Genomic DNA, 57,671 nt, shown 5'->3' with positions numbered 1-57,671 from the left:
GCGACTCCTCGGCCGCGGGCAGCTCCAGCCGCGGCACCACCAGGAACGGGTCGCCCGACGACGGCACCACGAGGCAGGTGAGCCGCTCCAGCGGCAGCGCGTTGTAACCCGTCACGTACCGCAGATCGGGCCCGGGGGTCAGCAGCAGCGCCCCCAGCCCCGCCTCGGCGGTGGCCTCCTGCACGCGCCCGAGCCGCTCGCGTGGATACAACTCCGTCGTCACATCCGTCTCCGTCCCGCTCATGTCACATCCGTACAAGGATCCAGGATGGCAAGCGCCGCCGCGCTCCCGCGCGCCGGGCCCGACTGTCACCGCGCCATGGCACGATGAGGGCCATGAGCGGGCTCATGCTGCTGGACACGCCGTCGTTGTACTTCCGCGCCTTCTTCGGGGTGCCCGAATCGATCAAGGCGCCGGACGGGACGCCCGTCAACGCGGTGCGGGGGCTGATCGACATGATCGCCCGGCTCGTCCAGGACCGGTCCCCGGACCGCCTGGTGTGCTGCATGGACGCCGACTGGCGGCCGGCGTTCCGCGTCGAGGCGCTGCCGTCCTACAAGGCGCACCGGGTCGCCGAGGACGGCGGCGACCAGACGCCCGACCCGCTCGAGGTCCAGCTGCCCATCATCGACGCGGTGCTCGACGCGGTCGGCCTGGCCCGCATCGGCGTCGCGGGCTACGAAGCCGACGACGTCATCGGCACGCTCGCCGTGCGCGGCGCCGAGCGGGGCCCGGTCGACATCGTCACCGGCGACCGCGATCTGTTCCAGCTCGTCGACGAGCGCGGGCCGGTCCTGGTGCTCTACACCGCCCGCGGCATCCGCAACCTGCAGATCATGGGCGAGAAGGAGGTCGCCGAGAAGTACGGCATCCCGGGCCGCGGCTACGGCGACTACGCGACCCTGCGCGGCGACCCCAGCGACGGGCTGCCGGGCGTGCCGGGCATCGGCGACAAGACCGCCGCGGCGCTCATCACCCGCTTCGGCTCGATCGACGGCGTCGTCGCCGCGCTGGAGGCCGGCACCGTCGAGGGCTTCCCCGCCGGCGCCCGCAAGCGCCTCGAAGGCGCCCGCGACTACCTCACCGCCGCCGAGACCGTCGTCCGGGTCGTCTGCGACATCGACTCCCCCGAGCTGCGCGACCTCGACGACACGCTGCCGCGCACACCGCGCGCCCCCGAGGCGCTCATCGAGCTCGCCGACAGGTGGGGCCTGGAGAGCCCGGTGAACCGCCTGCTCAACGCCCTCGACGGCTGACCGGCAGGAAACACCGGCCGATCCTGGCGGCAAGCGGACCTGTCCACTGTGTCAAGTGACGCAGACTGGACGTCCCCCTGGGCGCAGCATCGTGATCAGCGGCGGGCTTGGCTGGACGGGTGAGCATCACGACCGCACCGCCGCTGGAGGGCCATGGACATGTCGCCGACCGGCGCCCGCGCGGCCGTCTCATGAACGGCCGGTACCCGCGGCACTGGGCCTCACCGCCCCACTCCCCCCAACTGTCGCGGGTGCCGGTTCCCGCAAACACCGGTATCGCGGTATCCGCGCACCGCCCCACTCCGCTGCGCCACCTGTCGCGGGTGCCGGTTCCCGAGAACCGCCCCGGATGTGGCCTAACTGACGCCGCCGAAAGCGGCGCGCGGCCTTGCCAGATCCCATGGCCTGATTGTCCACTGGAGTGGACTCCATTCCGACCCGCGAGCATCCACCCCCGGAGCGCTCAGAAAACGGACCCCTGGTGACCGAAAGGAACTCCCCGCCGCGCGGTACCCCGCCCGCCGCCGCCCCACTCGCCGCCCTGCCCGACAACGCCCATGCCGCGCCCGCCTGGGACGGCTTCTGGAACGCTCTGGACGACCCCCAGCGCACCGCGCTGCGCCAGGTGTCGCGCCCGCGCGGCTACGCCGTCCGGACGCCGCTGTGCTACCAGGGCGAGGAATCCGACCACATCATCATCATCACCGACGGCTGGGCCAAGGTCACCTCGGCCACCGAGGACGGGCACGACGTCGTCCTGGCCGTCCGCGGCCCCGGCGACCTGATCTGCGAGAGCGCGGTCCTCGGCAGCCGCCGCCGGTCGGCGACCGTCACCGCGCTGAGCCCGCTGTCGGCGCTGGTGATCCCCGCCGCCCGGTTCACCGCGTTCCTGGACGCTCACCCCCGCGTGTGGATGCTGGTCAGCGGCACCCTCGTCCGGCGCCAGGACGAGGCCGGCCGCCGGCTGCAGGCGCACGTCTCGGCCAAGGGCACCCAGCGGCTCGCCCTCCTGCTCGCCGAGCTCGCCGAGCTGTCGGCAAAACGATGCGCGCCCAGCCGCGACGGCAGCATCGACATCGCGCCGCCGCTGTCGCAGGAGGAGCTGGGCAGCTGGATGGACGCCTCGCGCGAGACCGTCGCCCGCGCGCTGAGCGATCTGCGCGCGCAGGGGCTGGTCCGCACGGGCTGGCGCCGGATCACCGTGGTCGACCTGCGGGGGCTCCGGGAGTTCGCGCACACCCCGGCCGCCTCGGGCACGCATTGACCGCTGCCGGGCAGGACGCGGACCGGCTTTGCCCGGAAGGCCGGCGTCCTTTGCCCGGAGTTGCCGGGCCGGTCCCCTACGCTCGTGGAGTGCTCCAACGGCCCATCCGCCTCCGTTCCGAGGAGGCCGACAGCGAGGTCCGCGCCGGACTCGACCGCATCCGCCAGGAGCTGGCGGTGCCCGGCGCCTTCCCGCCCGCCGTCACGGCCGAGGCGGACCAGGCGGTGCGGCTCCTGCTCCGGCCCGTGCCGGCGGAGTCGGACCTGCCGTTCTTCACCCTCGACCCGCCCGGGTCGATGGACCTCGACCAGGCCATGCACCTGGAACGCCGCGGATCGGGTTACCGCGTCCATTACGCGATCGCCGACGTCGCCTCGTTCGTCCGGCCGGGCGGAGCCATCGACATCGAGTCGCACGCCCGCGGCGTGACGGTCTACCTGCCCGATGCCAAGGCGCCGCTGCATCCGCCGGAGCTGTCCGAAGGCGCGGCCAGCCTCCTGCCGGGGCGGCGGCGCCCCGCCGTGGTCTGGACGATCGAGCTGGACGGCGACGGCGCGATCACCGGCGTGGACGTCCGGCGGCGGCTGGTGACCAGCCGCGAGCGCCTCGACTACGACGGCGCGCAGCGCGACGCCACCGCCGATCCGCGCATCGCGCTGCTCGCCGAGATCGGCACCCTCCTGCTCGCGGCGGAGGCGGGCCGTGGCGGCGTCAGCCTCCCGCTGCCCGAGCAGGAGGTCGTGCGCGGCCCCGACGGCTGGGAGCTGGCGTTCCGGGGCGGGCTGCCGAGCGAGACGTGGAACGCGCAGATCTCGCTGCTCACCGGCCGCGCCGCCGCCGGGCTCATGCTGGCCGGGGGGATCGGGTTGCTGCGCACGATGCCGCCGCCGCCGGACGAGGCGGTCACCCGGCTGCGCAGGGCCGCGACGGCGCTCGGCATCGGCTGGCCGGACGGCCGCCCGTACGGGGAGATCGTCCGCGGTCTCGACCCGGGCCGCCCACGGCACGCGGCGTTCCTGCACGAGGCCGTGACGCTGATGCGCGGCGCCGGCTACACCGCCTTCGACGGCGCGCCGCCCGAGGACGCCGCCGCGCTCGGGCACGCGGCCGTCGCCGCGCCCTACGCGCACGTGACCGCGCCGCTGCGCCGTCTCGCCGACCGCTACGCGACCGAGATCTGCCTGGCGCTGACGGCGGGCCGCGAGATCCCCGGATGGGTGCGGTCGGCGCTCCACGAGCTTCCCGACATCATGCGGCGCAGCCTCCAGCAGGCCGCCTCGGTCGACCGCGCCTGCGTCGACCTCGTCGAGGCGCTGTTGCTGCGCGACCACGTCGGTGAGGATTTCGACGCCGTGGTGGTGGACGTCTCGGGCAACGGCTCGGGCGGCGTCGTCCAGTTGCTGAGCCCGGCCGTGCTGGCGCGCTGCGACGGGGACGGACTGCCACTCGGCGACCCGGTGCGGGTGCGCCTGGAGGAGTCCGACCCCGTCCGCCGTCAGGTCCGGTTCACCCGGACCGCCTGACGGGCGCGCCTCACCGCCTGCGGGTGCGCGACCAGGACCGGCCGCGCCAGTTGGTGGACGTGCCGAAGCCCGCCATGTGGAGGGCGAGCAGCAGCAGGCCCACCACGATCAGCGTCTGGTAGTTGAGGGCGTCCGACGCGTAGTCGGCAAGGTCGAGCAGCAGGGCGAGACCGAAAACGATCGCCGCGACGATCGCGAGCATGGTGACCTCCGGTGCGTGTTGTGCGTCTCCCCCGAGATCGCATATCCGGAATCTCCGTAAAACGCCTCTTCAAACCCGGGCGGGGTTCCGGTCGGCCGTCCGCGTCCGTAAAGGTGATCGCCGCCGGGTCTCCCCGCCGCGCCTCTCAGGCGGCGGGCTCGATGCGCAGCTCGCGGCTCAGCTCGGCGGTGACCTCGGCGTTCAGCCGGTACGCGAGCTTCACCTCGGCGATGATCCGCGCCTGCTCGCGCTCGTCCCAGGGCGCCGCGTCGAGCAGGGACCGGTAGCGATCCTTGTAGCCCTTGGGCTTGCCGGGGAAGCGGTAGAACCGGACCCCGTCGTCCCCGGCGTCGATGCCGAGGGAGCGCTCGACCTGCCGGGCGATGTACTGCCCGCCCGAGAGGTCGCCGAGATACCGGGTGTAGTGGTGGGCGACGAAGCCGCCCGCCCAGTCGAAGCACACCTCGGCCAGGCGTTCGCAGTAGCGCTCGGTGGCATTGTTGGGAGTGATCCGCTCGGCCCAGCCAGGCCCGTAGAAGAAGGCGAGGTCGGCCTGGAGGGCCTCCCGGCGGCGCAGGTCCCCGAAGTCGAACGCGGCGGCCACGGGGTCGCCCGCCATCCGGTCGGCGGCCTGCTCCAGCAGGTCGTAGACGTGGTAGAGCTGGGCGACCAGGACCGCGTACTCCGCACGGCCAAGCCGCCCGTCGATCAGGGCGCTCATGTACGACGAGCCCTCGTTGTCGCCGTGGTCGCTCCAGGTCGCGGTCCGCAGCGCCACCGAGAATCCCTGGCCGGGCTCGACCGTTCCCATGCACATCACCCTTCGCTCGTCCACCTGACCGGATCATGAATTAGGTTAGCCTCACCTAACTCACAGTGGAAGGGGTCGCCACTCCCTTTCCGACGTGACGTCGGCTACGTTACCGACGCACTGTCGGGAACACAATGCCGATCAGCGGCCGTCACGCGGCGCGAGCCCGAGGACGTCGCGCGCCTCGTCCGACATCCGGACCACCTCTCGGCGCACCTGGATCCGCTCGGTCAGCCGCTCGCTCCACGGGATCCGCACCGGCACGTCCTCGCCGCCGACCACGGCGACGAAGTCGATCCCGTCCGCGTCCATCCCGCTCATCAGCGCCGACTCGGCGTCCGGCCGGCCGCCGAGCGCCTGGACGATCATCCGCGAGTCGCCGGCGTGGTCCTCGTTCATGTGCCGCATGATCTGCGCCACCACGTCCCCGGTGAACGGGTCGGACTCGGTCATGGATCCCGCCTCTCGCGCTCGGTGCCGCGCTCGCCGCAGGCACGGTAAGGCAACCCTAACCTGCCCGCACGCCGCCTCTCCGCGCCACCTCTCCACACGTCCCCTGGCGGTGTCAGCGGCGCGGCTCCCGGCGCCCCAGGTAGAACAGAGCGGCCAGCACCACGATGGCCAGCCCGGCGACCAGCAGGACCACGCCGATCATCGTCGATCCGTCGGCCATGGCAATCACCTCCGTGGAAGGCCTTTCCAGAACGGCGGGGCCCATGCACGGCGGGAGGGATCAGGTCACCGAGGAGATCAGGTCACCGACGTGTAGGCGACGACACCGCGCCGCATGGCGTCCATGGCCCTGCGCGCGGTCTTGCGGATGTGGCTGTTGGGCGGCGCCGCGTCGGTGACCTGCCCGAGCAGGTCCAGGAGCTGCTTGACCGCGCGGACGAAGTCGCCGGCGGTCATGTCGGTCTCCAGCAGCACCTCGTCGAGGTCGTGGCCCTTCGCCCACCGGTAGGCGGTCCAGGCGAAGCCGAGGTCGGGCTCGCGCAGGAACGACACCCGGTTGTCCTTCTCGATGGAGTCGAGCTCGCCCCACAGCCGCACCATGGCGGCCAGCGCGGCCTGCGCCGCGCCGTCGGGCGTCTTGGGCGGCGCGGCGTCGTCGGGCTGCCGCGACTCGTACACCAGGGCGGACACGCAGGCCGCCAGCTCGGCGGCGTCGAGCTTCTCCCAGACCCCGGCGCGCAGGCTCTCGGCGGTGAGCAGGTCGAGCTCGTTGTAGATGCGGCCGAGCCTGCGGCCCTCGTCGGTCACGGCGTCGCCGTCGAGGTAGCCGAGCTGCTGGAGCACCGCGCACACCCGGTCGAACGTGCGGGCGATGACCTGCGAGCGACCCTCGACGCGGCGGCGCAGCTGCTCGGTCTCGCGCAGCAGCCGGAAGTACCGCTCGGCCCACCGCGCGTGGTCCTCGCGCTCGTCGCAGCCGTGCACCGGATGCTGCCGCAGCTCGGCGCGCAGCCGCGTGATCTCGTCGTCGTCGGTGGTCTTGGCCTCGCCCCGGCCGCCGCGCCTGCGCTCGCGGACGTCCTCGGGGAGCTTGTTGCGCAGCGTCGACGCCAGGTCGCGGCGCGCCTGCGGGTTGCGCGGGCTGAACGACTTGGGGATGCGGACGCGCTCGATCGGCTCGACCGGACGCGGGAAGTCCAGGATCGACAGCCGCTGCACCGACCCGTTGATGGTCAGCACCAGCGGCGCGGGCCCGTCGGAACGCTTGCCGACGCCCGGGTCCAGCACCACCGCGACGCCGGACCGGCGGCCGCTGGGCACCAGGATCACATCGCCGGGCCGCAGGTGCTCCAGGGACCTGGCGGCCTCGGCACGGCGCTCGGAGGACCGCTCGCGGGCGAGCTCGGCCTCGCGGTCCGACAGGCGGCGGCGCAGCCCCGCGTACTCCATGAAGTCGCCCAGATGGCACTTGGCCGCCTTGGCGTAGCCCGCCAGGGCCTCCTCGTTCTTGTGGACCTGCCGGGCCAGGCCGACGACCGCGCGGTCGGCCTGGAACTGCGCGAACGACTCCTCCAGCAGCGTCCGGGCGCGCTCGATGCCGACCGCGCCGACCAGGTTGACGGCCATGTTGTACGAGGGCTGGAAGCTGGAGTTGAGCGGGTAGGTACGGGTGCTGGCCAGGCCCGCGACCGAGCCGGGGTCGACGCTGGGGTTCCAGAGCACGACGGCGTGGCCCTCGACGTCGATCCCGCGGCGCCCGGCGCGCCCGGTGAGCTGCGTGTACTCCCCCGGCGTCAGGTCGACGTGGGCCTCGCCGTTCCACTTGTCGAGCTTCTCGATCACCACCGTGCGGGCCGGCATGTTGATGCCGAGCGCCAGCGTCTCGGTGGCGAACACGGCCTTGATCAGCCCGCGCGTGAACAGCTCCTCGACGATCTCCTTGAACGTGGGGAGCATCCCGGCGTGGTGGGCGGCGACGCCGCGTTCGAGGCCGGACAGGAAGTCGTCGTAGCCGAGGATGGCCAGGTCCTCAGGGGCGATGTCGGCGGTCCGCAGCTCGGCGTGGGCGCGGATCTCCTCCGCCTCCTCCTTGGAGGTCAGCCGCGTGCCCGCGTACAGGCACTGCATGACCGCGGCGTCACAGCCGGCCCGGCTGAAGATGAACGTGATGGCGGGCAGCAGCCCGGCGCGGTCGAGCCGCTCGATCACGTCGTTGCGCGCCGGCGGGCGGTAGCGCTGCGGCCGCGCGGTGCGGCGCCGCCCGGTCCGCCGGCCCTGGTTGATCTTGTTGCGGCGGGCCTCGTCGAGCGCGATCCGGCGCAGCTCCGGGTTGACCTTGGCCTGCCGGTCCTTGCCCTTGCCGGTGTCGACGAACAGGTCGTAGAGCCGGGTGCCGACCAGCATGTGCTGGAACAGCGGCACCGGCCGGTGCTCGTCGACGATCACCGCGGTGTCGCCGCGCACCTCGTGCAGCCACTCGCCGAACTCCTCGGCGTTGCTGACGGTCGCCGACAGGGCCACGATCCGCACCGAGTCGGGAACGTGGATGATCACTTCTTCCCAGACCGCGCCGCGGAACCGGTCGGCGAGGTAGTGCACCTCGTCCATGACCACGAACGCCAGCCCCATCAGGGTCTGCGACCCGGCGTAGAGCATGTTGCGGAGCACCTCGGTCGTCATCACGACGATCGGCGCCTCGCCGTTGACGCTGTTGTCGCCGGTGAGGAGCCCCACGTTCTCGGCGCCGTAGCGCTTGACCAGATCGGCGTACTTCTGGTTCGACAGCGCCTTGATCGGCGTGGTGTAGAAGCACTTCCGCTTGCCCGTCAGGGCCAGGTGGACGGCGAACTCCCCCACCACGGTCTTGCCGGAGCCGGTGGGCGCCGCGACCAGCACGCCGCTGCCGCCTTCCAGGGCCCTGCACGCCTCCAGCTGGAACTCGTCCAGCCGGAAGTCGTAGAGGGTCTGGAAGTCCAGCAGGGCGGGTCCGTTGCCGGCGGTCCGCTTGCGGTAGGCGGCGTACCGCTCGGACGGGCTCTCGGCGGCCGACGGCGCGTCGGGGGTGGTCATGTAACGAGCCTACGGTTTCGACCGGCCCGATACCCAACTCAAAAGCGCGTTCAGTTTCGCCGGTCCCCGCGCCCGGGCTGTTCCCGCTCAAGCTCGGCGTCGATCTCCTCCAGGTCGAGCGGGGAGATCTCGTCGTCCGAAAGGCCCTCGTAGGGATCGGGCCGCCGGGCCTTGCGCCGGTCGTTGACGAAGGCCAGGAACGCCGCGACCTCGAACAGCACCACGGTCGGCAGGGCCAGCGCCAGCATCGTGAACGGGTCGGCGCTCGGCGTGGCGACCGCGCTGAACACGAAGATCCCGAAAATGATCATCCGCTGCGAGCGGCGGATCCGGGCCGAGCTCAGCACCCCGGCCAGGTTGAGGATCACCACGAACAGCGGCAGCTCGAACGTCAGGCCGAACACCAGCAGCATCGCCAGCACGTAGCCGAGATAGTGGTCGACCGTGATCAGCGCCGAGACGTCGTCGGGCACGAAGCCCAGGAAGATCGACAGGCCCTTGTCGACCGTGACGTAGGCCAGCGCCGTGCCGACGAAGAACAGCGGGATGGCCACGCCCATGAACACGTACGTCCACCGGCGCTCCCGCCGGTACAGGCCCGGCGCCACGAACGCCCACAGCTGGAACAGCCAGACCGGCGAGGAGACGACCATGCCGATGATGAAGGCGATCTTCAGCCGCAGGAAGAACGAGGAGAAGATCCCGTTGACGACCAGCGAGCAGGTGCGGCCGTTGAGGTCCTTGGACTGCGGCAGGGAGCAGTAGGGCTCCTTGAGGAAGTCCCAGACCGGGGTGAAGAAGATCCACCCGATCACCGTGCCGACCAGCAGGGCGAGGATCGCCTTGATCAGACGGTTGCGCAGCTCACGGAGGTGGTCCATGAGCGGCATGCGGCCCTCGGGGTTGGCGGCCTGGTTGCTCATCGTCTTCATCGTCGTCCGGGGTGGGGTGGGCCCGTCTTTGCGCTAGGGGGAGGTCAGGACTGGCGCGTGCGGCTGGGGTCCACCGGGACGCCCTGGATGGGGTCGCCCGAGGGGAGGGCTCCCTGCGACCGCGGGGTGGGGTCCTGGGCTGCGGCCTCGCGCTCCAGGCGGGCGGCCTCGGCACGCAGCTGGGCGGCGCGGTCGCGCGCGGCGTCCGGCGCGGCGGCGGTGGCGGTGCCGGCCTGCGGAGCCTGCTTGGTCTCCGGCTGCTCGTCGTCGTCCTCCCGCAGGCCCTTGGTCTCGGCCTTGAGAATCCGGGCCGACTTGCCAAGGGAGCGCGCGAGCTGCGGCAACTTCGCCGATCCGAAGATCAGAACGACGACCAGCAAGATGATCAGCAGCTCGGGGGTCCCGATGTTCGGCATGCGCAATCCTTTTCAGAGCAGGTGGTACTCAGGTCGATCGTACGCCGTCTTCGGGGTCTTGTGTCTCTCGTGCCTCTTTGAGTGTTTCAAGTTCATCCTGGAGCGCGGACTGTTTGGGCTCGAGTCGCCGCCGGGTCCGGTCGAGTTCACGTCCCAGCCGGCGAACGCCCAGGTAGACCTTGAAACCGCAGTAGGCGAGCACGGCCATGCCGATGAAGCCCATCGCCACCGACACCGGAACCCACGCCACGTCCGTCACGTTAGCGGACGCCGTCACCCGTTGTCGTTCGGGGTGCGCGCGTCGTACCGGGCGAGCGCGTCGTACTGCGCGAGCGCGCGGACCGCGTCGGACCTGATCTCCGCCCCCAGCTCCGGCGGCGCCACCACCCGGCCCTGGTCGCCCAGCCGGAGGGCGAGCCCGCGCACCCAGCGCGTGTCGGGCGTGCGCAGGACGATCCGCAGGCGCCCCTCCCCCAGCTCCTCGACGCTCTCGCAGGGGTAGTAGTCGGCGACCCACCGGCCCTGCGGGGTCAGCTCGAAGATGACCCGCACGTCGTCCGGCGAGGGACGGAACAGCCCGGCGTCGACGTTGATCGGCTCGGCGTCGGCGGGGACCTCGGCGGGCACGTCCAGCACGGCCAGGCCGCGGATCCGGTCGAGGCGGAAGACGCGAACCGCCTCGGCGCGCCGGCACCAGCCCTCCAGATAGGTGTTGCCCTCCACCACGAGCAGCCGCATGGGGTCGACGTCACGCTCGGTGTTCTCGTCGCGGGCGGGCACGTAGTAGCTCAGATGCACCCGGCGCCTACGGGACACGGCCTCACGGAGAGTGGCCAGGGTGTCACCACGGGCGTCCACCTCGACCGAGACCTGGCTGCTCACCGCGGCGGCGGCGCCGGCGGCGCTCTCCAGCTTGGCGATCACGCGGCTGAGGGCGTCGCGGTCCTCCAGATCGGGGATGCCCGCCAGCATGCGCAGCGCCACCAGCAGCGCGCTGGCCTCGTCCACCTTCAGCCGCAGCGGCCGGGCGATCGACTCGGCCTCGGTGACGATGATCTCGCCGCCCTCGTAGGACAGGTCGATCGGGCAGTACGGGTCGGGTGCCCGCAGCTCCACGCACCACAGCAGGTTCAGATCGTCGATCAGCTGCTTCTCGGTGACGCCGAACGCGGCGGCGGCCTGGTCGAGGGCCACCGAGTCGCGGTTGACCACGTACGGCACCAGCGCCAGCAGCCGCCCCAGCCGGTCGGTCGAGGTCGTGCTGCTCGCCTTGCCCTGCGGCGTCTTGCCCTGCGCCGTTCTGCTCTGGGCCGTCTTGCTCTGCGCCGTCTTGCTCACTGGTCGCTCACCGCCAGGACCGCCTTCAGCTGCTGGATGACCGCCTCGCGCAGGTCGGGCGGGTCGACGACCACCACGTCGTCGGCGAACCGGACCAGGTAGGGCGCGAACCGGTCGACGTCGCGGAACGTGAGGACGGCCTCGTCCCAGCCGTCGCCGACCGGGTGCACGTCCTTGGCCCACTGCCGCGGGCCCTGCGCGGCGCCCGTCCGCAGCCGGACGGTGGCCGGGCGCGGCTCGGCGACCGGATCGCCCCAGGTGAACGCGATGCTGCGCACGTCCACACCGGGCGGCACGGTGACGCTGCCGGCGGGGCCGTCGGCGGTCACCTCGCCGGCGATGCGGCTCAGCCGGAACACCCGCGTCTCGTCGCGGTCGAGGTCATGGCCGACGACGTACCAGCGGCCGCGGCGGCTCACCACGCCCCACGGCTCCAGATGGCGGCGGGCCACGGAGGTGCGGCCGATGCCCCGGTAGTCGAAGGCCACCGGGCGGCCGTCGCGGACGGCCTCCCACAGCGCCGGGAAGGCGGGATCGCCGGTGTCGACCCGCGGCTCGATGCCGAGGCCGGTGGAGCCGTCGGTCTCCACGCCCGCGGCGCGCAGCTTGAGCAGCGCGCCCGAGGCGGCGTCGGCCATGCTGGCCCGCTGCCAGACCCGGGCGGCCAGGCCCAGCACGGCGGCCTCGTCGGGCGTCAGATGGATGTCGGGAAGCTCGTAGGCCTGCGGGGGGATGCGGTAGCCGATCTCCTCGCCGCCGCCGCCCTGCTGGTCGCTGCCGACCTCCAGGGGCACGCCGAGCTCGCGCAGCTCCTCCTTGTCGCGCTCGAACATGCGCTTGAACGCCTCGTCGGAGTCGGGATAGCCGGGCACGGCCCGGCGGATCTGCTCCGCGGTCAGGAAGCGCCGGGTGGCGAGCAGGCAGACCACCAGGTTGAGCAGGCGCTCGGTCTTGCGCCGCGACACTTCGCCACCACCCTTTCCGCTTTGGCGTGTTGTCCCGAAGAGGACGCTACCGTTTCCGGTGTGATCCGATGGCGCAAAGGCACAGTAGAGGGCATCCGCCGCGAATGGCCGGGAGCGGTGGAACTGGACGTCACGATCGAGGGCGACGGCACCCGCCGGGCCCTGGCCTACCCGGCGCTGGTGGGGCGGCCGGAGCCGGGCGACGCCGTCCTGCTCAACACTACGGCCTTGGCGATGGGCTTGGGCACCGGCGGCTACGCCATGGTCGTCGCCGTCCCCGACCGGCTGCCGCCCGATCCGGCCGGGCCGGGCCACCTGGTCAAGGCCCGCTACACGCCGCTTCAGTCCACCGTCCTCGGCGCCGACGAGCAGGACTCCCCCCACCACGAGCTGCTGCGCGACGCCGACTCCCTGGACGGCCTGCCGGTGATCGTCGCCGACCTGCACTCGGCGCTGCCGCCGATTCTGGCCGGGCTGCTGGCCGAGCGGCCGGGCGCCAAGGTCGTGTACGTGATGCCCGACGGCGGCGCGCTGCCGTCGTGGTTCTCCATGTCGATCGGGCGGCTGCGGCACGCGGGGGTCCTGCACGGGGTGGTGACCGCCGGTCAGGCGTTCGGCGGCGACCTGGAGGCCGTCACGGTCCACACCGGCCTGCTGGCCGCCCGGCTGATCCTCGGCGCCGACGTCGTGCTGCTGGCGCAGGGGCCGGGCAACCTGGGCACCGGCACCCGCTGGGGGTTCTCCGGCGTGTCGGCCGGTGAGGCGATCAACGCGGCGGCCGTGCTCTCGGGCCGCCCGGTCGGATCACTGCGGGTCAGCGAGGGTGATCTGCGCGAGCGCCACCAGGGCGTCTCCCACCACAGCATCACCGCCTACGGGCGGGTCGCCCTGGCCCGGGCCGAGATCGTCGTCCCGGAGCTCGGCGGCGAGTTCGGCACCAGGGTCGCCGCGCAGGCCGCGACGCTGGGCGAGCGCCACGACCTGGTCCCGGTCGGGGTGGAGGGTTTGGAGGATGTGCTGCGCACGGCCGAGAAGGACTGGGGCGTCCGGATGTCGACGATGGGCCGGCGGCTCGACGAGGACCTCGCCTACTTCCTCACCGCGGCCGCCGCGGGCCGTCACACCGCCGCCCACCTGGCCTGATCACGTTCAGGCCGCCGGGGCCTCCAGGTCCGCCGGCGTGAACGTCTCCCGGAACGTGAAGGCGCGCGGCGAGGGGCCGTCCGCCCGCAGCATCTCCAGGCGCTCCAGGGCCTCGTCGACCGTCGGGATGTGCCCGGCGGGGATCCACCACATCACCTGCTCGGGCCGCCTGGGCCGTTCGAACCACTCCCCGCGCCGCCGCATCACGTCCAGGTGGCCGCTCCGGTAGACGTAGTCCCAGAGCGCTTCCTGGCTCTCCCACACCGTCAGGTTGACGATCGTCTCGGGCCCGAGCGGCTGGACGGAGGTGGCGTCGACCCCCGACTCCCCCACCAGGCGCCAGACGTAGCCGGGCCAGCCCTCGGCCGTCTCGTTGACCGGCTTGAGCCAGTCGACGAAGTCCTTCACGCGGGGATCGTCGAGGGGGTACTTGAGCTTGGCGAGGTTGAGCTGGGCCAGATGGAAGGTCATGCGATCCACCTCACCACGCGTTCGACTTCTATGTCAATCCTCATTACTTTTAGAATTCTCCACCACCGCGCAGCACATCCCCGGCCTGGCGTCCATGCGCACACGGACCCCTTCAGCGCCCTCCAGAAGGCCTTCGAGCAGGGCCAGGTTCATCCCGCACACCAGCGGCGGGAAGCGCTCGGAGAGGGCATGGAACGGGCAGTTGCGCATGCGGATCACGGCACCGCCCTCCCCCTCCTCCAGGCGCGGCTCGTAGCCGCGGCGTGCCAGCAGCCCGACGACGCCCTCCGGGCCCGCTCCCGGCCGGTCGTCGCCGCGCAGCGCACGCCCCTGCCTGCGGGCGGCCTCCCGGAGCTCGGCGTCCAGGCGGGCCTCCTCGGCCACCTCGGCCAGCAGATCGGCGGCCGTGCGGTAGTCGCGGGCGGGCAGCGAGAACTCGTGCTCGCCCGGGGCCCGCCGGTAGAGCTTGGCCGGGCGGCCCGCGCCGGGCCCCGACCGCCCGGTCAGGCGCCTGCTCTCGGTCTCCAGCAGGCCCGCGGCGGCGAGCTTGTCGAGATGGAACGCCGCGAGGGTGCGCTGCACCCCCGTGCCCTCCGCCGCCTCGTTCCGGCTGACCTCGTGGTCCTGGGCCGCCACGTACTCGTACAGGCTCCGCCGGACCGGATCCTGCAGCACGGCGATCGCGTCGATGTCCTCCACCCGGCCATTCTAAGAACAATCGGGCTAGGCGATAGAACCGCTAGTGCGCGCCGAGAATGTCCACGACGAAGACCAGGGTGTCGTTGCCCTTGATCCCGGCCTGCGGCAGACCCTTCGCGCCGTATCCGAGCGCGGGCGGGACGACCAGCAGGACGCGGCTGCCCACCGTGCGGCCGAGCAGGCCGTCGTCCCAGCCCTTCACGACCTGGCCCGTGCCGATGGTGGTGGCGTACGGGCGGCCGGCGCTCCAGGAGGAGTCGAACACCTTGCCGTCGCGCCAGAACAGGCCCACGTACTGCAGGGCGAGCAGCTGGCCCTTGCGCACCTGGGGCCCGGTGCCCTGCACGAGGACGCGCGCCGCCAGCTTCTTGGGAGCGGCGGCGCGCGGCACGGTCACCGTGGGGGCCTTGCCCGCCGCCCCCTGCACCTTCGGCAGCTTCGGATCGGTCAGCGGCTGCTCGCGGCCCTGCGCGCCGCCGGCCGCGGAGTAGATCGCGCGGACGTCCAGGACGTAGACCAGCGAGTCACCGGCACCGACCTGGTGCTGGGCGTCGCCCTTGGTGCCGTAGCCGTCCTTGGGCGGGATGTTGGCCACCACGCGGCCACCTGCGCGGCTGCCCTCGAGCGCCCTGTCGAGGCCCTTCACGAGCTGCCCGACGGGGAACGCCCCGGGCTGGCCGGCCATGTAGGTGTTGGCGAGGATCTTGTACCCGCCGTCGCCCCACCGGTAGCCGACGTAGTCGGCGACCACGAGGTCGCCCTTGCGCGCCTGGGCGCCCCTGCCCTTCTCCAGGGTCTTGACCGCCAGCTCGCCGCGCGGCTTGTCCTTGGGGAACGACACGTCCGGCCGCTGCCCCACGTCGCCCTTGACCGCGACCTGGATGTCGCCGGCGCCGTCGCCGAACAGCGAGCAGCCGGTGAGCGGCAGAGACGTGATCAGAACGGCTGCCGCCGGACGGCGGAGACCGGTGGGACGACGGCGCATGCGGGTCCTCGGGAGGTGAGCTGGAGGCGGTGAGCCTGGGGATGGTGAGCCCGGCTGAGCGCTCACCCTACCCCCTGGTCACCTGCCGGTAGCCGCGCGTGCCCGCGTGGCGGGAAACGCGCGGCGCCGTCTCGTCTTCCGGCTCGGTCCCACCTTCCGGTCCGGGTCTCACATTCCGGCGATGAGCTTGTCCACCCTCTCGTCGACGGAGCGGAACGGGTCCTTGCACAGGACGGTGCGCTGGGCCTGGTCGTTGAGTTTGAGGTGGACCCAGTCGACGGTGAAGTCGCGGCGTTTCTCTTGGGCTTTGCGGATGAACTCGCCGCGCAACCGGGCCCGGGTGGTCTGGGGCGGGACCGATTTGGCCTCGAAGATTTCCAGGTCCTTGGCGACCCGTTCCACCGAGCCGCGTTTTTCCAGCAGGTAGTACAGACCACGGTCACGGTGCACGTCGTGATAGGCCAAGTCCAGCTGCGCCACCCGTGGCGAAGACAGCGGCAGGTCGTACTTGCGCCGATACCGCTCGATCAACTGGTACTTGGTCACCCAGTCGATCTCCCGCGCTACCAGGTCGAGGTCGCCGGTCTCCACCGCGCGAAGCGTCCGCTCCCACAGGTCCAGAACCCGCATCGCGACCTCGTCGCCACCGCGCCGGTCGATGAAGTCCTTGGCCTTGCCGAAGTACTCTTTCTGGATCTCCAGCGAACTGGCCTCACGGCCGTTGGCCAGCCGCACCTTACGGCGGCCGGTCATGTCATGGCTGACCTCACGGATCGCGCGGATGGGGTTTTCGAGGGTGAGGTCACGCATCACCACGCCGGCCTCGATCATGCGCAGTACCAGGTCGGTGGCGCCGACCTTCAGCAGCATCGTGGTCTCACTCATGTTCGAGTCGCCCACGATGACGTGCAGCCGCCGGAACCGCTCGGCGTCGGCGTGCGGCTCGTCCCGGGTATTGATGATCGGCCGGGACCGGGTGGTGGCCGACGACACGCCTTCCCAGATGTGCTCGGCTCGCTGGGAGACGCAGTAGACCGCGCCGCGGGGAGTCTGCAGCACCTTGCCCGCACCGCAGATGATCTGACGGGTGACGAGATAGGGAATCAGCACGTCGGCCAGCCGGCCGAACTCCCCGTGCCGTCCGACCAGGTAGTTCTCGTGACAGCCGTAGGAGTTGCCGGCCGAGTCGGTGTTGTTCTTGAACAGGTAGATGTCGCCTGCGATGCCCTCCTCGCGGAGCCTGCGCTCGGCGTCGACCAGCAACCCTTCCAGGATCCGCTCGCCGGCCTTGTCGTGCGTCACCAGATCGATGACGCTGTCACACTCCGGCGTGGCGTACTCGGGGTGGCTTCCCACGTCCAGGTAGAGCCGCGCGCCGTTGCGCAGGAACACGTTGCTGCTACGGCCCCACGAGACCACCCTGCGGAACAGATAGCGCGCCACCTCATCGGGTGACAACCGCCGCTGACCGCGGAAGGTACAGGTGACGCCGTACTCGTTCTCAAGCCCGAAGATGCGCCTGTCCACACCCCGACCCTATGTGGCCGGGAGCCGACTTGGCAGTCTCTGAAGTCCCTGGTTTCGCAGGGCTCCCCGGCTCCGGCCCGACGCCTTTACAATGTAGATCATTATCTCGGCGCGGAAAACCCGCCGTGACCGCGCGGAACGTGATCACGGCGGGTCGCCGCGCCGGAACGCGGGGAGTCAGGAGCGAACGGTCAGGAAGCGTCCTCGCCGAGGAGGCTCTCGATCCGCGCCGCCGGCAGCCGCCTGAACAGCCGGTGCTCGCGGTTGCGGTCGAGCACCGCCACCTCGAGCGACTTGGCCTCCAGGTGCCGGTCGGCGTCCTGCGCCTCCAGCGACCGCACGGCCGCCTTGAGCGCCTCGGCCAGCGGCATGCCCTCCTGGAAGCGGTCCTTCAGCGCCTGCGCCACGGCCTCGGCCTGCCCGCCCATCGCCACGTAGCCGTGCTCGTCGGCCACCGAGCCGTCGAACGTCAGCCGGTAGATCTGGTCGGTGGCCGCCTCCGTGCCCACCTCGGCGACCACGAGCTCGACCTCGTACGGCTTGTTGGTCTCGGTGAAGATGGTGCCCAGCGACTGCGCGTAGACGTTGGCGAGACCGCGCGCGGTCACGTCGCGCCGGTCGTACTGGTAGCCGTTCACGTCGGCGTACCGCACCCCGCCCAGCCGCAGGTTCTCGAACTCGTTGTACTTGCCGACCGCCGCGAACGCGATGCGGTCGTAGATCTCGCTGATCTTGTGGAGCGCCCGGGACGGGTTGTCGGCCACGAACAGGATGCCGTCGTCGTACTGCAGCACGACCACGCTGCGGCCGCGCGCGATGCCCTTGCGCGCGTAGTCGGCCTTGTCCTTCATCTGCTGTTCGGGCGACACGTAGAACGGCATGGACACCGGTCAGGATCCCTTCTATCGCAGCGGGGCGGTCGGACCGCCCGGCGAGTCGTAACGCCCGTCGACGACGGCCTGCGCCATGGCGCCGACCTCGTCCTCACCGAGCCTGCGGTACCCGTCGGCCGTCACCGTCGCGACCACGGGGAAGATCCGGCGCGTCAGGTCCGGGCCGCCGGTCGCCGAGTCGTCGTCGGCCGCGTCGTACAGGGCCTGCACGCAGGCCAGCGCCGCGTCCTCCGCCGGCAGGTCGGCGCGGTAGAGCTTCTTCAGCGCGCCGCGCGCGAAGACCGACCCGGATCCGATCGAGTAGAAGTCCCGCTCCTCGTAGCGGCCCCCGGCCGGGTCGTAGGAGAAGATGCGCCCGGTGTCGCGCTCCTCGTCGTACCCGGCGAACAGCGGCACCACGGCGAGGCCCTGCATCGCCATGGCCAGGTTGCCCCGCACCATGGTGGCCAGCCGGTTGGCCTTGCCCTCCAGGGAGAGCGTCCGGCCCTCCATCTTCTCGTAGTGCTCCAGCTCGACCTGGAACAGCCGCACGATCTCGATCCCGATCCCGGCCGTGCCGGCGATCGCGATGGCCGAGAACTCGTCCGCCCGGAACACCTTCTCGATGTCCCGCTGGGCGATCACGTTCCCCGCGGTCGCGCGCCGGTCTCCCGCCATCACCACCCCGCCGGGGAAGGTCACGGTCACGATCGTCGTGCCGTGCGGGATATCGTCCCCTGCCGGGGACACCGGAGGCGTCCGCCGCCCGGGCAACATCTCCGGGGAGTACGCCCCCAGGAATTCCGTGAACGAGGACGTGCCCGGGTTGACGAACAGCCCCGGCAGACGTCCGATGTGCGATTCGTGGGACGCCACGCGACTCCTTCCCTGCACCATGGCGCCGGCCCCTGACGGGCTCACCGGCGCGGACGTTTATGACCCTACTGTTCCAGCGACGTCCACTGCATGCCGCGTGATCCCTACCGTAGTCAGCCGAGGGCGAACCCGGCCCCGCCGCACTACGATGACGGCGTGGTGTGGGGACCCCATGACGGCGCGCAGGGCCCGCCGGCCGGACGGCCGGGCTGGCCGAGCCCGCTCGGGCAGCCGACGTGGCCGAGCGCCGCCGGGCAGCCCGCCTGGAGCCGCCCGTACGTGCCGCCGCAGGCGCCCGCGGCGCCGGTCGTGCCCGAGCCGCCCGTCGACGGCGATCCCTTCACGCGGACCGAGCACGCCGTCCGGGCGACGGTCGCGGCGCCCTGGTGGCGCGGCGCGACACCGGTCCAGCGCCGGCAGGCGCTGCTCCCCCGCCTCCTGTCGCTGCCCGACCACAGCTGGTGGATGTACGGGGCGTGGGCCCGCTGGTACCGGTGGCACCCGGCGGACGGCCGCTGGTTCCCCGCCGCGCCGCCGCGCTCGGCCGCCACCCGGGAGGCGGCGCGGCCCGGGCAGCCCGCGCCCATGATCGCGTCGGAGATCCTGCCCACCGGGCCCGACTTCGCCCAGGACTACGGCCCGCCGCTCGCGATCACCGGGAGCCCGGTCTCCGGGGCGCTGCTGTTCCGGCTGCGGTCGGTGGCGGCCGAGGCCGCGCAGGCCCCGCCGCCCGACTACCCGCTGGGCTGGAGCCACTTCTTGCACGGCACGCCGAGCACGATCGCCGCGACCTGGAGCACCCTGCTCTGGTGCGCCTCGGTGCCGGTCTTCGACCCCGATCTCGACAACAGCCTGCTCGGCCTGTGGGAGCCGCACCTCGCCCAGCCGCTCGGCACCGGACGGCTCCGCTGGCTGCCTCCCCCGCCCCTGCACACCGTCCTCGGCCTGTACGCCGAGCGCCTGCGCGCCGGGCGCGCCGACGCCGCGAACCAGCTGGTCCGCTGCATGGTCATGACCGCGCAGGCCCTCCGCGACGATCCCCGCTTCCGGATCCGGGCCTCGGCGCTGCTGTCGATGATCGAGCCGCTCCAGGCGAATCCGGCCCTGGACCACCCGGCCCTCCCCTACGGCGACCAGGCGGTGGAACGCGAGTGGCGCGGACGGTGCGCGGCGCCCCTGCACGCGGCGCTCTTCGCCGACTCGGCCCCCGGAGAGTGCTTCCAGCTCGCCTTCTACGACTTCGCGACGGCCCTGAGGCCCCTGTGCGGCGACGCCGAGGGCCCGGCGTACATCGAGCCCCGCCACGCCGCCACCGCGCTCCTGGCCGCCGACATGGCCGCCTACCGCCCGGACCTGGCCACCCCGGTCGGCGCCTGGCTCGACCCCGAGCTGCGCGCGCTGCTCGGCGAGATCCTCGACCGGCCCGGCCACGACCTGCGCGAGCTGTGGCCCGCCCAGGGCCGCCTCCCGGACGTTCTCAAGCCCGACGGCACGGCGGCCACGATCGAGGCGCTGAGCGGCGCCGCCGCAACCGCGATCGCCTGGACGCGGCTGGCCGGAGGCATCCCCGTGCCACCGGACGGATTTACCGTGGCGAACGCCTTCGCCGCCCACCTGGACGGCCTGCAAGCCTCGCCGAACTGACCGAGCGGAATGACAGGACGGGCTGAGAGACCGGGCCGAGAGCCCCGTCCGAACAGCCGAGAGGCGTGTCCCCCTTGCCGGACGCGGCATGGGGAACATGCCTTGTCGTTGCCCCGCCGCTCCCGCGTTCCTCCAGATAGTCCGCCGCCCGGCGCAACGTGGCCGGATCATCCCTGAGCTGCCCCATCCCCGTGTTGCACTCCGGGCAGAGCAACCCCCGCACGGCCCCTGTCTCATGACAGTGATCGACATGAGCGGCAGACGCCGACCGGCAGATAGGGCAGTCATCCCCAGATTGCAGGCCGAGCCGGATCATGTCCCTGGGGCTGAGACGATGCCGCGCGATCATTCGTGCGCTGAGACGATCATCTCCGAAGCCCCACAACAGGAGAGTACGGAACGATGCTTCGTCGACCGGCTCCCGTTTGAAGCCCTTGGGTGCCGTTCCAGATACGCCGCGGCCGCACGCATATGGCACGGGTTATCACCGAATTGGCCGAGTGCACCATTACAGCTGAAGCACAACAGCCCACGGACCTTCCCCGTTGTGTGGTCGTGGTCCACATGCTTTGCGGCGCCACTGAGGCAGATGACACAGATGTCGCCCTGCTGGGCGGCCATCCGCTCCACGTCCTGTTCAGTGATCCCATAGCGTCGCTTGAGCAGGTAGTTGCGCTCGCTGCCGTGGGTGCGTTCCTTGATCTCCGCCATGGCGGCTGTGTGGCAAGGGCGGCAATAGGCCGTGAGCCCTGACTTCTGCGAGCGATTGCGGCCGAACGCTTCCAGCGGCATGGTCTCCTCGCATCGGGGGCAGTACTTCATGCCCTCCGGCACCGCCGAGTGCCCGCGATAGGGCCTCGTCTTCTTGCCGAGCTCCTTCTGGCCTCCTCGATAGGAGGCGGCGTTACGGCGCCCGAAACATTCTCGGCAGTAAAGCGCAAGGCCGTCGGGAGAGGCCTTGCGCTTCCAGAACTCCGTGGCGGGTTTGACCTCACCACAGTCCCGACACTTCTTGGATGTCATGGTGGGAGATTACCGAGCATCCGCGTCTGGTGTGACTGTATGCAGTTATATGATTACGGACCTATACTGAATCTACTCCCGAGGTTTTGTGTCCGTTTTGCCCTACTCTCCTCCCTTTTGGACGTAGCTGCGAACAAATTCCTCTGCGTTCTCTTCGAGAACTTCGTCGATTTCGTCCAGAATGGCGTCTACGTCGTCGGTGAGCTTGTCCTGGCGCTCCTGGACGTCGCCCTCGGTCGTCGCCTGGGTCTCGTCGACCTCTTCGGTGCGCCGCGTGGTCTGCTTCTGACCGCCGCTGTCCTTCGTGGCCATCCCGTTCCTCCGCTCTGCCGGTGCCCCCAACCCTATCTCCGATCACCGGAGGCGAGCGGATGACGCGATCCGTTTCACCACCTCGACAGCGCGGGGGGCCTGCTGGGGTTATCGCCCGTCCTCGAAACCCTGAAACGGGCAAACCGGCCACGGATGTGCGGCGGCCTCCCCCACTCCATGAGCCGGGGGAGGCCGCTCAGATCAGCTCTGGCCGCTCAGATCAGCTGTGGCCGGTAAGGGTGGCCACGAGGTCGGCGGCGGTACGGCAGCGGTCCAGGAGCGGCCCCACGTGCTGCTTGGTGCCGCGCAGGGGTTCCAGAGTGGGCACCCGCTGCAACGACTCCCGGCCGGGCACGTCGAAGATCACCGAGTCCCACGACGCGGCGGCCACCGAGTCGGCGTACTGCCGCAGGCACCGGCCGCGGAAGTAGGCCCGGGTGTCCTCGGGCGGGTCCTCGATGGCCGACTCGACCTGCGCCTCGGTGACGATCCGCTCGATGCGGTCGCGGGCCACCAGGCGGTTGTAGAGCCCCTTGTCGGGACGGACGTCGGAGTACTGCAGGTCGACCAGCTGCAGGCGCGGGTGCGACCAGTCGAGGCCGTCCCGGCTGCGGTAGCCCTCCAGCAGCTCCAGCTTGGCCACCCAGTCGAGCTCGCGGGAGAGCTGCATGGGGTCCTCGCCGAGGCGGTGCAGGACCGACTCCCAGCGGTCGAGGACGTCCTTGGTCATCTCGTCGACGTCGGCGCCGAAGCGGTCCTCGACGTACTTGCGGGACTGCTCCAGGTATTCCATCTGGAGCTGGACGGCGGTCATCTTGCGGCCGTCGCGCAACGTGAGCAGGTGCTTGCACGCCGGGTCGTGCGACACCGCGCGCAGGCCCGCCACCGGCATGTCGACCGACAGGTCGACGGTGAGGAACGAGTCCTCGATCATGGCCAGGACCAGGGCCGTGGTGCCGAGCTTGAGGTAGGTCGACACCTCGCTCATGTTGGCGTCGCCGATGATCACATGCAGCCGGCGGTACTTCTCGGGGTCGGCGTGCGGCTCGTCGCGCGTGTTGATGATCGGGCGCTTGAGCGTGGTCTCCAGGCCGACCTCGACCTCGAAGAAGTCGGCGCGCTGGCTGATCTGGAACCCGTCGCCGCGGCCGTCGACGCCGATGCCGACCCGGCCGGCGCCCGCCACGACCTGGCGTGAGACGAAGAACGGGGTGAGATGGCGGACGACGTCGGCGAACGGCGTCTCCCGCTTCATGAGGTAGTTCTCGTGGCAGCCGTAGGAGGCGCCCTTGTTGTCGGTGTTGTTCTTGTAGAGCTGGATGGGGTGCGTGCCGGGCACCAGCGCGGCGCGCGCCGCCGCGTCGGCCATCACCCGCTCGCCCGCCTTGTCCCAGATCACCGCGTCGCGGGGGTTGGTGCACTCGGGCGCGGAGTACTCGGGATGCGCGTGGTCGACGTAGAGCCGCGCGCCGTTGGTGAGGATGACGTTGGCCAGCCCCAGGTCCTCGTCGGTCAGCTGGGTGGGGTCGGCCACCTCACGGGCGAGATCGAACCCGCGCGCGTCGCGCAGCGGGTTCTCCTCCTCGAAGTCCCAGCGGGCCCTTCTGGCCCGTGCCGCCGATGCCGCCAGGTAGGCGTTGACGACCTGAGAGGAGGTCACCATCGCGTTGGCCCCTGGCTGACCGGGTACGGAGATGCCGTACTCGGTCTCGATGCCCATCACCCGCCGAACACTCATATCGTCGAGCCTATCGGGGCGGAGGGGGCGGAGCCATGGGGCTCCTCCCCGGGTTGCGGGAGTGTCCTCGCCGGTAGGGGCGCCACCTCCGATTCGTTCGTGTGCGGCGTGCCGGCCGCTGGATCGTCCGGCGCGCCCCCAGAAGCACGTGCGCGCCTGCCGCGCCGGCGGCCCGTATCGGTCATCTGGAGTTTGGCGAACGACTCGCGCAGCCTCGGCTTGAGCCAGGCGGCGAGCGGCTGCTCGACGAGCTTGTGGACCGCGTAGGCCGCGACGAGCACCACCATGATGATCGTCACAGTCGCGGCCCAGGGCGCCATCGCCGGGTAGAGCACCCGGGCGAGCACCGGGGCGAGGTCGTAGTGGATGAGGTACACCGGATAGGTGAGGCAGCCGAGCGTGGTGAAGAACCGCCAGCGCAGCCAGCCGAGCTTGCCCGTGGCGACCAGGGCCATCACCGCGAACGTCAGCGTGACGATGATCGCGACGGCGGGCCGGGCGTCGGCCGGCGAGATCCGGTAGGCCTTCTCGATGGCGGCCGGCACCGCGTACCGCACGGCGCAGGCCCAGGAGAACCCGACGAACAACCACAGCAGCAGGGACGAGCCGAAGCGGTGGATCAGGTAGAAGGCCATCCCCGCGATGAAGAACGGTGCGTACTCGGGGATGAGCAGGGTCTCGGCGACCTTGCTGTCGCTCTCGTGCGCGAAGACGCTCGCCACCGACCAGGTGGCCATGAACGTGATGCAGCGCTGGTAGGTGACCCCCGCCAGCACCAGGATCGAGATCAGCGCGTAGAAGTGCATCTCGGTCCACAACGTCCAGAAGACGTTGCTGGCGTTGCGGACGCCCATCCCCTGCTGGAACATCGTCAGGTTGGGGATGATGGTCTCGACCTCGCCCCAGCCGAGGCCGGTCGTGTAGTAGATCACCCCGATGAGCAGGACGGCGAACCAGTACGCCGGGTAGAGCCGGATGATCCGCGAGACCGCGAAGTCGGCCATGCTGCGGCCCCAGACGCTCATCAGGATGACGAACCCGCTGATGAGGAAGAACAGCTCGACACCGAGGTAGCCGAACTGTGTGAGGGCCGATATGGGCCGGAACAGCTCTCGGGCCTTCTCCCCCTCGAAGGGGCCGCCGCGTGAACCGGTGTAGTGGAAGAGCACGACGGCCAGGGCGGCGAGGAAGCGGAGCAGGTCGACTTCCAGGAGCCGCACTCGCTGGGGGGCGTGTGCTTTGGGGTCTGCAGACATCGACAACGAGCCTAGGGGACACATAAGCCCCTATTGGCCAGATTCTCACCTTGAGTTAACGCAGCTTCAACAAATGCGGCCAGCGGCACGGCCCGGGCGCTGCCAAAAGGAGCGCGGGGGGGGGGGGGCCGGGGGGGGGGGGGGGGGCCCCCCCCCCCCCGGGGGGGGGGGGGCCCCCCCGCGGGGGGGGGCTGGGGGGGGGGGGGGGGGGGGGGGGGGCGCCCCCCCCCGCCCCCCCCCCCCCCCCCGGGCCCCCCCCCGCGCCCCCCCCCCCCCCCCGGGGGGGGCCCCCCCCCCGCTCCTCACGAACTGTGGTGGGGCGACTACATTACAGGTACTGGCCGGTGTTCGCCACGGTGTCGATCGAACGGCCGGCCTCGGCGCCCTTGGTCCCAGAGACGAGCGTACGGATGTAGACGATCCGTTCGCCCTTCTTGCCCGAGATGCGCGCCCAGTCGTCGGGGTTGGTGGTGTTGGGCAGGTCTTCGTTCTCGCTGAACTCGTCGACGCAGGCGGCGAGCAGGTGCGCCACGCGCATGCCCTTCTGGCCGGTGTCGAGGAACTGCTTGATGGCCATCTTCTTGGCCCGGTCGACGATGTTCTGGATCATCGCTCCGGAGTTGAAGTCCTTGAAGTACAGGACCTCCTTGTCACCGTTGGCGTAGGTGACCTCCAGGAAGCGGTTCTCCTCGCTCTCGGTGTACATCCGCTCGACGACGCGCTGGATCATGGCGTCCACGGTGGCGTCCGCGGAACCGCCGTTCTCCTTGACGTCGTCGGGGTGCAGGGGCAGCCCTTCGAGGATGTACTTGGAGAAGATGTCCTTGGCCGCCTCGGCGTCCGGACGCTCGATCTTGATCTTGACGTCCAGCCGGCCGGGCCGCAGGATCGCCGGGTCGATCATGTCCTCCCGGTTGGAGGCACCGATGACGATCACGTTCTCCAGGCCTTCGACACCGTCGATCTCGCTCAGCAGCTGCGGGACGATGGTGTTCTCGACGTCGGAGGAGACGCCCGAGCCGCGGGTCCGGAAGATCGAGTCCATCTCGTCGAAGAACACGATCACCGGGGTGCCGGCCGAGGCCTTCTCCCGGGCCCGCTGGAAGACCAGGCGGATGTGCCGCTCGGTCTCGCCGACGTACTTGTTGAGCAGCTCGGGACCCTTGATGTTGAGGAAGAAGCTCTTGCCCTCGGCTCCGGTCTGCTCGGCGACCTTCTTGGCCAGCGAGTTGGCCACCGCCTTGGCGATGAGCGTCTTGCCGCAGCCGGGCGGGCCGTACAGCAGCACGCCCTTGGGGGGGCGCAGCTGGTGCTCGCGGAACAGATCCGCGTGCAGGTACGGCAGCTCGACCGCGTCCCTGATCATCTCGATCTGCGAGCCGAGCCCGCCGATCTCGTTGTAGGAGATGTCGGGGACCTCCTCGAGGACCAGCTCCTCGACCTCGGCCTTGTGAATCTTCTCGTAGGCGTATCCGGACCTCGGTTCGAGCATCAGCGAGTCGCCCGCCCGCAGCGGGACGCCGCGCAGCGGCTCGGCCAGTTTGATCACGCGCTCCTCGTCGGCGTGCGCGATCACCAGGGCCCGTTCACCGTCCTCGAAGAGCTCCTTGAGCATGACGACCTCGCCCTGCTCTTCGAACTCCAGTGCCTCGACGACGTTGAGCGCCTCGTTGAGCATGACCTCCTGGCCACGCTGCAGCTCGTCCGCGTCCACCGCCGGGCTGACGTTCACCCGGAGCTTGCGGCCCCCGGTGAAGATGTCGACCGTTCCATCGTCCCGGGCCTCCAGGAAGACCCCGAACCCCGACGGCGGTTGGGCGAGCCTGTCGACCTCCTCTTTGAGCGCCACGATCTGCTCGCGAGCCTCTTTGAGGGTCGCTACGAGACGCTCGTTCTGACCCGTTACGGCAGCCAGGTTGGCCTGTGCCTCATGGAGTCGTTCCTCTAGAACACGTACTTGGCGCGGGGATTCCGCGAGCTTGCGGCGCAGCACGGAGATCTCCTCCTCCAGGAAGGAAACCTGCGTTTGGAGGTCCCTAACCTCCTTGTCGTGCTGCGCCCTGCGCGCCCCAGCATCGTCACGAGCGGCCACGCCCCGTCACCTCCTCACGAAGAGAGCCGACGACCTACTGAGACCCTACCTATCTGAGGGGCATCCGTAACCTGCCGCTTCGGTTCTCCTGTCATTGACGCCCGTCCCGGCCCGCCCGGAATAGCCCGTTCCAACGACCGTGATGATGCGGGGACACATCCGGCAGACCACGAAATTCGCGGCGTCCACCGGCCGGGCGAAGCGAAGTTCGCTGATTACGGCCCTGCCAGAAGGTGTGTTGGGGGCCAGGACGCGTCGTGTGAATTCCGTGTTACGAGGTGACCTGCGGTAGCCGGGGCGGTCTCGGGGCCGTGCCCGGCCGTCATGAAAATGTGATCTAGACCTCGGTGGTCTCGGGCGTGGCGCCGGGCGTGGCGCCGGGCGTGGCGTCGCCGCCCGCGGACCCTGCTCCCGGGGACCCGGCTCCGGCGGACCCGGCTCCGGCGGACCCGGCTCCGGCGGGCGCACCGGTCTCGGCGTAGGCGCCCTTGGCGGGACGGCGGCGGCGCAGCGGCGGGGCGACGCCGTCGGCCAGCCTGCGGGCGGTCACGAGGAAGCCGGTGTGGCCGACCATGCGGTGGTCGGGCCGGACGGCCAGCCCCTCGACGTGCCAGGAGCGCACCATCGTCTCGAAGGCGTACGGCTCGGCGAAGGCGCCGTGCTCGCGGAGCCCCTCCACGACCCGCGACATCTGCGTCGTGGTGGCGACGTAGACGCAGATCATCCCGCCGGGGATCAGGGCCTTGGCGACGGCCTCCAGGCACTCCCAGGGGGCGAGCATGTCGAGGACGACCCGATCGACCTCGGTCTCGGCGAGGGAGTCCTCCAGCGAGCCGACGGTCAGCTTCCACGCCGGGTGCGGGCCGCCGAAGAACTTCTCGACGTTGCCCTTGGCGACGTCGGCGAAGTCCTCGCGCCGCTCGTAGGACGAGACCATGCCGCGCTCGCCCACCGCGCGCAGCAGGAAGCAGCTCAGCGCGCCCGATCCGGCGCCCGCCTCGACGACGCGGGCGCCCGGGAAGATGTCGGCCATCGCGACGATCTGACCGGCGTCCTTGGGGTAGACGACGGCCGCGCCGCGCGGCATGCGCACGGCGAAGTCGGCCAGCAGGGGCCGGAACGCGAGGTACTCGGTGCCGCCGCTGGAGCGGAACACCGTGCCCTCGGGGCTGCCGATGATCTCCTCGTGCGGGATCGAGCCCTTGTGCGAGTGATAGACCTTGCCCGGCTGCAGCGTGATCGTGTTGATCCGGCCCTTGGGGTCGGTGAGCTGAACCTGGTCGCCGGCCCGGAACGGCCCGTGCGGGATGCGGCCGTGGGCGTCCTGGGAGGAGGAGTCGTGGGCGCCGTCGCCGGCGGCCAGGGTGGGTTCGCTCATAGCCCTCAAGGCTATCGGCGGAAAGGCCCCGCTCAGACCGGGCGGATCGCCGTCAGATCCCGGCGAAGGCCCGGTCGACGTCGGCCACCGCGAGCACCCCGTAGACCCGGCCGTCGGCCTCGACCAGCAGGTACTCCGAGGCGGGCGCGCGGCGGAGCGCGACGATCAGTTCCTCGCCGGTGAGGTCGGCGGGAAGGGTCAGCTCGGTGTCGAGGCTCCGCGACAGCTCGCCCACCTCGATCCAGGGGCGGCGGTGCTCGGGCGTGGCGGTCACGGCCTTCTCGCTCACCAGGCCGAGCGGCCGCTCCTCGTGGTCGACGATCACCAGGGCGCCGGACCGGTCCTCCTGGGCGCGCCGCACGGCCTCGGCCAGCGGCACGTTCGCGGTCACCAGCGTGGCGCGGCGGGCCAGCCTGCGGGCGTCGAGCAGCGGGATGCGGTCGCGCACCTTCTCGGCCCGGATGGCCTGGGTGGCGCCCACCCAGATGAACGAGGCGACCAGCGCCGACCAGAGCAGCGCCAGCCAGCCGAAGCCGCCGCCACCGCCCGCGGCGGGCCGGGTGGCGAGGATCGCCCCGGCGAGCAGCGTGAGCACCGCGACCGCGCGCCCCACCCAGCCGGCGAAGATCGCCCCGTTGCGGCTGCGCCCGGTGACCTTCCAGACCGCGGCCCGCACCAGCCGGCCGCCGTCCAGCGGCAGGCCGGGCAGCAGGTTGAACGCGCCGACCAGCAGGTTGGCGTAGGTGAGCGCGTCGACGAGGAGCATGGCCACGCCCGGGAGCGGCAGCAGCAGATGCGCCAGCAGCCCGAGCCCGGCGAGCACGAGGTTGACCAGCGGCCCGGCGAAGGCGATCAGGAACTCGCGGCCCGGGGTGGGCGCCTCGCGTTCGATGGAGGTCTCGCCGCCGAGGATGTGCAGGGTGACCGAGCGCACGGGCAGGCCGAGCACCCGGGCGGTCACCGCGTGGCTCAGCTCGTGGACGAACACCGACGCGTAGAGCAGCACCGCGTAGGCGAACGCGACCACGAAGCTGCCCGGGCGCGAGATCACGCCGGTGTCGAGGACCTGGTTCTCGAACATGACGGTGACGACCACCGCGACCAGGAACCAGCTCGGGGACACGTAGACCGGGACGCCGAAGGGCCGTCCCATGAACAGGCCTTGCCCGCCCCTTCCGGGACCGGCGCCCGCCGGATCGCCGGGTTCGGTCTTGCCTTCGGTCGGGGGTGCGCTCTCTGTCACGCCCCCGATGCTACGCGGCTGCACGGTTTCGTCGGTGCCGTCCCCTAGGGTGCTGGACATGACGACCACCGAGGCCGCGGGCTCGCCGGACACCGTGCCGGAGACACAGACCACCGGCGGACCGCAGGTGCTCGGCTCCCTGTCCCCCTCGCGGGCGGGCGATTTCATGACCTGCCCCCTGCTGTACCGCTTCCGGGTGATCGACCGGATTCCGGAGAAGCCGAGCCCCGCCGCGGTGCGCGGCACGCTGGTGCACGCGGTGCTGGAGCGGCTGTACGACCTGCCGAGGGAGGAGCGCACCCCGCCCGCCGCCCTCGACCTGCTGGCGCCGCAGTGGCAGCGGCTGCAGGAAGAGGAGCCGGAGCTGGCCCGCCTCTTCGCCCCAGACCCCACCGAGGACGGCCCGGACAAGATCGGCACGGACGCGAGTGCCGCCGAGGGCGCTGCGGGCGAGATCGGCACGAACTCCGGCACCGAGGGTGGTGCGCCCACGGCCGCTTCGGGCACGGGCGCGGCCGATGCGGGCACGCCCGTGGCGGGTGCGGGCACGGGTGGTGCGAGTGCGGACGGGGTCGGGGCGGTTGAGCGGGAGTGGTTCGAGCAGGCCCGGCAGATGGTCGAGCGCTACTTCACGCTCGAAGATCCGCGCCGCCTGGAGCCGGCCGAGCGCGAGCTGTTCGTCGAGACCGTGCTGGCCTCGGGGCTCAAGCTGCGCGGCTACATCGACCGGGTCGACGTGGCGCCGAGCGGCGAGGTCCGGATCGTCGACTACAAGACCGGCACCGCGCCGCGCGCCGACTTCGAGGCGCGGGCGCTGTTCCAGATGAAGTTCTACGCCCTGGTGCTGTGGCGGCTGCAGGGCCGCGTGCCGCGGCTGCTGCAGCTCATGTACCTCGGCAACGGCGAGGTCCTGCGGTACGAGCCGGACGAGGCCGACCTGCGGGCCACCGAGCGCAAGGTCGAGGCGCTCTGGGCGGCGATCCGGCGGGCGACCGAGACCGGCGAGTGGCGCCACCGCACCAGCCGGCTCTGCGACTGGTGCGACCACAAGGAGCGCTGCCCGGCGTGGGGCGGCACGCCGCCGCCGCTGCCCGCGACGCCGGTCGACCGCCCCTCCCCTGCCGATCTTGAAATCTCGGCCCACGGGCGCGGGGACGACCTGTGACTCCACCGGCGCGGCCGGTCCGCTCATCCTTCCGGAGGAGCTGAGATCCGCGTCCAGGAGGGGCCCACCACCAGGTACGACCTCCTAGGGTGAGAATCGTGTCACCCCGCATCCGTGGCCTCGCCGCCTTCCGCTCATGGCTTCAGTCCCGCCCGCAGGCGGCTGACGCCGTCCTGGCGGTGGCCCTGCTGCTCATGGGGTTCCTCCAGCTCTTCATCGAGGACCCCCCGGCGCGGCTGGAGCCGTACTACGGGAAATCGGATGCCACCCATGTGGCGCTCATCATCGCCCTCACGATGTCGATCACGTTCCGGCAGCGCTACCCGATGTCGGTGTTGTGCTTCCTCGTGGCCGGCGAGCTGTGGATCACGGTCCAGCACTATCCGCCGACGGTCCCGGACGTGGTCGCGTTCCTGCTGGCGATCTACAGCGTCGCCGCGCACCGGGGGCTGGCCCACAGCGCACTGGGCGGGCTGCTGGCCCTGGTCTCGTTCAACACGATGCTGGTGATGCAGCCGATCGATCCGGGCATCATCACCTACCTGATGGACAACGCGCTGGTCATGGGCGTCTGGGTGCTGGGCCGCAACCTGCGGCTGCGGCGGGCCTACTTCACCGAGCTGGAGGACCGCGCCGCCCGGCTCGAGCGGGCGCGCGGCACCGACGCGCGGGCGGCCAGGGTCGAGGAGCGCTCCCGCATCGCGCGCGAGCTGCACGACGTCGTCGCCCACCACGTCAGCGTGATGACGGTCCAGGCGGGCGCCGCGCGGCGCATCCTCGACCGCGACCCCGGCAGCGCCCGGGAGGCCATGTCCACCATCGAGGAGGTCGGCCGCACCGCGCTGAGCGAGATGCGCCGGATCGTCGGCGTGCTGCGCACCGACCGCGACCCCGAGCGGGCGGGCGGCGAGCTCGCGCCCCAGCCCGGCCTCGGCGACCTCGGCGAGCTGCTCGACCACGTCCGGGAGACCGGCCTGTCGGTGCAGCTCTGGATCGAGGGCGAGGCGCGCACGCCCTCCCCCGGCGTGGACGTGGCGGCCTTCCGGCTCATCCAGGAGGCGCTCACCAATACGCTCAAGCATGCCGGTCCGCAGGCGCGCGCCTGGGTACGGCTCTACTACACCGACGACGACCTGACCGTGGAGATCGAGGACGACGGGCGTGGCACCGCGACGATCATGGCCGACAACGGGGACAATCCCGGGCATGGGCTGGTCGGCATGTACGAGCGCGTCGCGCTGTACGGCGGCGAGCTGCGGATCGGGCCACGGGTCGGCGGCGGTTTCGGCGTGCGGGCCCGGTTCCCCCTGGAGGCATGAGTTCGATGACGAGCGGAGCGAAGTGATGGGTCTGTCGAGCGGAGCGGGTTCATGACGACGGTGCGGGTTCTGCTCGTGGACGACCAGCCGCTGCTGCGGACGGGATTCCGGCTGATCCTGGAGGCCGAGGGCGACCTCGCGGTGGTCGGCGAGGCCGGCGACGGCGCGGCGGCGGTCGAGATGACGCGGTCGCTGCTGCCGGACGTGGTGCTGATGGACATCCGGATGCCGGGCGTGGACGGGATCGAGGCGACCCGGCGGATCATCCGTGAGGGCGCCGCGTCGCACGATCCGAAGGTGCTGATCCTCACCACGTTCGACCTGGACGAGTACGTGATCGAGGCGGTGCGGGCCGGCGCGAGCGGGTTCCTGCTCAAGGACTCGCCGCCCGAGGACCTGGTGCAGGCCATCCGCATCGTGGCGGCCGGCGACGCCATCGTGGCGCCGAGCGTGACCCGCCGGCTGCTGGACAAGTTCGCCACCCGGCTCCCCGCGGTCCGCGACTCCTCTCCCCCGCCCGGCCTCGACACGCTGACCGACCGCGAGCGCGAGGTGCTGTCGCACGTCGCGCGGGGCCTGTCCAACGCCGAGATCGCCGCGGAGCTGGTGGTCAGCGAGACGACGGTCAAGACGCACGTGGGCAACGTGCTGGCCAAGCTCGGGCTGCGCGACCGCGTGCAGGCCGTGGTGTACGCCTACGAGACGGGCATGAGCCGGCCCGGCCAGAGCTGACGAGCGCCCGGCGGGGCGCCCTCCGGCGGCCTCCGGTGATCCTTCCCTCCCCCGAGAGGACGATCGCCGGAGGTGCCTCTCCGTCCAAGGGTGGAGTGCGAAGTCCCTTCCTGGGGCCCATCTCAAGAGCCCCCTGAACTCCTACTGTTCTGTGTCATGGATCGCGCCGGGGGAAAGCGCGGTCCAGGATCGGTCCGATCCAGATCCCTCCACAGACAGATTCCGCAGACAGGGGAGTTCACGTGACGAACACCGCCCCATCCACCGCTGACGCGCACTCCGCGCCCGGGGCGGGCGATTTCGCCGCACGGGCACATCAGATCGCCAAGGTGTACGGCTCCGGCGACGCCCAGGTCATCGCCCTCGACGGCGTGACCGTCGGCATCCCGCGCGGCCGCTTCACCGCGATCATGGGTCCGTCGGGTTCCGGCAAGTCCACGCTCATGCACTGCATGGCGGGGCTGGACTCGGTGGACTCCGGCCAGGTCTTCATCGGCGACACCGACCTGACCCGGCTCAAGGACAAGCAGCTCACCCGGCTGCGCCGCGACAAGATCGGGTTCATCTTCCAGGCGTTCAACCTGGTGCCGACGCTGACGGCGCTGGAGAACATCACGCTCCCCATGGACATCGCCGGCCGCAAGCCCGACCAGCAGTGGCTCGACTCGGTCATCGACACCGTCGGCCTGCGGCCGCGCCTCAAGCACCGCCCGAGCGAGCTGTCCGGCGGCCAGCAGCAGCGGGTCGCCTGCGCCCGCGCCCTCGCCTCCCGGCCTGAGATCATCTTCGCCGACGAGCCCACCGGCAACCTGGACTCGCGGTCGGGCGCCGAGGTGCTCGGCTTCCTGCGCGAGTCGGTGCGGCAGATGGGCCAGACCATCGTCATGGTGACCCACGACCCGTCCGCGGCCGCCTACTCCGACGAGGTGCTGTTCCTGACCGACGGCCAGATCGTCGACAAGATGGCCGGCCCGACGGCCGAGCGCGTGCTCGAGCGCATGAAGGGCTTCGACCAGCCGGGGGTCACGGCCCGATGATGGCCAAGGTCACGCTCCGCAACCTCGCGGCGCACAAGATCCGCCTCGTCCTCACCGCGGTCGCGGTGATCCTCGGCGTGGCGTTCGTGGCGGGCACGCTCATCTTCACCGACACGATGAACAAGCAGTTCGACGACCTCTTCGACCGGGTCGGCAAGGGCGTCGCCGTCGACGTGCGGGCCAAGAAGCTCACCGACGACTTCGACGACGACGGCCTGTCGGCGCAGCCCGTCCCCGGCACCGTGCTGGAGCGGATCCGCGCGATCCCCGGCGTCAAGGACGTCAAGGGCAACGTCAGCGGCTACGCGGCGGTCGTCGGGACGAACGGCAAGATCGTCGGCACCGGGCAGCAGGGCCCGCCCCAGCTGGGCGTCAACTGGACCCCGGGCGGCGACTACGACCTGAAGGAGGGGCACGCGCCCAACGGCCCGGCCGAGGTCGCCATCGACGCCAAGACCGCCGAGAAGGGCAAGCTGAAGGTCGGCGACACCGCCCGGATCGTGGTCCAGGGGCCGCCGCAGCGGCTCAAGGTCGTCGGCCTGATCGACACCGGCAACCTGATGGGCGCCACGGTCACCGCGTTCGACACCGCGACCGCGCAGCGGCTGCTGCTCAAGCCCGGCTTCTACAACGACATCCAGATGGCCTCGTCCGGTCCGAGTGAGACCGAGCTGCGCGACAGCGTCGCGAAGGTCCTGCCGTCCAACCTGGAGGCGATCACCGGGACCAAGCTGCGCGAGGACGCCAAGAGCGACGTCGCCACCATCATGAACTTCTTCCGGACGTTCCTGCTGGTGTTCGCGTTCATCTCGATCTTCGTCGGCGCGTTCATCATCTTCAACACGTTCTCCATGCTGGTCGCCCAGCGCACCCGGGAGCTGGCGCTGCTGCGCGCCATCGGCGCGGCGCGCCCCCAGGTGACCCGGGCCGTCATCGGCGAGGCGGTCGCGGTCGGCTTCATCGGCTCCACGATCGGCCTGGTGGCGGGCGCGGGCCTGGCGCTGATGCTGCAGGGCTTCATGATGCAGGACAGCGCGTCCGGGCTGGTCTTCACCGCGACGCCGGTGATCTGGTCGTACGCCGTCGGCATCGTCGTCACGGTCACCGCGGCCTACTTCCCCGCCCGCCGGGCGGCGAAGATCCCGCCGGTCGCCGCGATGCGCGACGACGTCGCCCTGCCACAGCGCTCGCTGCGGATCCGCATCGCGCTCGGCTCCACGCTGACCCTGCTCGGCGCCGCGCTCATCGCGCTCGGCCTGTTCGGCGGCGGGAGCAACCCGATCGTCCCGGTCGGGGTCGGCGCCCTGCTGGTGTTCGTCGGCGTGGCGATGCTCGCCCCGGTGATCAGCGTGCCGGTGGTGCGGGTGCTCGGCGCCCCGTTCGCCCGCGTGCTGGGCACGCCGGGCCGGCTCGCCCAGCAGAACGCGCTGCGCAACCCGCGCCGCACCGCCGCGACCGCCGCCGCGCTGATGATCGGCCTGGCCCTCATCACCACGGTGAACGTCATGGGCGCCACCATGAGCGCCTCGGTCGAGTCGCAGGTCGACAAGCAGTTCGGCGCCGACTACGTGGTCGAGCCGACCGGCGCGGGCGGTACGGACGCCTCCGCCGTCGCCAAGATCGCCGCGGCACCGGGCGTCGACAGCGCGTCGCCGTTCTACTCGGGCAACGCCAAGATCAAGGGCAAGCGCGCGTTCTACGTGGCGGGCGACATGAAGGTCCTCGCCGACGGCGTGCGCCTCAAGATGGTCACCGGCGGCACCGCCCTCGGCCAGGACGGCATGCTCATCGACGAGGACACCGCCAAGGACAACAAGTGGGCGGTCGGCTCGACGATCGCGGCGTCGTTCCCCGACGGCAAGACGCAGCAGCTGCGGGTCATGGGCGTCTACGAGAAGAACCAGATGCTCGGGCCGCGCGTCGTCGCCCAGCCCGTCTACATGTCCCACACCGCCAAGCCGGCCGTCGACGGCATCGTCGTCGACGCGAAGAACACCGACGCCGCGACCAAGCAGGCCATCGAGCGGTCGGTGGCGGACTACCCGAACCTGAAGGTCTCCGACCAGGCGGCGCTGAAGAAGGACGCCCGCAAGCAGGTCGACCAGTTCATCACGTTCTTCACGATCCTGCTGGTCATGTCGGTCATCATCGCGGCCGTCGGCGTCATCAACACGCTGGCCCTGTCGGTGATCGAGCGCACCCGCGAGATCGGCCTGCTGCGGGCGATCGGCATCAGCCGCCGCCAGCTGCGCCGCATGATCCGGGTCGAGTCGATCGTCATCGCGGTGTTCGGCGCGGCGCTCGGCATCGGCATCGGCATCACGTTCGGCGCCGCGCTGCAGAGCGCGCTGGAGGACCAGGGACTCACGGTGCTCGCCATCCCGTACGGCACGCTCACCGTGTTCGTCGCGGTGGCCGCGATCATCGGGATCCTCGCCGCGCTCTGGCCCGCGTGGCGGGCCGGCCGGATGGACGTCCTGAAGGCGATCTCCACCGAGTGACACCCCGGAGCGCCCCATCCGGGGGCTCGAAAGCGCCCCGCACGGCTCGCCGGCCGTGCGGGGCGCGCCCCTTTCCGACGGGATACGGTCACGCCGGCCGGACGCGCGGGTCAAGGAACGAGTAGGCGATGTCGACCAGGAGATTCGCCACCACCACGCAGAGCGCGACGGCGAGGACGACCCCGAGGATGACCGGTGTGTCCCCCACCGTGATGGACTGCACGACGAGCTGGCCGACGCCCTGCAGGCCGAAGACCTTCTCGGTGACGATGGTCGAGCCGATGAGGACGCCGAGGTCGACGCCGAACTGGGTCACCACCGGGGTCAGCGCGGCCCGGAGGCCGTGCCGGTAGACGACCCGCCGCTCTGACAGGCCCTTGGACCGGGCCGTGCGGATGTAGTCCTCGCCGAGCACGTCCAGCATCGCGCCGCGCGTGAGCCGGGTGTAGCCCGCCATCAGCAGGAAGGCCAGCGCGAGCCAGGGCAGGGTCATCCGTTGCCAGAAGTTCTCCTGGAGCGGCGGACCCGGCTCGAACAGGTGGATCCCCACGTCGCCCGCCTTGCCGAACAGCACGTACAGCATCAGCAGGGACACCACGAACGCGGGCATCGACAGCCCGGCCAGAACGAACAGCGTCGCCAGCCGGTCGGTGAGCGACCGCGCCCGGGTGGCGCTGAGCACGCCGGTGAGGACTCCCCCGGCGAACCACAGCACCGAGGCGCCCAGCACGAGCACGACCGTCGTCTGCAGCCGGTCGGCGATCATCGAGGCGACCGGCGTCCCGTGGACGGAGGAACGGCCGAGGTCGCCCTGGAGCAGGCGGCCGAGGAACGTGCCGTACCGCACGATGAGCGGCTCGTCGAGCCCGAGGTTCGCGCGGATGAGCCGCAGCGTCTCCGTGGTGGCGCGCGGGCCGCCGATCACCCGCGCGGGATCGCCCGCCGCGACGAAGACGAGGAGGAACACGGCGGTGGACACCAGCCAGAGCACGGCGATCCCGGACAACGCCCGCCGGAGGACGAACCGGATCATCTCTTCGCCGCCTTCCCGCGTCCGCGCCGACGCCGGAGCCGGCGTCGGCGTCCGCACACCGGCGGTTCCATGCGCGGATCGAACGCGTCGCGGATGCCGTCGCCGAGGATGTTGAACGCGAACGTGGTCGCCAAGAGCAGCCCGGCAGGGACGAGCAGGAACCACCACGCGGTCTGGTAGTACTCCTGCGCCTCGTTGAGCATGCCGCCCCAGCTGGGCGTGGACGGGTCGACGCCGGCGCCCAGGAACGACAGCGTCGCCTCGAACGTGATGGCCTGCGGGATGAGGAGGGAGGCCATCACGGTGACCGGCGCGACCAGGTTGGGCAGGACGTCCACCAGCATGATCCGTACCTTGCCCGCCCCGAGAGACCTCGCCGCCTCGATGTACTCCTTCTCCTTGATCGACATCACCTGGCCGCGGACGACGCGCGCCATGGCCGCGAACATGAAGAAGGCGATCACGAGGATGGTCAGCGGCACGCTCGCGCCGAACGTCACCGCGATCGCGATGGCGACCAGCAGGTAGGGGAAGGACAGGACCACGTCGACGCCGCGCGCCAGCACCTCGTCCACCCGGCCGCCGAGGAACCCCGCCGACACCCCGGCCAGCACGCCGAAGAAGGTCGCCAGCGCGGTCGAGGCGAGCCCCACCAGCAGCGAGACCCGCGCGCCGTAGGCGGCCCGCACCAGCACGTCCCGGCCGACCGAGTCGGCGCCCAGCCAGAACTCGCCCGACGGCCCGGCCGGCAGGCCGCTCTCGTCGAGCCCGGTCGCGGGGTAGGTGGAGTGGTAGGTGTGGCCGGTCCACGCCGCCCACAGCGGCGCGGTCAGCGCGAACACCAGCATGAGCAGGATGACGCCGACGGAGATCATGGCGAGCCGGTCGGCGCGCAGCCGCGCGAGCGCCAGCGTCCACGGGCCGCGCGCCTGGATCTCCCGGCCGCGAGATGCCGGGCGCCTCCGGGGCCGCTCACGGGGCCAGGCGGATCGTAGCGTAGTCATAGGCCTGGATCGTCGGGATGAACCGCGCGTCACGGACGCGGTCGGAGTGGAAGATGGGAAAGTTCGGGTTGAGGAAGGGCACCACCGCCGCGTCGGCCATGATGAGCCGGTCGGCGCCGTGCCACAGCGCGTCGGCCCTCGCCGGCTCCTCGGTCTGGAGCGCCTGGTCGATGAGCCTGTTGACCTCGGCGTTGTCGTAGGCGCCGTAGTTGGTCGAGTTGGGGCCGTAGGTCCTGCCGTCGAAGAGCGGCTGGATCACCGACCGGCCGTTGTTGCCGTACCAGTCGGGGCTCCAGTTCGGCACGGCGACGTCCCACCGCCCCTCGCGGGCCGCGGACGGCGTGACCAGTGTGCGGCCGTAGAAGGTGCCGTTGCCGTCCGCGACGAGCTGCGCGGTGATGCCGCAGGCCGCCAGGTCGGCCTGCAGCGACTGGGCCACCTTCGGGTTGTGGCCGCTCACCCGGTACGGGAGGCGCAGGGTCAGGCCGCCGCCGTGACCGGCCGCGGCGAGCAGGCTCCTGCACCTGGCCGGGTCGCCCTGGTTCCCGGGCGTCGGGTACGGCTCGAAGCCGTGGTGGCCGACGTTGCCCGGCGGGATCACCTGGCTCAGCGGCTCGGCCACGTCCGGCCCGCCGTAGATCTTCACCAGGGCCGACTTGTCGACGGCGTACGCGATGGCCTGCCGGACCCGCCGGTCGGCCAGCGCCCGGCCGTTGTTCGGGCTCTGCAGGTTGAAGACGAGGAACGGGCTGAGGCTCGGGGCGCGCCGGATGGCGAAGCGGGGGTCGCGGGCCGCCTTGAGCCGGTGGATCGCCGCGACCGGCACCGGCGAGTCCCAGGCCAGGTCGGCGGCCCCCTGTTCGAGTTGCTGCTGCACCCCGACCGGGGTGTCCTGCCCGAGGGTGATCTGGATCCGGTCGACGTGGGCGGGCCGGAGCGGGTCGGCGGCCGCCTGCCAGGCCGGGTTGCGGTCCAGGACGATCGTCGTGCCGGGCGCGTACCGGGTGATCTGGTACGGGCCGTTGGAGATGGTGTTGCGGCGGAACTCGGCCCCGTCGGGGACGTACCGGTCGTACTCGCGCGGCGCGGCCGTCGCGAACTGCAGGCCCAGGATGTCGAGCATGTCCCCGGCCGGGCGGTCGAGCCGGATCACGAGGGTCCGGTCGTCCCTGGCCTTCAGGCCCTCGATGTCGTGACCGTTCTGGAAGGCCGCCATCGCCGCGGCGTCCCCGCCGTCCACCTTGGCGTAGGCGGCGCAGTAGGCCTCCATGCCCGTGATGGTCGAGCGGTAGTAGCCCTGCCCGCCCGACGGCGCGGCCGGGTTGCAGAGCCGTTTCAGGCCGCGGACGTAGTCGCCGGCGGTCACCTCGCGCGGTGGCCGGGTGTTCCACCGGACACCGTCGCGCAGCCTGATCGTGTAGGTCCTGCCGTCGGCGCTGACCCCTCCGTTCCGCCGCGTCGGGAGTTCGCGCGCGACGTCGGGCACGACGGGGATCGTCTCCTCGAACGTGTTGGACGACCTGGTGCGGAACAGCGGCCGGGCGAACATCCGGCTCAGCGAGATCGAGGCGAAGGTGTAGCCGCCCGCCGGATCGAGGTGATCGGGATCGGCGGCGCCCACGATCCGCAGCGTGCCGCCCCGGCCCGCGCCGCCGCCCGCCCCGCCGTCGCAGGCGGCGAGCGCCCCGGCGAGGAACGTCGCCAGCACGACCGTCACGGCCGCCGGACATGCCGGCGTGGCCGTCCCGTACCCCCGTGCCACCGCGCCCCTCCCGCCGACCTCACCACCCAGCCACAGCCGACCTTGCAGGGCGCGGGCCCGCACGGTCCCGTACCTTGACGTATCGTGACCATGCTGTGGCTGAAGGTATATCCAGGACGAAGGTGGGTCAGGCACAAGACACCGGCCCGCGCGGAGTGGTTCCGCGCGGGCCGGTCACCTGCCGCCGGGAGGCGTCGGTGCGCTGGTCGTCAATAATTGCCGGCTGGAGATCAGTCCTTGCCGGCGGGAGAGTCGCCCGGCCCGGGGGCCGAGCTCTGGGTCACCGCGGCCTTGGCCACCAGGTCGGTGGCGCTGACCGTGGTGTTCTCCGGGAAGTGGCACGCGGCCATGTGCCCCGGGCTGAGCTCGGCCAGCGGCGGCTCGACCTGCTTGCAGATGTCCTGCGCCTTCCAGCACCGGGTGTGGAAGCGGCAGGCGGGCGGCGGGTCGAGCGGGCTCGGCACGTCGCCCTGCAGCCGGATCCGGTCGCGGCCCTCGCGCTTGCTCGGGTCCGGGATCGGCACCGCCGACAGCAGCGCGTTGGTGTACGGGTGCATCGGCCGCTCGTACAGGTCGGCCCGGTCGGCGATCTCGACGAGCTTGCCGAGGTACATGACCGCGACCCGGTCGGAGATGTGCCGGACCACCGACAGGTCGTGCGCGATCACCACGTAGGTGAGGTCGAGCTCGTCCTGCAGGTCCTCCAGCAGGTTGACGACCTGCGCCTGGACCGACACGTCGAGGGCCGACACCGGCTCGTCGGCGACGATCAGCTTGGGCCGCAGCGCGAGCGTGCGGGCGATGCCGATGCGCTGCCGCTGGCCGCCGGAGAACTCGTGCGGGTAGCGGTTGTAGTGCTCGGGGCTGAGCCCGACCATCTCCAGCAGCTCCTGCACCGCCGCCCGCTGGCCCTGCTTGGGCTGCTCGCCCTGCAGCCGGAACGCGGCGCCGATGATGCTGCCGACGGTCTGCCGCGGGTTCAGCGACGAGTACGGGTCCTGGAAGATCATCTGAATGTCGCGGCGGAGCGGCCGCATGTCCCGCTGGGACATGTGGGTGATGTCGTGCCCCTCGAAGGTGATCTTCCCGAAGCTGGGCTCCAGCAGCCGCATGATCATGCGGCCGGTGGTTGTCTTGCCGCAGCCGGACTCGCCCACCAGGCCGAGCGTCTCGCCCTTGCGCACCGAGAACGACACGCCGTCGACCGCCTTCACCGCCCCGACCTGGCGCTTGAAGACGATGCCCTGGGTGACCGGGAAGTGCTTGCCGAGGTTCTCGACGTCCAGCAGCACCTCGCCCCGGGGCTTGACCGCGGTGGCCGCGGTCGCCCCGGCCGGGGCGCCCTCGGGGGCGGGCGCGGCGGCGGCCGCGTCCGGGCGGGTGTCCTCGGGCTCCGGCGCCCGGTTGTCGGATTCGCTCACGTTGTCCCCCATCACAGCTTGGGCGCGATCTCGTCGTTCCAGATCTGCCGGCGCTTCTCGGCGGGCAGGTGGCAGGCCACCCGGTGGCCGGGGGCCGCGTCTCGCAGCTCGGGACGCTCTTGCGTGCTCTTGCCGCCGTTCAGTTCAGCGTAGGCGCAGCGCGGGTTGAAGGCGCAACCGGACGGCAGGTTGATGAGGCTAGGCGGGGTGCCCTTGATCGGCAGCAGCCGCTCCGAGCGCTCCCGGTCCAGCCGCGGCATCGAGCCCAGCAGCCCCCAGGTGTAGGGGTGCTCGGGCGCGTGGAAGACGTCGTCCACCGTGCCGTACTCCACGCACCGGCCGCCGTACATCACCAGGATGTCGTCCGACAGCTCGGCGACCACCCCGAGATCGTGGGTGATCATGATGATGGCGGAGTTGAACTCGCGCTGCAGGTCCCGCAGCAGGTCCAGGATCTGCGCCTGCACCGTCACGTCCAGGGCGGTGGTCGGCTCGTCGGCGATCAGCAGCTCCGGGTCGCAGGACAGCGCCATCGCGATCATCGCGCGCTGCCGCATGCCGCCGGAGAACTGGTGCGGGTAGTCGTCCACGCGCCGGTCCGGCTTGGGGATGCCCACCCGGCCGAGCATGTCGATCGCGTGCTTGCGCGCGACCTTCTTGGTGACGTCGTTGTGGATCCGGTAGGCCTCGATGATCTGGTGCCCCACCGTGTAGAAGGGGTGCATCGAGGACAGCGGGTCCTGGAAGATCATCGCCATGTTCCGGCCGCGCAGCCGGCGCACCTGCTCCTCGCTCGCGCCCACGAGCTCGGCGCCGTCCAGCCAGATCTCCCCCGAGACCCTGGCGTTGCGCCGGTTGTGCAGGCCGAGGATGCCGAGGCTGGTGACGCTCTTGCCGGAGCCGGACTCGCCCACGATGCCGAGCGTCTTGCCGCGTTCCAGCTGGAAGCTCAGCCCGTCGACGGACTTGACCAGGCCGTCGTCGGTCGGGAAGTGGATCCGCAGGTCGCGCGTCTCGAGGAAGGCGGCCGGCGGCCGGGAGCCCACGGGCTCGGCGGCCGTGCCGTTGCGCATCTCGGTGTCCCGCTTCTTGCCCGCCATCAGGCCAGCCTCACTCTCGGGTCGGCGACCGCGTACAGGATGTCCACCACCAGGTTGGCGATGATCACGAACAGGCCGGTGGCCATCGTGACGCCGAGGGCGACGGGCAGGTCGCTGCGCGTGATGCCCTGCAGCATCAGCTGGCCGAGCCCGGCGAACGAGAACGTGGTCTCGGTGATCACGGCGCCGCCCAGCAGCAGGCCGATGTCCAGGCCGAAGATCGTGATGATGGGGGTCAGCGCGGACCGCAGCCCGTGCCTGGTGATGACCGCCCGCTCAGGAAGCCCCTTGGCCCGGGCGGTGCGGATGTAGTCCTCGCCCATGGTCTCCAGCATGCCCGCGCGGGTGAGCCGTGCGTACATCGCGGCGTAAAGGAACGCCAGCGTGATCCAGGGCAGGATCAGGGCCTGCGCCCAGGTGGCCGGATTGTCGAGGAACTCGTGGTACCGCGGCGTCGGCAGCAGCTTGAACTGCCGGCAGAAGAGCCAGATGGAGACCAGGCCGGTGAAGAACATGGGAAGGGAGACGCCCGCCAGCGCGGCCGACATGGACGCGCGGTCGAAGACGCTCCCCCGCTTCAGCGCCGAGATGACGCCGATGGTGACGCCGGCCAGCAGCCACAGGACGGCGGCGCCGATCGCGATCGAGAAGGTGATCGGCGCGCGGTCGAGCAGCAGGTCCATGACCGGCTCGTTGGTGCGGTACGAGTACCCCATGCACGGCGCGGGACACTCGGTGATGCTCGTGCCGAACTTGTACTCCTGGCCGACGAAGATGCCCTGGACGAACTCCCAGTAACGGACGAGGAACGGGTCCTCGAGGCCGAGCTTCGCCTTGACGCCCGCCAGGCCCTCGGGGGTGACCTCCCGGCCCAGGTAGCGCGCCGCCAGGTCGTCGGTCGACTGACCCGCCAGCTTCGGCAGCAGGAAGAAGATGCCGAACGTCACCAGGCTGATGATCGCCAGCAGAAGAACGGCGACCAGTAGACGCCGGATGATGTATCGGATCACTTCGAGCGGCGGTGGGGACCGGCGCGGCGCGTCCTGTAGGACGCCGCCGCGCCGGTCACCTCTGCCTTCACCTCTCTCAGAATTACTTGGCGAGCCCGAGGTTGGCGTAGTCGATCATGCCGGAGTAGCCGTAGTTGATGAACACGTTCGTCATCTTCGGGTTCCGGTAGTAGAGGTTCTTCGCGTACAGCATCGGGACGATCGACGCGTCCTCCATGACGGCCTTGTCGATCTCCGCGTAGACCTTGTTGCGCGCGGCCTCGTCCTTCAGCTGCACGACCTCCTTGAACTTCTTGGCGATGTCCGGGAGGTCGATGTGCGAGATGTTGGAGCTACCGGTGCCCTTGAGCGCGCCCGGGTCGGTGATCTGCTGCAGGAAGCCGAAACCGCTCGGGAAGTCGGCCGCCCAGCCGTAGACCATCAGGCCGAGCTGGTTCTTCTTGACGAACTTCGGGTCGCCGACCACACCGCCGGTGTAGCCGTCCTCCGGGTAGTTCTTGATGTTGACGGTGATGCCGACCTTGGCCAGCGCGGCCTTCACGGACTCGGCCGCCGCCTTCTCCTTGGGCCGCTCGGTGCGGTAGGAGATGTTGGTGGTGAAGCCGTTCGCCTTACCGCACTTCTGCAGGTGCTCCTTGGCCTTGACCGGGTCGCCCTTGCCGCCGTTGTTCGGGTAGAGGTCGAACTTCTCGTGCGCCTTGAGGCTCGGCGGCATCACCGTGGAGGCGATGTCACCACCGGTGGTGCCACCGTAGGCGGCCTGGTAGCCGGTCTTGTCGACGGCGTACTGGACCGCGATGCGGCAGTCCTTGTTGGTGAACGGCTCGACCTGGCGGCTGATGGCCGTGTACCAGAGGAAGCCCGAGTTGGGGTTGTCGGCGTTCTTCTTCAGCTCCGGGTCGGAGAGGATCTTCGACCGGGCGGCCGCGTTGACGCCGTTGCCCTGCACGTCGACGTGGGCGCTGCCATCGATCTGGCGGTTGTCGACCTCGTCGGCCGCGACGCCCAGCTGCACCTCGATGTTGTCGAGGAGCTGCTTGCGGTTGGGGTCGCTGGTGTCCCAGTTCGGGTTCTTGCTCAGCTTGATCGACTTGCCGGGCTCGTAGCTGTCGAGCTTGTACGGGCCGGTGGACACGACGCCCTTGGCGTAGTTCACGCCGCCCTTGGCGCCGGCGTCGGCGGCCGCGGGGACCGGAGCGGTCTGCGGGATCGTGGCCAGGTAGTCGAACTCGGCGAAGGGGGCCGCCAGCTTGAAGACCACGGTCTGGTCGTCAGGGGTCTCGACGCCCTTGAAGTTGTCGAGGTTGGAGTCCTTGTACGGGCCCTTGTAGCCGTTGGGGTTGTACAGGTACTGCCGGAAGTAGACCGGGCCCTTCTCCATGACCTCGGGCGAGTAGTTGCTGCGCGCGACCGCGTACTTCACGTCCTTGGACGTGACCGGCGTGCCGTCGGAGAACTTGATGCCCGGGCGCAGCTTGTAGGTCCAGGTCTTCAGGTCCTTGCTCGGCTGGCCGAGGCCCGTGGCCAGGTCCGGCGTGATCTCCAGGTTGCCCTGGCCGCCGACCGACTTGAAGGTCACCAGAGTGCGCGCGTAGAGGCGGCTGAAGTTCCACGCCGTGGCGTAGTACATGTTGCCCGGGTCGGTCGAGTCGAAGTCGCCCGTCCGGAGCATCTGGAGGGTGCCGCCCTTGGCGTCGCTCGGGTTGACGATCGCCTTGCTGCCCTGGTCGAAGACGCCGTTGCCGCCGCCTTCCTCATCCCCGCCGCCGCAGGCGGCGAGCACGAGGGCGGCGCTGACGCCGGCCGCCATGACGGCGATGCCCCTCCGTGTCGTTCTTCTCATTGTGTTCGCTCTCCCTTGTGCGTTCGGTCGAGGTTTCTCGAGGGACAGTGGTTGAGGGGGTCAGCGCGAGGACCGCGGGTCCAGCGCGTCCCGGAGGCCGTCGCCGAAGAGGTTGAAGGCCAGCACGGTGATGAAGATCGCCATGCCCGGGAAGAACATGAAGTGCGGCGCGACCTCGTAGACCTCCTTGGCCTCGTTCAGCATCCCGCCCCAGCTGGGGGTGGGCGGGATGATGCCGACACCGAGGAAGGACAGCGACGCCTCGAAGATGATGTTGGTGGGGATCATCAGGGTCGCGTAGACGAGGATCGGCGCCCACAGGTTGGGCAGCAGCTCGCGGAACAGGATGTAGGGCGCCCGGGCCCCCATGCTGCGGGCGGCGTCGACGAACTCGCGCTCGCGCAGCGACAGGGTCTGGCCGCGGATGATGCGGCCGATGTAGGGCCAGCTGAAGAACCCGATCACGAAGATCAGGAACGCGACCCGCAGCCCGTTGCCCTCCAGCCCGAACGCGCTGTTCGGGAAGACGCCGACGAGGGCGATCGCGAAGAGCAGCAGCGGGAAGGCCAGGAAGATGTCCATGGCGCGGGCGATGAGGGTGTCGACCCAGCCGCCGAAGTAGCCGGCGATGACGCCGAAGAAGACGCCGAGCACGACCGCCAGCATCGTCGCCAGGAACGAGATCAGCAGCGAGTACTTGGCGCCGTTGACGATCCGGCTGAACATGTCCCGGCCCGCCGGGAGGTCGACGCCGAACCAGTGGTCGGCGCTGATGCCCGAGTGCATGATGCCGGTCTTGGGCCGCGACAGCGTCGGGTCGATCAGGTTGTTGTGCGGCTCGTTGGGGTCGCCCACCAGGAACGGCCCCACGATCGCCATGACGATCAGCAGCACCACGAGAATGCCGCCGGCCATGGCGACCTTGTCGCGCTTGAGCCGGAGCCAGGCGATCTGCCCGAGCGACCGGCCCTGGATCGCCTTGCGCTCGACGCCCGCAAGGACGGCCTCAGGCTGGGCCTCGGCCTCAGACCCGGTCGTCTCGATCGGTGCGGTCACGCTCCGTACCTCCTGCCGTTCGGCCTGTTGGCCACTCCGCCGCCGACCCAACGTCATGCGGCTGCGGAGATCGTCCGCTGCCCGTGCCCGTTACGCCGTGTTTGCTGGAGGGAAACCTAGTCCTTCGGGCACGACTGTCCATCGCGTGTGGCGGCCTCTGCTAGTACCCGTATCTGACTTGTGATCTCGTCGTCATCTTGGGCACACGTGACCTGCACAACACGCGGGACAAACCGCCCAGATATTACGTAGCCGGACGAGGTACTCCACGTGGAAACGCCGTGGGGACCGGGAAGCTTTACCGATCTGAGTCCTATCTGAGACCGATCCTCCGCAGGTCAACGGCGGTGGCCACAGAAAAACAGGCCAAGCGTAGCTTGGCCTGTTGATCGACTGAGATCGGGGGCGGGGGAAAGCGGCCCGGCGGCCGCCGCCGGGCGGCCGCGCGGCGCCCGCGAAAGGTGCCCGCCGGGACGGCGTGACTCATGGGAACGTACGTGGCCGCCGGGTCCGGTGGTCACCCGGCCCGGCGGTCACGGACCGTTATTTGATGCCGCGGTTGCGAAGGATGTCCTCGATCTCGGCGAGGTCGGGATCCAGCGCGGCGGACGCGCCGCCGCCGGACCGCTCCACGGCGCCCTTGGCCCGGCTCTGCTTGGCGGCCTTCGGCGCCTTCTTGCCCTTGCGTTTGCCTTCGGCAACCGCCTCGCCGGACTCGGCGCGGCGGCTCAGCATCACGCCCGAGGTCAGGTAGAGCACGACCGCCAGGCCCGCGAGGACCACGCCGGCCCATTTCACCGGGCTGAAGACCAGCCCGGTCACGAAGTCGGTCACGCCGGTCATCGCCAGCGCGGCGGGCACCAGGGACAGGGCGGCGCCGCGCATGCCCGAGGCCGCCCCCCGGCGCTTGTACACACCCCAGCTGATGACCAGCCCGAGCAGGGTGATGCCATAACTGATCAACTCGATCATGCGGGCCCCTCAATCCGTGCGGTAGTGCTCTCCCCCATGGTCACACGTCCGGAACGGAAGGCCACTCCTCCGAGCGGACGGTTGTCGGCCGGGCCAGGTCATCCGCAAGCGTGACCTGTCCCCTAGGGCTCAGGCGTGAGCCCACCCGCATGATCACCCCGGGAGGTATCAGGGACCGTCACATGGCCGCTGAGGGCCGCCGCTGATCGTCTCCGCTCAGTGGCCGTCTGAGACCAACGAGGCCAGGAACGGGAGGTCGACTTCGCGCAGCGAGGTCACCGGCGTGCGGCGCGGGGCGGGCGGCGCGGGCACCACTCCCGGGACCGCCACCGTCGCGCAGCCGGCGGCCCGCGCGGAGGCCAGGCCGGTGGGCGAGTCCTCGATGGCCACGCACCGCGCGGGGTCGGCGCCGAGCAGCGCGGCGGCGGTCAGGTACGGCTCGGGATGCGGTTTGGTGTGCGTCACCTCGTCGCCGACCACCGTGACCGCGAACAGGTCACGGCCGATCGCGTCGAGCACGGGCTCGGTCAGCGCCCGGTGGCTGGAGGTGACCAGCGCGACCGGGACACCGGCCTCGTGCAGCCCGCACAGCAGCTCCTTGGCGCCGGGCAGCAGCGGGACGTGCGTCGAGAGCAGCTCGATCATGCCGTCCAGCATCCACCGCCCGACCTCCTCCGCCGGGACGTCCGTGCCGGTCTTGGCGACCATGTAGGCCGCGGCGGCCGCCAGCGAGCCGCCGACCAGCTGCCGCTGGTCGGCCTCGGTCCAGGTGCCGCCGAGCCGTGCCACCACGTCGCTCTCGACGTCCAGCCAGAGCCGTTCGGAGTCGATCAGTGTCCCGTCCATGTCGGCCAGTACGGCCTGCAGTCCCCCCGCCGGGTTCACGCGGCTCCTCTCGTTCGGGGTGCGGTGCTCAGGTGTTGAAGTACTTCGCCTCGGGGTGGTGGACCACCATCGCGTCGGCGGACTGCTCGGGGACGAGCTGGAGCTCCTCCGACAGCGACACGCCGATCCGCTCGGGCTTGAGCAGCCGCACGAGCGTGGCGCGGTCCTCCAGGTCGGGGCAGGCCGGGTAGCCGAAGGAGTAGCGGGCGCCGCGGTAGCCCAGCTTGAAGAAGTCGTCGATGTCGTCGGCGTCCTCGCCGCCGAAGCCGAGCTCGGACCGGATCCGCGTGTGCCAGTACTCCATCAGCGCCTCGGTGAGCTGGACCGACAGGCCGTGCAGCTCCAGGTAGTCGCGGTAGGCGTCCTTGGCGAACAGCTCCCCGGTCGCCTCGGCGACCTTGGACCCGACGGTGACCAGCTGGAAGGCGGCCACGTCCGTCTCGCCCGACTCGCGCGAGCGGAAGAAGTCCGACAGGCACAGGTGCCGGTCGCGGCGCTGGCGCGGGAAGGTGAACCGCTCGCGGTCCGACCCGTCCTCGTTGAGGATGACCAGGTCGTTGCCCTCGCTGACGGCGGGGAAGTAGCCGTAGACGACCGCGGCCTCGATGAGGCCCTCGGTCTGGATGCGGTCGAGCCACATGCGCAGCCGCGGCCGGCCCTCGGTCTCGACGAGGTCCTCGTAGGAGGGGCCCGCGCCGCCGCGCGCGGGCTTGAGGCCCCACTGCCCCATGAACGTGGCGCGCTCGTCGAGGAAGGCCGTGTAGTCGGCCAGCGGGATGCCCTTGACGATGCGGTCGCCCCAGAACGGCGCCGAGGGCACCTTGTTGTCGGCCGCGACGTCGGACCGCGCGGGCATGTCCTCGGGCTCGGTGACCTTGAGGGTGGCGCCCTTCTTGACCCGGCGCTCGCGCAGCGGCGGCAGCGAGGCGCCGTCCTCGCCGCGCTTGACGGCCATGAACGCGTCCATGAGGCGCAGCCCCTCGAACGCGTCGCGGGCGTAGCGGACCTCGCCGTCGTAGAGCCCCGCGAGGTCCTGCTCGACGTACGCCCGCGTCAGGGCCGCGCCGCCGAGCAGCACCGGCCACTCCGAGGAGAGCCCGCGGGAGTTGAGCTCCTCCAGGTTCTCCTTCATGATCACGGTCGACTTCACCAGCAGGCCGGACATGCCGATCACGTCGGCGCGCTCGTTCTTGGCGGCCTCCAGGATCGACGACATCGGCTGCTTGATGCCGAGGTTGACGACCTCGTAGCCGTTGTTGGACAGGATGATGTCGACCAGGTTCTTGCCGATGTCGTGGACGTCGCCCTTGACCGTGGCGAGCACGATGCGGCCCTTGCCGCCGTCCTCGCTCTTCTCCATGTGCGGTTCGAGGTAGGCGACGGCGGTCTTCATGACCTCGGCGCTCTGGAGCACGAACGGCAGCTGCATCTGACCGGAGCCGAACAGCTCGCCGACGGTCTTCATGCCGTCCAGCAGCACGTCGTTGACGATCTCCAGGGCGGGCCGCTGCTCGAGGGCCTCGTCCAGGTCGGCGTTGAGGCCGTCCAGCTCGCCGTCGATGATGCGGCGCTTGAGCCGCTCCCACAGCGGCAGCCCGAGCAGCTCGGCGGCCCGGTCGGCCTTCATCGCCGCGGTGTCGACGCCCTCGAACAGCTCCATGAACTTGATCAGCGGGTCGTACTCCCCCGCCCTTCGGTCGTACACCAGATCCAGAGCGACCTTGCGCTGCTCCTCGGGGATCCGCGCCATCGGCAGGATCTTGGAGGCGTGCACGATCGCCGAGTCGAGCCCGGCGTCCACGCACTCGGCCAGGAACACCGAGTTGAGCACGATGCGGGCGGCCGGGTTGAGGCCGAACGACACGTTCGACAGGCCGAGCGTCGTCTGCACGGTCGGATGGCGGCGCTTGAGCCCGCGGATCGCCTCGATGGTCTCCAGGGCGTCGCGGCGCGACTCCTCCTGGCCGGTGCCGATGGTGAACGTGAGGCAGTCGACGATGATGTCCTCGACGCGCATGCCCCAGGTGCCGGTCAGCTCCTCGATGGTGCGGACGGCGATGTCGACCTTCCGGCCGGCCGTGCGGGCCTGGCCCTCCTCGTCGATGCACATGACCACGACGGCGGCGCCGTGCTCGCGCACGACCGGCATGAGCCGCTCCATCTTGGAGCCGGGGCCGGCGCCGTCCTCCAGGCTGACCGAGTTGACGACGGCGCGGCCGCCGAGCATCTCCAGCCCGGCCTCCAGCACCGGCGTCTCGGTGGAGTCGAGCACGATCGGCAGGGTGGCCGCGGTGGCGAACCGGTAGGCCAGCTCCTTCATGTCGGCGACGCCGTCGCGGCCGACGTAGTCGACGCACAGGTCGATCATGTGGGCGCCGTCCCGGGCCTGCTCCCGGGCGATCTTGACGCAGTCGTCCCAGCGCTGCTCCAGCATCGCCGTGCGGAACGCCTTGGAGCCGTTGGCGTTGGTGCGCTCGCCGATCGCCAGGTAGGAGGTGTCCTGGCGGAACGGGACATGCTGGTAGAGGGAGGCGGCGCCGGCCTCCGGGCGGGCGCGGCGGTCGGCCAGCTCGCGGCCGCGCACGCGCTCGACGACCTGGCGGAGGTGCTCGGGCGTGGTGCCGCAGCAGCCGCCGACCAGCGACAGCCCGAAGTCGCGGGTGAAGGCGTCGTGCGCGTCGGCCAGCTCGCCCGGCGTCAGCGGGTAGTGGGCGCCGTCGGCGGTCAGCTCCGGCAGGCCGGCGTTGGGCATGCAGGACAGGCCGATCCGCGCGTGCCGGGCCAGGTAGCGCAGGTGCTCGCTCATCTCGGCCGGGCCCGTCGCGCAGTTGAGGCCCAGCAGGTCGAGCTCCAGCGGCTCCAGCGCGGTCAGCGCGGCGCCGATCTCCGACCCCATGAGCATGGCGCCGTTCTGCTCGATGGTGACCTGGCCGATCAGCACCGTGTCGGCGCCGGCCGCCTTGATCGCGCGCTTGGCGCCGATCAGCGCGGCCTTGGCCTGGAGCAGGTCCTGGCAGGTCTCCACCAGGACGGCGTCGGCGCCGCCGGCGATCAGGCCCTCGACGTTGCGCTGGTAGGCGTCGCGGAGGAGGGCGAACGGCACGTGCCCGAGGGTGGGCAGCTTGGTGCCCGGCCCGACCGACCCGATCACCCAGCGGGGCCGGTCAGGTGTGGCGTAGGCGTCGGCGACCTCGCGGGCGATGCGGGCCCCGGCCTCCGACAGCTCCTCGATCCGCTCGGTGATGTCGTACTCGCCGAGGTTGCCGAAGTTGGCCCCGAACGTGTTGGTCTCGACGCAGTCGACGCCGGCGTCGAAGTAGGCCTCGTGGACCGCCCGGACGATGTCGGGACGGGTGACGTTGAGGATCTCGTTGCAGCCCTCGTGCCCCTGGAAGTCGTCCATGGTGGGGTTGCGGTCCTGGAGCATCGTGCCCATGCCACCGTCGGCCACGACGACACGCTGTTGGAGGGCCTGACGCAGGGACTGTGGGTGGGGAGAGCTCATGGTGCCCCACCTTATCCGGGTCGGCCGGCTCTCCCTCGCGAGCGTCCGCCTCCTGGGACCACTGCGACGCACGTCACGCACGGAACGAGATTGACCCGTGACGCGAGGGTCATCAGACCGATAGCGTGCCCCCCTGAAACTACTCCCCGGTAAGGAGCGGCATGAGCGCGTACCGCACCATTCTCGTCGGCACCGACGGCTCTGACACCTCGTTCCGCGCGGTCGACAGGGCCGCCCAGCTTGCCGCCGCCACCGGCGCCACGCTGCTGCTCGCCTCCGCCTACCACCCCATGCCCACGCGCGAGCGCCTCAGCGCCTCCGACCGCCTGGGCGACCTCGCCTACAAGGTGCAGGGCTCGACCCCGGCCGAGGACGCCCTGCGCGCCGCCCGCGAGCGCGCGGTCGCGGCGGGCGCCAAGGACATCGACGAGCTGGCCGTCGAAGGCGACGCCGTCGACGTCATCGCGCGGGTCGCCAAGGAGCGCGCCGCGGACCTGGTGGTCGTCGGCAACCGCGGGCTCAACAGCCTGGCCGGACGTCTCTTGGGCTCCGTCCCGGCGAACCTTTCGCACCGTTCGCCCTGCGACATCCTCATCGTCCACACCACGGACGGCAAGTGACCGAACTGTAATCGGCTCCACCCGGCCGCGGGGGGTCTGGGCGGCGGGACGGTGGGGTAGGTCCCCCTCAGGACGTAGGCTGACAGCCACCGATCTTGAGCGGGCCCCGGACCCCCCGGGAATGCCGCCCCCCTCGGTGACGCTGTACCCGACGTCGGAAGGAGGCAGCGCGTGGTCGAGCTCGAAAGCGTGCCGGAACTCGTCGACCCGGTGCTCGTGGCCGCTTTTGAAGGGTGGAACGACGCCGGGGAGGCGGCCAGCGGGGTCATCCAGCATCTCGAGACCATCTGGGACGCGGTCCCCATCGCCGAGCTCGATCCGGACGACTACTACGACTTCCAGGTGACCCGGCCGATCGTCGAGATGGTCGACGGCGAGAGCCGCGGCATCACCTGGCCGACCACCCGGATCTCCTGGGCGCGGCTTCCCGCGGGCCGCGACGTGGTCCTGGTGCACGGCATCGAGCCCAACATGCGCTGGCGCTCGTTCTGCCGCGAGCTGGTCGGACTGATGATCCAGCTCGGCGTGGAGAACGTCGTGCTGCTGGGCGCGCTGCTCGCCGACGCCCCGCACACCCGCCCGGTCCCCGTCACCGGCGCCGCCTCCGAGGCCGGCCTGGTCACCACCCTCCACCTGGAGCCCGCCCGCTACGAGGGCCCGACCGGCATCCTCGGCGTGCTGCAGGACGCCTGCGGCAAGGCCGACCTGAGCACCGTGTCCCTCTGGGCGGCGGTGCCGCACTACGTCGCGCAGCCGCCCTCGCCCAAGGCCACCCTCGCGCTGCTGCGCCGCGTCGAGGACCTCCTGGACGTCACCGTCCCGCTCGGCGAGCTGCCCGAAGAGGCGCGCGCCTGGGAGAACGGCGTCAACGAGCTCGCCGAGGAGGACTCCGAGGTCGCCGAGTACGTGCGCACGCTGGAGGAGCAGAAGGACGCCGCCGAGCTTCCCGAGGCCAGCGGCGACGCCATCGCCCGCGAGTTCGAGCGCTACCTCCGCCGCAGAGACGCCGGCTAGCGAGGCGATGCCGCCTTCGCCGCTTTGGCGGATGGATGCCATGTCCGCGGCATAGGTGGCATTATGCGTCAGGTCCACTGAGACGGACCAAGGGGAACGTCGTGCCGGAGGCTCAGCCGCTGCTGCCGCACGATCCCAGGCTGCTGGGGTCGTACGCGCTGGTGGGACGGCTGGGGGCGGGCGCCCAGGGCACGGTCTACCTCGGCAGGGGCCCGGACGGGCAGCCGGTCGCGGTCAAGCTGCTGCGGGTGCAGTTCGACGACGACGGCGTCGCGCGGACCCGGTTCATCCGTGAGGCCGAGGTCGCCAAGCAGGTGGCCCGCTTCTGCACCGCGCAGATCCTCGACGCCGACACGATCGGCGACAGCCCGTACCTGGTCAGCGAGTACGTGGCGGGGCCGGCGCTCAGCGACCAGGTGGCGCGGGCCGGGCCGCTCACCGGCGGCGCGCTGGACCGGCTGGCGGTCAGCACCGCCAGCGCGCTGGCCGCGATCCACGGCGCCGGCATCGTGCACCGGGATCTGAAGCCCCCCAACGTGCTGCTCGGGCCGGACGGCCCACGGGTGATCGACTTCGGGCTGTCCCGGTTGCTGGACGCGGCCAGCGTGGTGGGCGACAAGGCCGTCGGCACGCCCGCCTACATGGCGCCGGAGCAGATCACCGGCGGCCCGGTGGGCCCGGCGGCGGACGTGTTCGCGTGGGGCGCCACGATGACGTTCGCGGCGACCGGCCGGCCCCCGTTCGGCGTGGACTCCATCTCGGCGGTGATCCACCGCGTGCTGCACCAGGAGCCGGAGCTCGGCGGGCTCGACGGCCGCCTGCGCCGGCTGGTGGCGGCCGCGATGTCCAAGGACCCGGCGGCCAGGCCCACCGCGGCGCAGCTGATGCTCCGGCTGGTGGGACACGAGGCGGCGGTCCAGCCCGATGACACCGCGGCCACCCGGATCGACGGCAGGCCGGTGCGGGACGTCGCGCCGCCGCTCCGTCCGGACGATCCCGAACGGACGGCCGATCCTCAGACGACCTCGCCCATCGTTCCGCCGCGCAAGCGGCGCAGGTTCGCCGCCGCGGTCGCGACGGGGGGAGCCGCCGCGCTCGTCGGGGCGGGCGGGTTCACGTTCGCGGCCTGGCCGGACCGGCCGGAGCGGAGCGATCGGGATCCGGTCGTGGCGGCGCAGGGCGGCGGACGGGTCGCCGAACGGACCGTCTCGCCCGGGGCGAAGACCAGGAGGCACGCGAAGGAGAGGGCCAGGGGCGACGCCCGGGAGAAGGTCTCCACGACGCCGCCGGGCTCGCCGAGCGGCAGTCCCACGCCGTCCGGCAGTCCCACCACCGGCACCCCGACGCCGAAGCCGGCGCCCGTCCGGCTCGGCTCGCCCGATCCGGACCGGTACTGCAAGACGGGGGACGCCGAGCAGTCGGCCAACTTCCGGAGCGGCCAGTGGTACTGCGTCCACGACACGGGGATCGGGGTCGACACGGTGATCACCATGACGCAGGTCTGCCGGTCGCAGTGGAGCCCGCTCGCGGAGGCCAGGCTGAGGGGCGACGCGGCCACTCCCGGCGACTGGGAGTGCTACGTCGTCAAATGAGCCCGCCTGCGGCGGTCGCGCCCGCTCCTGATCAGAGCCGGACGCCGAGCAGGGCGTCCACGAGGGCGCGGATCTGACCGGGAGCGGCCGCGTCGCCGGCCTCGCCGGCGGTGGCCCGCTCGGCCCAGCGGTCCACCGCGACCAGCGCCGCGGGCGCGTCCAGATCGTCGGCCAGGTGACGGCGCACCGCGTCGGCCGGCTGCGCGGCGGGCGGCCCGGCCGGACGCCGCACGGCCTCGCGCCACCGGTCCAGGCGGGCCTGCGCGGCGTCGAGCTGGCCGGCGGTCCACTCCCAGTCGGACCGGTAGTGGTGGGCGAGCAGCCCCAGCCGGATGGCCATCGGGTCGGCCCCGGACCGCCGCAGCTTGGAGACGAAGACCAGGTTGCCCTTGGACTTGGACATCTTCTCGCCGTCCAGCCCCACCATGCCCGCGTGCACGTAGGCCTTGGCGTGCGGCCGCTCGCCGGTGGCGACCTGCGCGTGCGAGGCGCCCATCTCGTGGTGGGGGAACGCCAGGTCCGAGCCGCCGCCCTCGACGTCGAACGCCATGCCCAGTTGCTCGATGGAGATCGCGGAGCACTCGACGTGCCAGCCGGGGCGGCCCTTGCCGAAGGGCGAGTCCCAGCCGGGCTCGCCGGGCCGCTGGGCCAGCCACAGCAGCGCGTCGAGGGGGTCCTTCTTGCCGGGCCGGTCGGGGTCGCCGCCGCGCTCGGCGAACAGCGGCATCATCCCGGCGCGGTCCAGGCGGCTCACCTGGCCGAAGTCGGGGTCGGCGGCCACCGGGAAGTAGATGTCGCCGTCCACCTCGTACGCGGCGTCCTTGGCCCGCAGCTTCTCGATCATCTCTACGATCAGCGGGATCGACTCGACCGCGCCCACGTACTGGTCCGGCGGCAGCACTCGCAGCGCGGTCATGTCCTCGCGGAACAGCGCGATCTCCCGGTCGGCGAGCTCCCGCCAGTCCTGGCCGGTCTGCTGGGCACGCTCCAGCAGCGGGTCATCGACGTCGGTGGCGTTCTGCACGTAGTGCACGGTGTGGCCCAGGTCTCGCCAGACGCGGTTGACCAGGTCGAACGCGAGGTAGGTGTTGGCGTGCCCGAGGTGGGTGGCGTCGTAGGGCGTGATCCCGCAGACGTACATCCGCGCCGTCTCACCGGGCCGGGTGGGCTGGACCGACCCCGTCCCGGTGTCGTGCAGGTGCAGCCGGAGCGCCGGAGCCGGCAGTCCGATGTCAGAAAGGCTGGGCACTTCGGGTGCAGGCCACGATCGCATACGGAAAAGCTTATCTGCGTCCTACACGTGACAAACCTCGCGGGCTTGCCTCCCTGGATTCACGTGAGGCGGACCCTCGGGTCGAGGAACGAGTAGCCGACGTCCACGAGCAGGTTGGCGACGATCACGAACAGCGTCACCATCATCGTCACCCCGATGATCACCGGCGTGTCCCCCACCGCGATCGATTGGTAGACCAGCTGCCCGACGCCCTGGAGCCCGAACACCTTCTCGGTGACGATCGTCGAGCCGATCAGCGCGCCGAGGTCGATGCCGTACTGGGTGACGACCGGGGTCAGCGCGGCCCGCAGCCCGTGCCGGCAGGTCACCCGGAGCTCGGACAGGCCCTTGGCGCGCGCCGTGCGGATGTAGTCCTCGCCCATCACGTCCATCATCGAGCCGCGGGTGAGCCGGGTGTAGGCGGCGACCATCAGGAACGCCAGGCCGAGCCAGGGCAGGATCATCCGCTGGAGGAAGTGCTCCTGCAGCGGCGGGCCGGCCTCGAAGAACCGGAAGCCCAGCTCGCCGAGTTTGGTGGAGAACAGGTAGAGCAGGAACAGCGCCATCACGAACGGCGGCGTGGACAGGCCGATGAGCACGAAGACCGTGACCAGCCGGTCGCGGACCCCGCGCGCGTGCGTGGCGCTGAACACGCCGATCGCGACACCGCCGGTGAACCAGATGACCCCGGCGCCGAGCACCAGGTAGAGCGTGGTCGGCAACCGGTCGGCGATCAGGGCGGTCACCGCCGTGTTGTTGATGTAGGAGAAGCCGAGGTCGCCCGTGAGCAGCCGCTTGAGGAAGTCCCAGTACTGGACGAGCACGGGCTGGTCGAGACCGAGGTTGTGCCGGATCAGCGCGAGCGTTTCGGTGCTGGCCCGCGGCCCGCCGATGGTCCGCTCGACGGCGACCGGCGACAGTTGCAGCAGCGCGAAGACCAGCGTGGCCACGAGCCAGATCACCAGGATCGCGTAGAGCAGGCGGCGGACGATGAAGCGCGGCATCCCGGTCACCTCTTCCCGGGGATCCGGTCGCCGCGCGGATCCAGGGCGTCCCGGATCGCGTCGCCCACCAGGTTGAACGACAGCGTGGTCAGCAGCAGGAGGACGCCGGGCACCGCCAGCAGCCACCACGCCGTCTGGAAGACGTCGGAGCCCTCGCCGAGCATGCCGCCCCAGCTCGGCATCGGCAGCCGCACCCCGACGCCGAGGAACGACAGCGTCGCCTCGAACACGATCGACGTCGGCACCAGCAGCGAGGCCAGCACGGTGACCTGCGCGACGAGGTTGGGCAGGACGTCGACGACCATCACCCGCCGGTGCCCGGCGCCGAGCGAGC

Annotated in this window: 51 protein-coding genes (2 of these 51 only partly in view); 13 read left to right on the top strand and 38 right to left on the bottom strand. The window is 71.0% G+C overall.

The genetic code is table 11. The features are described from left to right. On the bottom strand, nt 1–223 hold the 5' portion of the coding sequence (locus tag ACGFNU_RS19740; protein ID WP_392595458.1) for a M24 family metallopeptidase. Its footprint begins 887 nt before the window's first position; only the first 223 of its 1,110 coding nucleotides appear in the window; the start codon lies at nt 221–223; its stop codon lies off the left edge, out of view. A 113-nt stretch (nt 224–336) separates the two neighbouring features. Here ACGFNU_RS19740 and ACGFNU_RS19735 point away from each other — a divergent pair, with 113 nt between their 5' ends. The 3 genes from ACGFNU_RS19735 to ACGFNU_RS19725 all read left to right on the top strand — a co-directional run bounded on the left by ACGFNU_RS19735 (nt 337) and on the right by ACGFNU_RS19725 (nt 4,044). Further along, nucleotides 337–1,257, top strand: coding sequence for a 5'-3' exonuclease H3TH domain-containing protein (locus tag ACGFNU_RS19735; RefSeq protein WP_392595456.1), 921 nt, complete (start codon nt 337–339; stop codon nt 1,255–1,257). 481 nt (nt 1,258–1,738) lie between these two features. Next, nucleotides 1,739–2,521 (top strand): Crp/Fnr family transcriptional regulator, encoded by a 783-nt coding sequence (locus ACGFNU_RS19730; protein ID WP_392595454.1) that lies wholly within the window; start codon nt 1,739–1,741, stop codon nt 2,519–2,521. Between the two features lie 89 nt (nt 2,522–2,610). After that, nucleotides 2,611–4,044 (top strand): RNB domain-containing ribonuclease, encoded by a 1,434-nt coding sequence (locus tag ACGFNU_RS19725; protein ID WP_392595453.1) that lies wholly within the window; start codon nt 2,611–2,613, stop codon nt 4,042–4,044. Between the two features lie 10 nt (nt 4,045–4,054). Here ACGFNU_RS19725 and ACGFNU_RS19720 read toward each other — a convergent pair whose 3' ends face one another. From ACGFNU_RS19720 to ACGFNU_RS19680, 9 genes are all read right to left on the bottom strand, one after another. Beyond that, on the bottom strand, nt 4,055–4,246 hold the full coding sequence (locus ACGFNU_RS19720) for a hypothetical protein (RefSeq protein ID WP_392595451.1): 192 nt from the start codon (nt 4,244–4,246) through the stop codon (nt 4,055–4,057). A gap of 145 nt (nt 4,247–4,391) precedes the next feature. After that, a complete protein-coding gene (locus ACGFNU_RS19715; protein ID WP_392595450.1) occupies nt 4,392–5,057 on the bottom strand; it encodes a heme oxygenase (biliverdin-producing) in 666 nt (221 codons plus the stop codon). Between the two features lie 141 nt (nt 5,058–5,198). Further along, nucleotides 5,199–5,510, bottom strand: a complete 312-nt coding sequence (locus ACGFNU_RS19710) for a DUF2470 domain-containing protein (RefSeq protein WP_392595448.1) — start codon at nt 5,508–5,510, stop codon at nt 5,199–5,201. A 297-nt stretch (nt 5,511–5,807) separates the two neighbouring features. Further along, nucleotides 5,808–8,579, bottom strand: a complete 2,772-nt coding sequence (locus ACGFNU_RS19705) for a DEAD/DEAH box helicase (protein ID WP_392595446.1) — start codon at nt 8,577–8,579, stop codon at nt 5,808–5,810. A gap of 50 nt (nt 8,580–8,629) precedes the next feature. Then, nucleotides 8,630–9,502 (bottom strand): twin-arginine translocase subunit TatC, encoded by an 873-nt coding sequence (tatC, locus tag ACGFNU_RS19700; protein WP_392595445.1) that lies wholly within the window; start codon nt 9,500–9,502, stop codon nt 8,630–8,632. A gap of 53 nt (nt 9,503–9,555) precedes the next feature. Beyond that, the gene (tatA, locus tag ACGFNU_RS19695) at nt 9,556–9,927 is read right to left on the bottom strand and encodes a Sec-independent protein translocase subunit TatA (RefSeq protein WP_392595443.1); all 372 of its coding nucleotides are present in this window, start codon (nt 9,925–9,927) and stop codon (nt 9,556–9,558) included. A gap of 28 nt (nt 9,928–9,955) precedes the next feature. After that, nucleotides 9,956–10,177, bottom strand: coding sequence for a hypothetical protein (locus ACGFNU_RS19690; RefSeq protein WP_392595441.1), 222 nt, complete (start codon nt 10,175–10,177; stop codon nt 9,956–9,958). Nucleotides 10,178–10,200: 23 nt separating this feature from the next. Continuing rightward, the gene (locus ACGFNU_RS19685; protein WP_392595439.1) at nt 10,201–11,265 is read right to left on the bottom strand and encodes a helix-turn-helix transcriptional regulator; all 1,065 of its coding nucleotides are present in this window, start codon (nt 11,263–11,265) and stop codon (nt 10,201–10,203) included. Further along, nucleotides 11,262–12,230 (bottom strand): helix-turn-helix transcriptional regulator, encoded by a 969-nt coding sequence (locus ACGFNU_RS19680; protein ID WP_392595437.1) that lies wholly within the window; start codon nt 12,228–12,230, stop codon nt 11,262–11,264. Before ACGFNU_RS19680 ends, ACGFNU_RS19685 begins: the two co-directional genes overlap by 4 nt. 60 nt (nt 12,231–12,290) lie before the next feature. Here ACGFNU_RS19680 and ACGFNU_RS19675 point away from each other — a divergent pair, with 60 nt between their 5' ends. Beyond that, the gene (locus ACGFNU_RS19675; protein WP_392595435.1) at nt 12,291–13,373 is read left to right on the top strand and encodes a DUF3866 family protein; all 1,083 of its coding nucleotides are present in this window, start codon (nt 12,291–12,293) and stop codon (nt 13,371–13,373) included. A 6-nt stretch (nt 13,374–13,379) separates the two neighbouring features. Here ACGFNU_RS19675 and ACGFNU_RS19670 read toward each other — a convergent pair whose 3' ends face one another. From ACGFNU_RS19670 to prcB, 6 genes are all read right to left on the bottom strand, one after another. Then, nucleotides 13,380–13,844: a DUF3291 domain-containing protein gene (locus tag ACGFNU_RS19670; protein WP_392595433.1), complete on the bottom strand. Its 465-nt coding sequence runs from the start codon at nt 13,842–13,844 to the stop codon at nt 13,380–13,382. 33 nt (nt 13,845–13,877) lie between these two features. Then, a complete protein-coding gene (locus tag ACGFNU_RS19665; RefSeq protein ID WP_392595431.1) occupies nt 13,878–14,543 on the bottom strand; it encodes a helix-turn-helix transcriptional regulator in 666 nt (221 codons plus the stop codon). 40 nt (nt 14,544–14,583) lie between these two features. Next, nucleotides 14,584–15,528: an FKBP-type peptidyl-prolyl cis-trans isomerase gene (locus ACGFNU_RS19660; protein ID WP_392595429.1), complete on the bottom strand. Its 945-nt coding sequence runs from the start codon at nt 15,526–15,528 to the stop codon at nt 14,584–14,586. A 168-nt stretch (nt 15,529–15,696) separates the two neighbouring features. Then, nucleotides 15,697–17,055, bottom strand: a complete 1,359-nt coding sequence (gene pafA / locus ACGFNU_RS19655; protein ID WP_392595427.1) for a Pup--protein ligase — start codon at nt 17,053–17,055, stop codon at nt 15,697–15,699. 191 nt (nt 17,056–17,246) lie between these two features. Next, on the bottom strand, nt 17,247–17,936 hold the full coding sequence (gene prcA / locus ACGFNU_RS19650) for a proteasome subunit alpha (protein ID WP_392596484.1): 690 nt from the start codon (nt 17,934–17,936) through the stop codon (nt 17,247–17,249). Between the two features lie 21 nt (nt 17,937–17,957). Continuing rightward, entirely contained in the window at nt 17,958–18,824 is an 867-nt protein-coding gene (gene prcB, locus ACGFNU_RS19645) for a proteasome subunit beta (RefSeq protein ID WP_392595426.1), read from the bottom strand. A gap of 135 nt (nt 18,825–18,959) precedes the next feature. Between prcB and ACGFNU_RS19640 the strand changes: the two genes are divergently transcribed. Then, on the top strand, nt 18,960–20,447 hold the full coding sequence (locus tag ACGFNU_RS19640; protein ID WP_392595424.1) for a hypothetical protein: 1,488 nt from the start codon (nt 18,960–18,962) through the stop codon (nt 20,445–20,447). Here the strand turns inward: ACGFNU_RS19640 and ACGFNU_RS19635 are convergent. From ACGFNU_RS19635 to ACGFNU_RS19600, 8 genes are all read right to left on the bottom strand, one after another. Beyond that, nucleotides 20,389–20,763, bottom strand: coding sequence for an endonuclease VII domain-containing protein (locus tag ACGFNU_RS19635; protein WP_392595422.1), 375 nt, complete (start codon nt 20,761–20,763; stop codon nt 20,389–20,391). The two genes, ACGFNU_RS19640 and ACGFNU_RS19635, sit on opposite strands and share 59 nt — an antisense overlap. 29 nt (nt 20,764–20,792) lie before the next feature. Next, a complete protein-coding gene (locus tag ACGFNU_RS19630) occupies nt 20,793–21,470 on the bottom strand; it encodes an endonuclease VII domain-containing protein (RefSeq protein ID WP_392595420.1) in 678 nt (225 codons plus the stop codon). A gap of 102 nt (nt 21,471–21,572) precedes the next feature. Further along, on the bottom strand, nt 21,573–21,782 hold the full coding sequence (locus ACGFNU_RS19625; protein ID WP_392595418.1) for a ubiquitin-like protein Pup: 210 nt from the start codon (nt 21,780–21,782) through the stop codon (nt 21,573–21,575). 220 nt (nt 21,783–22,002) lie between these two features. Further along, nucleotides 22,003–23,520 (bottom strand): depupylase/deamidase Dop, encoded by a 1,518-nt coding sequence (gene dop, locus ACGFNU_RS19620; RefSeq protein ID WP_392595416.1) that lies wholly within the window; start codon nt 23,518–23,520, stop codon nt 22,003–22,005. Beyond that, nucleotides 23,517–24,776 (bottom strand): acyltransferase family protein, encoded by a 1,260-nt coding sequence (locus ACGFNU_RS19615; RefSeq protein WP_392595414.1) that lies wholly within the window; start codon nt 24,774–24,776, stop codon nt 23,517–23,519. The genes dop and ACGFNU_RS19615 overlap by 4 nt, the downstream gene beginning before the upstream one ends. Nucleotides 24,777–25,104: 328 nt before the next feature. Then, nucleotides 25,105–26,868, bottom strand: coding sequence for a proteasome ATPase (gene arc / locus ACGFNU_RS19610; protein WP_392595412.1), 1,764 nt, complete (start codon nt 26,866–26,868; stop codon nt 25,105–25,107). Nucleotides 26,869–27,205: 337 nt separating this feature from the next. Then, nucleotides 27,206–28,177, bottom strand: a complete 972-nt coding sequence (locus tag ACGFNU_RS19605) for a tRNA (adenine-N1)-methyltransferase (protein ID WP_392596482.1) — start codon at nt 28,175–28,177, stop codon at nt 27,206–27,208. Between the two features lie 121 nt (nt 28,178–28,298). Beyond that, complete coding sequence (locus tag ACGFNU_RS19600) at nt 28,299–29,489, bottom strand: site-2 protease family protein (RefSeq protein ID WP_392595410.1); 1,191 nt, start codon at nt 29,487–29,489, stop codon at nt 28,299–28,301. A gap of 166 nt (nt 29,490–29,655) precedes the next feature. Here ACGFNU_RS19600 and ACGFNU_RS19595 point away from each other — a divergent pair, with 166 nt between their 5' ends. The 5 genes from ACGFNU_RS19595 to ACGFNU_RS19575 all read left to right on the top strand — a co-directional run bounded on the left by ACGFNU_RS19595 (nt 29,656) and on the right by ACGFNU_RS19575 (nt 36,243). Then, nucleotides 29,656–30,654, top strand: a complete 999-nt coding sequence (locus ACGFNU_RS19595) for a RecB family exonuclease (protein WP_392596480.1) — start codon at nt 29,656–29,658, stop codon at nt 30,652–30,654. 98 nt (nt 30,655–30,752) lie between these two features. Beyond that, on the top strand, nt 30,753–31,973 hold the full coding sequence (locus ACGFNU_RS19590; protein WP_392595408.1) for a sensor histidine kinase: 1,221 nt from the start codon (nt 30,753–30,755) through the stop codon (nt 31,971–31,973). Between the two features lie 51 nt (nt 31,974–32,024). After that, nucleotides 32,025–32,705, top strand: coding sequence for a response regulator (locus ACGFNU_RS19585; protein WP_392595406.1), 681 nt, complete (start codon nt 32,025–32,027; stop codon nt 32,703–32,705). 242 nt (nt 32,706–32,947) lie between these two features. Beyond that, complete coding sequence (locus ACGFNU_RS19580) at nt 32,948–33,742, top strand: ABC transporter ATP-binding protein (protein ID WP_392595404.1); 795 nt, start codon at nt 32,948–32,950, stop codon at nt 33,740–33,742. Continuing rightward, nucleotides 33,739–36,243: an ABC transporter permease gene (locus tag ACGFNU_RS19575; RefSeq protein WP_392595402.1), complete on the top strand. Its 2,505-nt coding sequence runs from the start codon at nt 33,739–33,741 to the stop codon at nt 36,241–36,243. Before ACGFNU_RS19580 ends, ACGFNU_RS19575 begins: the two co-directional genes overlap by 4 nt. 88 nt (nt 36,244–36,331) lie before the next feature. Here ACGFNU_RS19575 and ACGFNU_RS19570 read toward each other — a convergent pair whose 3' ends face one another. From ACGFNU_RS19570 to metH, 11 genes are all read right to left on the bottom strand, one after another. Further along, the gene (locus tag ACGFNU_RS19570; protein WP_392595400.1) at nt 36,332–37,276 is read right to left on the bottom strand and encodes an ABC transporter permease; all 945 of its coding nucleotides are present in this window, start codon (nt 37,274–37,276) and stop codon (nt 36,332–36,334) included. Further along, on the bottom strand, nt 37,273–38,280 hold the full coding sequence (locus tag ACGFNU_RS19565; RefSeq protein WP_392595398.1) for an ABC transporter permease: 1,008 nt from the start codon (nt 38,278–38,280) through the stop codon (nt 37,273–37,275). Before ACGFNU_RS19565 ends, ACGFNU_RS19570 begins: the two co-directional genes overlap by 4 nt. After that, on the bottom strand, nt 38,249–40,105 hold the full coding sequence (locus tag ACGFNU_RS19560; protein ID WP_392595396.1) for an ABC transporter substrate-binding protein: 1,857 nt from the start codon (nt 40,103–40,105) through the stop codon (nt 38,249–38,251). The genes ACGFNU_RS19565 and ACGFNU_RS19560 overlap by 32 nt, the downstream gene beginning before the upstream one ends. Before the next feature lie 167 nt (nt 40,106–40,272). Continuing rightward, the gene (locus ACGFNU_RS19555; protein ID WP_392596478.1) at nt 40,273–41,334 is read right to left on the bottom strand and encodes an ABC transporter ATP-binding protein; all 1,062 of its coding nucleotides are present in this window, start codon (nt 41,332–41,334) and stop codon (nt 40,273–40,275) included. Nucleotides 41,335–41,474: 140 nt separating this feature from the next. After that, nucleotides 41,475–42,536 carry an ABC transporter ATP-binding protein gene (locus tag ACGFNU_RS19550; RefSeq protein WP_392596476.1) on the bottom strand — a complete coding sequence of 354 codons (1,062 nt, stop codon included), beginning with the start codon at nt 42,534–42,536 and terminating at the stop codon, nt 41,475–41,477. Between the two features lie 26 nt (nt 42,537–42,562). Then, the gene (locus ACGFNU_RS19545) at nt 42,563–43,573 is read right to left on the bottom strand and encodes an ABC transporter permease (RefSeq protein WP_392595394.1); all 1,011 of its coding nucleotides are present in this window, start codon (nt 43,571–43,573) and stop codon (nt 42,563–42,565) included. Nucleotides 43,574–43,655: 82 nt separating this feature from the next. Then, the gene (locus tag ACGFNU_RS19540) at nt 43,656–45,416 is read right to left on the bottom strand and encodes an ABC transporter substrate-binding protein (protein WP_392595393.1); all 1,761 of its coding nucleotides are present in this window, start codon (nt 45,414–45,416) and stop codon (nt 43,656–43,658) included. Between the two features lie 60 nt (nt 45,417–45,476). Then, nucleotides 45,477–46,472: an ABC transporter permease gene (locus ACGFNU_RS19535; RefSeq protein WP_392595391.1), complete on the bottom strand. Its 996-nt coding sequence runs from the start codon at nt 46,470–46,472 to the stop codon at nt 45,477–45,479. Nucleotides 46,473–47,015: 543 nt separating this feature from the next. Further along, nucleotides 47,016–47,444: a hypothetical protein gene (locus ACGFNU_RS19530; protein WP_392595389.1), complete on the bottom strand. Its 429-nt coding sequence runs from the start codon at nt 47,442–47,444 to the stop codon at nt 47,016–47,018. Between the two features lie 216 nt (nt 47,445–47,660). After that, a complete protein-coding gene (locus ACGFNU_RS19525) occupies nt 47,661–48,329 on the bottom strand; it encodes an HAD family hydrolase (RefSeq protein ID WP_392595387.1) in 669 nt (222 codons plus the stop codon). A gap of 28 nt (nt 48,330–48,357) precedes the next feature. After that, the gene (gene metH / locus ACGFNU_RS19520; RefSeq protein WP_392595385.1) at nt 48,358–51,834 is read right to left on the bottom strand and encodes a methionine synthase; all 3,477 of its coding nucleotides are present in this window, start codon (nt 51,832–51,834) and stop codon (nt 48,358–48,360) included. 161 nt (nt 51,835–51,995) lie between these two features. On the opposite strand from metH, the gene ACGFNU_RS19515 reads away from it, so the two are divergent. The 3 genes from ACGFNU_RS19515 to ACGFNU_RS19505 all read left to right on the top strand — a co-directional run bounded on the left by ACGFNU_RS19515 (nt 51,996) and on the right by ACGFNU_RS19505 (nt 55,060). Further along, on the top strand, nt 51,996–52,454 hold the full coding sequence (locus ACGFNU_RS19515; protein WP_392595383.1) for a universal stress protein: 459 nt from the start codon (nt 51,996–51,998) through the stop codon (nt 52,452–52,454). A gap of 171 nt (nt 52,455–52,625) precedes the next feature. After that, nucleotides 52,626–53,468: a PAC2 family protein gene (locus tag ACGFNU_RS19510; RefSeq protein WP_392595381.1), complete on the top strand. Its 843-nt coding sequence runs from the start codon at nt 52,626–52,628 to the stop codon at nt 53,466–53,468. 101 nt (nt 53,469–53,569) lie between these two features. Next, the gene (locus ACGFNU_RS19505; RefSeq protein ID WP_392595379.1) at nt 53,570–55,060 is read left to right on the top strand and encodes a serine/threonine-protein kinase; all 1,491 of its coding nucleotides are present in this window, start codon (nt 53,570–53,572) and stop codon (nt 55,058–55,060) included. A 31-nt stretch (nt 55,061–55,091) separates the two neighbouring features. Here the strand turns inward: ACGFNU_RS19505 and mshC are convergent, their stop codons facing one another. The 3 genes in view from mshC to ACGFNU_RS19490 are tightly spaced (at most 59 nt apart) and all read right to left on the bottom strand, a layout consistent with a single transcriptional unit that may run on beyond the window. After that, a complete protein-coding gene (mshC, locus tag ACGFNU_RS19500; protein WP_392595378.1) occupies nt 55,092–56,333 on the bottom strand; it encodes a cysteine--1-D-myo-inosityl 2-amino-2-deoxy-alpha-D-glucopyranoside ligase in 1,242 nt (413 codons plus the stop codon). A 59-nt stretch (nt 56,334–56,392) separates the two neighbouring features. Further along, on the bottom strand, nt 56,393–57,337 hold the full coding sequence (locus ACGFNU_RS19495; protein WP_392595376.1) for an ABC transporter permease: 945 nt from the start codon (nt 57,335–57,337) through the stop codon (nt 56,393–56,395). A 5-nt stretch (nt 57,338–57,342) separates the two neighbouring features. Next, nucleotides 57,343–57,671, bottom strand: the 3' end of a protein-coding gene (locus tag ACGFNU_RS19490) for an ABC transporter permease (RefSeq protein WP_392595375.1). The gene runs 634 nt beyond the window's last position; only the last 329 of its 963 coding nucleotides appear in the window; its start codon lies beyond the right edge, outside the window; the stop codon is at nt 57,343–57,345.

Source organism: Spirillospora sp. NPDC048911 (assembly GCF_043198015.1).
Classification (GTDB): Bacteria; Actinomycetota; Actinomycetes; order Streptosporangiales; family Streptosporangiaceae; genus Spirillospora.
This window is presented reverse-complemented; position numbering and strand designations above follow the sequence as displayed.

What these genes read in the sequence shown, in the direction of transcription:
- ACGFNU_RS19735 (WP_392595456.1), top strand. Translation starts at nt 337, where the DNA reads ATGAGCGGGCTCATGCTGCTGGACACGCCGTCGTTGTACTTCCGCGCC.
- ACGFNU_RS19720 (WP_392595451.1), bottom strand. Translation starts at nt 4,246, where the DNA reads ATGCTCGCGATCGTCGCGGCGATCGTTTTCGGTCTCGCCCTGCTGCTC.
- ACGFNU_RS19715 (WP_392595450.1), bottom strand. Translation starts at nt 5,057, where the DNA reads ATGGGAACGGTCGAGCCCGGCCAGGGATTCTCGGTGGCGCTGCGGACC.
- ACGFNU_RS19710 (WP_392595448.1), bottom strand. Translation starts at nt 5,510, where the DNA reads ATGACCGAGTCCGACCCGTTCACCGGGGACGTGGTGGCGCAGATCATG.
- ACGFNU_RS19705 (WP_392595446.1), bottom strand. Translation starts at nt 8,579, where the DNA reads ATGACCACCCCCGACGCGCCGTCGGCCGCCGAGAGCCCGTCCGAGCGG.
- tatC (WP_392595445.1), bottom strand. Translation starts at nt 9,502, where the DNA reads ATGAGCAACCAGGCCGCCAACCCCGAGGGCCGCATGCCGCTCATGGAC.
- tatA (WP_392595443.1), bottom strand. Translation starts at nt 9,927, where the DNA reads ATGCCGAACATCGGGACCCCCGAGCTGCTGATCATCTTGCTGGTCGTC.
- ACGFNU_RS19670 (WP_392595433.1), bottom strand. Translation starts at nt 13,844, where the DNA reads ATGACCTTCCATCTGGCCCAGCTCAACCTCGCCAAGCTCAAGTACCCC.
- ACGFNU_RS19660 (WP_392595429.1), bottom strand. Translation starts at nt 15,528, where the DNA reads ATGCGCCGTCGTCCCACCGGTCTCCGCCGTCCGGCGGCAGCCGTTCTG.
- prcA (WP_392596484.1), bottom strand. Translation starts at nt 17,936, where the DNA reads ATGCCGTTCTACGTGTCGCCCGAACAGCAGATGAAGGACAAGGCCGAC.
- prcB (WP_392595426.1), bottom strand. Translation starts at nt 18,824, where the DNA reads ATGGTGCAGGGAAGGAGTCGCGTGGCGTCCCACGAATCGCACATCGGA.
- ACGFNU_RS19635 (WP_392595422.1), bottom strand. Translation starts at nt 20,763, where the DNA reads ATGATCCGGCTCGGCCTGCAATCTGGGGATGACTGCCCTATCTGCCGG.
- ACGFNU_RS19630 (WP_392595420.1), bottom strand. Translation starts at nt 21,470, where the DNA reads ATGACATCCAAGAAGTGTCGGGACTGTGGTGAGGTCAAACCCGCCACG.
- ACGFNU_RS19625 (WP_392595418.1), bottom strand. Translation starts at nt 21,782, where the DNA reads ATGGCCACGAAGGACAGCGGCGGTCAGAAGCAGACCACGCGGCGCACC.
- dop (WP_392595416.1), bottom strand. Translation starts at nt 23,520, where the DNA reads ATGAGTGTTCGGCGGGTGATGGGCATCGAGACCGAGTACGGCATCTCC.
- ACGFNU_RS19615 (WP_392595414.1), bottom strand. Translation starts at nt 24,776, where the DNA reads ATGTCTGCAGACCCCAAAGCACACGCCCCCCAGCGAGTGCGGCTCCTG.
- ACGFNU_RS19595 (WP_392596480.1), top strand. Translation starts at nt 29,656, where the DNA reads ATGACCTGCCCCCTGCTGTACCGCTTCCGGGTGATCGACCGGATTCCG.
- ACGFNU_RS19585 (WP_392595406.1), top strand. Translation starts at nt 32,025, where the DNA reads ATGACGACGGTGCGGGTTCTGCTCGTGGACGACCAGCCGCTGCTGCGG.
- ACGFNU_RS19575 (WP_392595402.1), top strand. Translation starts at nt 33,739, where the DNA reads ATGATGGCCAAGGTCACGCTCCGCAACCTCGCGGCGCACAAGATCCGC.
- ACGFNU_RS19570 (WP_392595400.1), bottom strand. Translation starts at nt 37,276, where the DNA reads ATGATCCGGTTCGTCCTCCGGCGGGCGTTGTCCGGGATCGCCGTGCTC.
- ACGFNU_RS19565 (WP_392595398.1), bottom strand. Translation starts at nt 38,280, where the DNA reads ATGACTACGCTACGATCCGCCTGGCCCCGTGAGCGGCCCCGGAGGCGC.
- ACGFNU_RS19550 (WP_392596476.1), bottom strand. Translation starts at nt 42,536, where the DNA reads ATGCGCAACGGCACGGCCGCCGAGCCCGTGGGCTCCCGGCCGCCGGCC.
- ACGFNU_RS19540 (WP_392595393.1), bottom strand. Translation starts at nt 45,416, where the DNA reads ATGAGAAGAACGACACGGAGGGGCATCGCCGTCATGGCGGCCGGCGTC.
- ACGFNU_RS19530 (WP_392595389.1), bottom strand. Translation starts at nt 47,444, where the DNA reads ATGATCGAGTTGATCAGTTATGGCATCACCCTGCTCGGGCTGGTCATC.
- metH (WP_392595385.1), bottom strand. Translation starts at nt 51,834, where the DNA reads ATGAGCTCTCCCCACCCACAGTCCCTGCGTCAGGCCCTCCAACAGCGT.
- ACGFNU_RS19515 (WP_392595383.1), top strand. Translation starts at nt 51,996, where the DNA reads ATGAGCGCGTACCGCACCATTCTCGTCGGCACCGACGGCTCTGACACC.
- mshC (WP_392595378.1), bottom strand. Translation starts at nt 56,333, where the DNA reads ATGCGATCGTGGCCTGCACCCGAAGTGCCCAGCCTTTCTGACATCGGA.
- ACGFNU_RS19495 (WP_392595376.1), bottom strand. Translation starts at nt 57,337, where the DNA reads ATGCCGCGCTTCATCGTCCGCCGCCTGCTCTACGCGATCCTGGTGATC.